General features: G+C 57.0%; 52 protein-coding genes and 2 tRNA genes (2 of these 54 only partly in view). 32 read left to right on the top strand and 22 right to left on the bottom strand.

Features of this window, described 5'->3' with window-relative positions:
• Positions 1-260, top strand: the end of a protein-coding gene (locus ACR0AM_RS00265) for an AI-2E family transporter (protein ID WP_480621818.1). The gene continues 829 nt to the left of window position 1, outside the view; only the last 260 of its 1,089 coding nucleotides appear in the window; the start codon falls outside the window, past its left edge; the stop codon is at positions 258-260.
• Positions 261-359: 99 nt separating this feature from the next.
• On the opposite strand, the gene ACR0AM_RS00270 is transcribed toward ACR0AM_RS00265, so the two are convergent.
• Positions 360-1,028 carry a Crp/Fnr family transcriptional regulator gene (locus tag ACR0AM_RS00270; RefSeq protein ID WP_480472899.1) on the bottom strand — a complete coding sequence of 223 codons (669 nt, stop codon included), beginning with the start codon at positions 1,026-1,028 and terminating at the stop codon, positions 360-362.
• Between the two features lie 206 nt (positions 1,029-1,234).
• Between ACR0AM_RS00270 and ACR0AM_RS00275 the strand changes: the two genes are divergently transcribed.
• The 3 genes from ACR0AM_RS00275 to cls all read left to right on the top strand — a co-directional run bounded on the left by ACR0AM_RS00275 (position 1,235) and on the right by cls (position 5,357).
• Positions 1,235-2,854: an arylsulfatase gene (locus ACR0AM_RS00275; protein ID WP_480621819.1), complete on the top strand. Its 1,620-nt coding sequence runs from the start codon at positions 1,235-1,237 to the stop codon at positions 2,852-2,854.
• 94 nt (positions 2,855-2,948) lie between these two features.
• Complete coding sequence (locus tag ACR0AM_RS00280) at positions 2,949-3,920, top strand: HAD family hydrolase (protein WP_480517116.1); 972 nt, start codon at positions 2,949-2,951, stop codon at positions 3,918-3,920.
• Between the two features lie 24 nt (positions 3,921-3,944).
• The gene (gene cls / locus ACR0AM_RS00285; RefSeq protein WP_480472905.1) at positions 3,945-5,357 is read left to right on the top strand and encodes a cardiolipin synthase; all 1,413 of its coding nucleotides are present in this window, start codon (positions 3,945-3,947) and stop codon (positions 5,355-5,357) included.
• On the opposite strand, the gene ACR0AM_RS00290 is transcribed toward cls, so the two are convergent.
• A complete protein-coding gene (locus ACR0AM_RS00290) occupies positions 5,354-5,788 on the bottom strand; it encodes an ion channel (RefSeq protein WP_480472907.1) in 435 nt (144 codons plus the stop codon). The two genes, cls and ACR0AM_RS00290, sit on opposite strands and share 4 nt — an antisense overlap.
• A gap of 172 nt (positions 5,789-5,960) precedes the next feature.
• Here ACR0AM_RS00290 and ACR0AM_RS00295 point away from each other — a divergent pair, with 172 nt between their 5' ends.
• The 3 genes from ACR0AM_RS00295 to ACR0AM_RS00305 are packed head-to-tail and all read left to right on the top strand — an operon-like array spanning position 5,961 to position 10,049.
• Positions 5,961-6,608 carry an ABC transporter ATP-binding protein gene (locus ACR0AM_RS00295; protein ID WP_480603551.1) on the top strand — a complete coding sequence of 216 codons (648 nt, stop codon included), beginning with the start codon at positions 5,961-5,963 and terminating at the stop codon, positions 6,606-6,608.
• Positions 6,605-9,019 carry an FtsX-like permease family protein gene (locus ACR0AM_RS00300; RefSeq protein WP_480621820.1) on the top strand — a complete coding sequence of 805 codons (2,415 nt, stop codon included), beginning with the start codon at positions 6,605-6,607 and terminating at the stop codon, positions 9,017-9,019. Before ACR0AM_RS00295 ends, ACR0AM_RS00300 begins: the two co-directional genes overlap by 4 nt.
• Entirely contained in the window at positions 9,009-10,049 is a 1,041-nt protein-coding gene (locus ACR0AM_RS00305) for a lipocalin-like domain-containing protein (protein ID WP_480621821.1), read from the top strand. Before ACR0AM_RS00300 ends, ACR0AM_RS00305 begins: the two co-directional genes overlap by 11 nt.
• 58 nt (positions 10,050-10,107) lie before the next feature.
• On the opposite strand, the gene ACR0AM_RS00310 is transcribed toward ACR0AM_RS00305, so the two are convergent.
• From ACR0AM_RS00310 to ACR0AM_RS00325, 4 genes are all read right to left on the bottom strand, one after another.
• Positions 10,108-10,539, bottom strand: a complete 432-nt coding sequence (locus ACR0AM_RS00310; RefSeq protein ID WP_480621822.1) for a universal stress protein — start codon at positions 10,537-10,539, stop codon at positions 10,108-10,110.
• Positions 10,536-13,145 (bottom strand): TRAP transporter permease, encoded by a 2,610-nt coding sequence (locus ACR0AM_RS00315; RefSeq protein WP_480621823.1) that lies wholly within the window; start codon positions 13,143-13,145, stop codon positions 10,536-10,538. Before ACR0AM_RS00315 ends, ACR0AM_RS00310 begins: the two co-directional genes overlap by 4 nt.
• 108 nt (positions 13,146-13,253) lie before the next feature.
• Complete coding sequence (locus tag ACR0AM_RS00320) at positions 13,254-14,222, bottom strand: TAXI family TRAP transporter solute-binding subunit (protein WP_480472919.1); 969 nt, start codon at positions 14,220-14,222, stop codon at positions 13,254-13,256.
• Positions 14,223-14,688: 466 nt separating this feature from the next.
• Positions 14,689-14,774: transfer RNA gene (locus tag ACR0AM_RS00325), tRNA-Leu, on the bottom strand.
• Positions 14,775-14,919: 145 nt separating this feature from the next.
• Here ACR0AM_RS00325 and ACR0AM_RS00330 point away from each other — a divergent pair.
• Both ACR0AM_RS00330 and ACR0AM_RS00335 read left to right on the top strand, forming a co-directional pair.
• Positions 14,920-15,498: a YqaA family protein gene (locus ACR0AM_RS00330; RefSeq protein ID WP_480472921.1), complete on the top strand. Its 579-nt coding sequence runs from the start codon at positions 14,920-14,922 to the stop codon at positions 15,496-15,498.
• Complete coding sequence (locus ACR0AM_RS00335) at positions 15,495-15,965, top strand: disulfide bond formation protein B (protein ID WP_480621824.1); 471 nt, start codon at positions 15,495-15,497, stop codon at positions 15,963-15,965. The genes ACR0AM_RS00330 and ACR0AM_RS00335 overlap by 4 nt, the downstream gene beginning before the upstream one ends.
• Here ACR0AM_RS00335 and ACR0AM_RS00340 read toward each other — a convergent pair.
• Positions 15,962-16,549, bottom strand: coding sequence for an HNH endonuclease (locus ACR0AM_RS00340; RefSeq protein ID WP_209503840.1), 588 nt, complete (start codon positions 16,547-16,549; stop codon positions 15,962-15,964). The genes ACR0AM_RS00335 and ACR0AM_RS00340 overlap by 4 nt on opposite strands.
• A 213-nt stretch (positions 16,550-16,762) precedes the next feature.
• On the opposite strand from ACR0AM_RS00340, the gene ACR0AM_RS00345 reads away from it, so the two are divergent.
• On the top strand, positions 16,763-17,368 hold the full coding sequence (locus tag ACR0AM_RS00345; protein ID WP_480476745.1) for an rRNA large subunit pseudouridine synthase E: 606 nt from the start codon (positions 16,763-16,765) through the stop codon (positions 17,366-17,368).
• A 32-nt stretch (positions 17,369-17,400) separates the two neighbouring features.
• Positions 17,401-17,826, top strand: a complete 426-nt coding sequence (locus tag ACR0AM_RS00350) for a VOC family protein (RefSeq protein ID WP_480621825.1) — start codon at positions 17,401-17,403, stop codon at positions 17,824-17,826.
• A 43-nt stretch (positions 17,827-17,869) separates the two neighbouring features.
• On the opposite strand, the gene ACR0AM_RS00355 is transcribed toward ACR0AM_RS00350, so the two are convergent.
• Both ACR0AM_RS00355 and ACR0AM_RS00360 read right to left on the bottom strand, forming a co-directional pair.
• Positions 17,870-18,535 carry an alpha/beta hydrolase gene (locus ACR0AM_RS00355; protein WP_480472927.1) on the bottom strand — a complete coding sequence of 222 codons (666 nt, stop codon included), beginning with the start codon at positions 18,533-18,535 and terminating at the stop codon, positions 17,870-17,872.
• Positions 18,532-19,164 (bottom strand): DNA-3-methyladenine glycosylase family protein, encoded by a 633-nt coding sequence (locus ACR0AM_RS00360; protein ID WP_480517744.1) that lies wholly within the window; start codon positions 19,162-19,164, stop codon positions 18,532-18,534. Before ACR0AM_RS00360 ends, ACR0AM_RS00355 begins: the two co-directional genes overlap by 4 nt.
• 97 nt (positions 19,165-19,261) lie before the next feature.
• Here ACR0AM_RS00360 and ACR0AM_RS00365 point away from each other — a divergent pair, with 97 nt between their 5' ends.
• Positions 19,262-20,488, top strand: coding sequence for an MFS transporter (locus tag ACR0AM_RS00365; protein WP_480472931.1), 1,227 nt, complete (start codon positions 19,262-19,264; stop codon positions 20,486-20,488).
• Here ACR0AM_RS00365 and ACR0AM_RS00370 read toward each other — a convergent pair whose 3' ends face one another.
• The 3 genes from ACR0AM_RS00370 to cysS form a co-directional block, all read right to left on the bottom strand.
• A complete protein-coding gene (locus ACR0AM_RS00370; protein ID WP_480621826.1) occupies positions 20,489-21,271 on the bottom strand; it encodes a squalene/phytoene synthase family protein in 783 nt (260 codons plus the stop codon). It abuts the gene before it with no gap.
• Positions 21,268-22,902 (bottom strand): citramalate synthase, encoded by a 1,635-nt coding sequence (gene cimA, locus ACR0AM_RS00375; protein ID WP_480621827.1) that lies wholly within the window; start codon positions 22,900-22,902, stop codon positions 21,268-21,270. The genes ACR0AM_RS00370 and cimA overlap by 4 nt, the downstream gene beginning before the upstream one ends.
• A 110-nt stretch (positions 22,903-23,012) precedes the next feature.
• Positions 23,013-24,455 carry a cysteine--tRNA ligase gene (cysS, locus tag ACR0AM_RS00380; RefSeq protein WP_480621828.1) on the bottom strand — a complete coding sequence of 481 codons (1,443 nt, stop codon included), beginning with the start codon at positions 24,453-24,455 and terminating at the stop codon, positions 23,013-23,015.
• A gap of 219 nt (positions 24,456-24,674) precedes the next feature.
• Between cysS and ACR0AM_RS00385 the strand changes: the two genes are divergently transcribed.
• Both ACR0AM_RS00385 and ACR0AM_RS00390 read left to right on the top strand, forming a co-directional pair.
• A complete protein-coding gene (locus ACR0AM_RS00385) occupies positions 24,675-25,019 on the top strand; it encodes an MmcQ/YjbR family DNA-binding protein (protein WP_480621829.1) in 345 nt (114 codons plus the stop codon).
• Positions 25,020-25,075: 56 nt separating this feature from the next.
• On the top strand, positions 25,076-26,260 hold the full coding sequence (locus ACR0AM_RS00390) for a pyridoxal phosphate-dependent aminotransferase (RefSeq protein WP_480621830.1): 1,185 nt from the start codon (positions 25,076-25,078) through the stop codon (positions 26,258-26,260).
• Between the two features lie 6 nt (positions 26,261-26,266).
• On the opposite strand, the gene ACR0AM_RS00395 is transcribed toward ACR0AM_RS00390, so the two are convergent.
• On the bottom strand, positions 26,267-26,785 hold the full coding sequence (locus tag ACR0AM_RS00395) for an outer membrane protein (protein ID WP_480517136.1): 519 nt from the start codon (positions 26,783-26,785) through the stop codon (positions 26,267-26,269).
• 414 nt (positions 26,786-27,199) lie between these two features.
• Between ACR0AM_RS00395 and ACR0AM_RS00400 the strand changes: the two genes are divergently transcribed.
• A complete protein-coding gene (locus tag ACR0AM_RS00400; protein ID WP_480621831.1) occupies positions 27,200-28,744 on the top strand; it encodes a trimethylamine methyltransferase family protein in 1,545 nt (514 codons plus the stop codon).
• A gap of 52 nt (positions 28,745-28,796) precedes the next feature.
• Here the strand turns inward: ACR0AM_RS00400 and ACR0AM_RS00405 are convergent, their stop codons facing one another.
• Entirely contained in the window at positions 28,797-29,042 is a 246-nt protein-coding gene (locus ACR0AM_RS00405; RefSeq protein ID WP_480472945.1) for an EF-hand domain-containing protein, read from the bottom strand.
• Positions 29,043-29,579: 537 nt separating this feature from the next.
• Positions 29,580-33,200: a vitamin B12-dependent ribonucleotide reductase gene (locus ACR0AM_RS00410; protein ID WP_480621832.1), complete on the bottom strand. Its 3,621-nt coding sequence runs from the start codon at positions 33,198-33,200 to the stop codon at positions 29,580-29,582.
• Between the two features lie 541 nt (positions 33,201-33,741).
• Between ACR0AM_RS00410 and ACR0AM_RS00415 the strand changes: the two genes are divergently transcribed.
• Positions 33,742-34,176, top strand: a complete 435-nt coding sequence (locus ACR0AM_RS00415) for a hypothetical protein (protein WP_480621833.1) — start codon at positions 33,742-33,744, stop codon at positions 34,174-34,176.
• 14 nt (positions 34,177-34,190) lie between these two features.
• Here ACR0AM_RS00415 and ACR0AM_RS00420 read toward each other — a convergent pair.
• The 4 genes from ACR0AM_RS00420 to pdxH form a co-directional block, all read right to left on the bottom strand.
• Positions 34,191-34,267: transfer RNA gene (locus ACR0AM_RS00420), tRNA-Pro, on the bottom strand.
• Between the two features lie 43 nt (positions 34,268-34,310).
• Positions 34,311-34,778 carry a DUF192 domain-containing protein gene (locus ACR0AM_RS00425; protein ID WP_480621834.1) on the bottom strand — a complete coding sequence of 156 codons (468 nt, stop codon included), beginning with the start codon at positions 34,776-34,778 and terminating at the stop codon, positions 34,311-34,313.
• A 7-nt stretch (positions 34,779-34,785) separates the two neighbouring features.
• The gene (locus tag ACR0AM_RS00430; RefSeq protein WP_245220458.1) at positions 34,786-35,292 is read right to left on the bottom strand and encodes a cold-shock protein; all 507 of its coding nucleotides are present in this window, start codon (positions 35,290-35,292) and stop codon (positions 34,786-34,788) included.
• Between the two features lie 142 nt (positions 35,293-35,434).
• Positions 35,435-36,040, bottom strand: a complete 606-nt coding sequence (gene pdxH / locus ACR0AM_RS00435; protein ID WP_480517750.1) for a pyridoxamine 5'-phosphate oxidase — start codon at positions 36,038-36,040, stop codon at positions 35,435-35,437.
• A gap of 135 nt (positions 36,041-36,175) precedes the next feature.
• Here pdxH and fabI point away from each other — a divergent pair, with 135 nt between their 5' ends.
• The 5 genes from fabI to trpE all read left to right on the top strand — a co-directional run bounded on the left by fabI (position 36,176) and on the right by trpE (position 42,138).
• Positions 36,176-36,982 carry an enoyl-ACP reductase FabI gene (gene fabI, locus ACR0AM_RS00440; RefSeq protein WP_480553605.1) on the top strand — a complete coding sequence of 269 codons (807 nt, stop codon included), beginning with the start codon at positions 36,176-36,178 and terminating at the stop codon, positions 36,980-36,982.
• Between the two features lie 4 nt (positions 36,983-36,986).
• A complete protein-coding gene (gene gpt, locus ACR0AM_RS00445) occupies positions 36,987-37,496 on the top strand; it encodes a xanthine phosphoribosyltransferase (protein ID WP_480621835.1) in 510 nt (169 codons plus the stop codon).
• Positions 37,497-37,517: 21 nt separating this feature from the next.
• Entirely contained in the window at positions 37,518-38,693 is a 1,176-nt protein-coding gene (locus tag ACR0AM_RS00450; protein ID WP_480621836.1) for an aminotransferase, read from the top strand.
• A gap of 80 nt (positions 38,694-38,773) precedes the next feature.
• Positions 38,774-40,615 (top strand): peptidyl-prolyl cis-trans isomerase, encoded by a 1,842-nt coding sequence (locus ACR0AM_RS00455; protein ID WP_480621837.1) that lies wholly within the window; start codon positions 38,774-38,776, stop codon positions 40,613-40,615.
• A gap of 11 nt (positions 40,616-40,626) precedes the next feature.
• The gene (gene trpE / locus ACR0AM_RS00460) at positions 40,627-42,138 is read left to right on the top strand and encodes an anthranilate synthase component I (RefSeq protein WP_480505047.1); all 1,512 of its coding nucleotides are present in this window, start codon (positions 40,627-40,629) and stop codon (positions 42,136-42,138) included.
• 46 nt (positions 42,139-42,184) lie between these two features.
• Here trpE and ACR0AM_RS00465 read toward each other — a convergent pair whose 3' ends face one another.
• Complete coding sequence (locus ACR0AM_RS00465; RefSeq protein ID WP_480621838.1) at positions 42,185-43,612, bottom strand: divergent polysaccharide deacetylase family protein; 1,428 nt, start codon at positions 43,610-43,612, stop codon at positions 42,185-42,187.
• A 199-nt stretch (positions 43,613-43,811) separates the two neighbouring features.
• Here ACR0AM_RS00465 and ACR0AM_RS00470 point away from each other — a divergent pair, with 199 nt between their 5' ends.
• From ACR0AM_RS00470 to lexA, 6 genes are all read left to right on the top strand, one after another.
• Positions 43,812-44,393 carry an anthranilate synthase component II gene (locus ACR0AM_RS00470; protein ID WP_480472961.1) on the top strand — a complete coding sequence of 194 codons (582 nt, stop codon included), beginning with the start codon at positions 43,812-43,814 and terminating at the stop codon, positions 44,391-44,393.
• Complete coding sequence (trpD, locus tag ACR0AM_RS00475) at positions 44,390-45,409, top strand: anthranilate phosphoribosyltransferase (protein ID WP_480553611.1); 1,020 nt, start codon at positions 44,390-44,392, stop codon at positions 45,407-45,409. Before ACR0AM_RS00470 ends, trpD begins: the two co-directional genes overlap by 4 nt.
• On the top strand, positions 45,406-46,218 hold the full coding sequence (gene trpC / locus ACR0AM_RS00480) for an indole-3-glycerol phosphate synthase TrpC (protein WP_480621839.1): 813 nt from the start codon (positions 45,406-45,408) through the stop codon (positions 46,216-46,218). Before trpD ends, trpC begins: the two co-directional genes overlap by 4 nt.
• The gene (moaC, locus tag ACR0AM_RS00485; protein ID WP_209596413.1) at positions 46,218-46,691 is read left to right on the top strand and encodes a cyclic pyranopterin monophosphate synthase MoaC; all 474 of its coding nucleotides are present in this window, start codon (positions 46,218-46,220) and stop codon (positions 46,689-46,691) included. The genes trpC and moaC overlap by 1 nt, the downstream gene beginning before the upstream one ends.
• Positions 46,688-47,860: a molybdopterin molybdotransferase MoeA gene (locus ACR0AM_RS00490; protein WP_480621840.1), complete on the top strand. Its 1,173-nt coding sequence runs from the start codon at positions 46,688-46,690 to the stop codon at positions 47,858-47,860. The genes moaC and ACR0AM_RS00490 overlap by 4 nt, the downstream gene beginning before the upstream one ends.
• A gap of 78 nt (positions 47,861-47,938) precedes the next feature.
• Positions 47,939-48,637: a transcriptional repressor LexA gene (lexA, locus tag ACR0AM_RS00495; protein WP_480621841.1), complete on the top strand. Its 699-nt coding sequence runs from the start codon at positions 47,939-47,941 to the stop codon at positions 48,635-48,637.
• Here lexA and ACR0AM_RS00500 read toward each other — a convergent pair.
• A complete protein-coding gene (locus ACR0AM_RS00500) occupies positions 48,631-50,679 on the bottom strand; it encodes a ComEC/Rec2 family competence protein (protein ID WP_480621842.1) in 2,049 nt (682 codons plus the stop codon). The two genes, lexA and ACR0AM_RS00500, sit on opposite strands and share 7 nt — an antisense overlap.
• Before the next feature lie 78 nt (positions 50,680-50,757).
• On the opposite strand from ACR0AM_RS00500, the gene gltX reads away from it, so the two are divergent.
• Together gltX and gltA are read left to right on the top strand one after the other, a co-directional pair.
• Positions 50,758-52,158 carry a glutamate--tRNA ligase gene (gene gltX / locus ACR0AM_RS00505; RefSeq protein ID WP_480622072.1) on the top strand — a complete coding sequence of 467 codons (1,401 nt, stop codon included), beginning with the start codon at positions 50,758-50,760 and terminating at the stop codon, positions 52,156-52,158.
• Between the two features lie 121 nt (positions 52,159-52,279).
• Entirely contained in the window at positions 52,280-53,575 is a 1,296-nt protein-coding gene (gene gltA / locus ACR0AM_RS00510) for a citrate synthase (RefSeq protein ID WP_480472976.1), read from the top strand.
• Positions 53,576-53,668: 93 nt separating this feature from the next.
• Here gltA and ACR0AM_RS00515 read toward each other — a convergent pair whose 3' ends face one another.
• Positions 53,669-54,736 (bottom strand): PA0069 family radical SAM protein, encoded by a 1,068-nt coding sequence (locus tag ACR0AM_RS00515; protein WP_480621843.1) that lies wholly within the window; start codon positions 54,734-54,736, stop codon positions 53,669-53,671.
• A gap of 270 nt (positions 54,737-55,006) precedes the next feature.
• Here ACR0AM_RS00515 and ACR0AM_RS00520 point away from each other — a divergent pair, with 270 nt between their 5' ends.
• From ACR0AM_RS00520 to ACR0AM_RS00530, 3 genes are all read left to right on the top strand, one after another.
• Positions 55,007-55,705, top strand: a complete 699-nt coding sequence (locus tag ACR0AM_RS00520) for a corrinoid protein (RefSeq protein ID WP_209503809.1) — start codon at positions 55,007-55,009, stop codon at positions 55,703-55,705.
• Positions 55,706-55,851: 146 nt separating this feature from the next.
• Positions 55,852-56,889 (top strand): Hint domain-containing protein, encoded by a 1,038-nt coding sequence (locus ACR0AM_RS00525; protein WP_480621844.1) that lies wholly within the window; start codon positions 55,852-55,854, stop codon positions 56,887-56,889.
• A gap of 77 nt (positions 56,890-56,966) precedes the next feature.
• Positions 56,967-57,259: the 5' portion of a DUF1638 domain-containing protein gene (locus tag ACR0AM_RS00530; protein ID WP_480480760.1), read on the top strand. It continues 367 nt past the right edge of the window; the window shows 293 of its 660 coding nt (coding positions 1-293); its start codon is at positions 56,967-56,969; its stop codon lies off the right edge, out of view.

Consider the following 57,259-nt stretch of genomic DNA (forward strand, 5'->3'; position numbering starts at 1 on the left):
CCCTTCAATTCCTGATCGGTAACTTCCTTGATCCGGCCATGCTGGGCCGCTCGCTGAACATGTCGACATTCCTTGTCATTCTGGCGCTGACATTCTGGACAACTGTCTGGGGCCTGATCGGTGCTTTCCTGAGCGTGCCACTGACGGTCTGTATTCTGATCGTGTTCAGCCACATCCCTGCTTTACGCCCGGTCGCGATCCTGATGTCTCTGGACGGCCAATTGGGCGAGGAGGACGGTCAAGCGCGTGCTAATAACTGAACTGCGGCGTGGCGTAGGCTTAAGTTCGTCGGGTGCCGTACACAGCGGCCAGCCTGTCCGCGTATGTTGGACCGCATACCGGTGTCACGACCCGAAACCTCAGGTCTGACAACTGGCTATCAATGCGCCCCGATCCAGCAGTCGAACCCGGCCATACCCCAGTTCGATTAACCCCAAATCCACAAGCCGGTGAAGGTTCCTGTGCAAAGTCGGTTGCGACACAGCAATCATCGCCGCCAGATCGTCCTGGGAAACATCAATCCAGCCATCGGTTTTCGAGGTCCCTTCGTCCAAGTGAAGCAACCTCAAGACCAGCCGCTTCTCCGTTCCCGTCACAGCCAGATTTGCCATGATGCGCAAAGCGGTCCGCATATTCTCATGCGTCAACGCATAGAAATCCCGGATGTAGTCAGGATTGTTCTGAATCAACCGCGAGATGCTTAAATTTGGGAAAAACAAGGCTTGAGTGGCTTGCGTCGTGATAACACTGACCAGACGCAGCGCACCTGCAAACAAAGCCAGATCGCCGATCCAGAACCCAGCGCCGTCGCGGTGAAGCACAAACTCCTGACCATCATCCGCTGGGGCCGTTATCTGCACACCACCGCTGAGAATCGCATAGATACCATTTGCCGGATCACCATAGTGATACAGCGTCTCTCCCGCCTCTACCGATTTCGGTATGCCAAGGGCTGCCAAATCGGCCTGAAACTCTGACGAGCGTTCACTGAACCATCCGGTGTTTCGTAATAGCTTCAGATTATTCATTTTGTCTCACATTTGTACTTTGCGATATAATCATATGATGAGTTTCCGACGCAAGAAGTAACCTATGCTAATGGTGTTCGATTCCTGCTACCAAAGATTTTCAATATGGGAATCAACACTTTGCTGCCGCGTTGTTCATGCATTTGAACGCCGTGTGATTCATTTCCTTTGGGGTCGCCAAGATCCTCTCAGATCAGGAGCAAACCATGTTACCTCCACGTTCGCTATCCGGCACCTGGCGCAGTAACTTGCGCCGACTTGCCGTGGTAACCGCCACGTTGACACTGGCCATACCCGCCTGGGCGCAGGACCAGAAACCGAATATCCTTGTGATCTGGGGCGACGATGTTGGTCAGTCCAACATCTCGGCCTACACGCGGGGGTTGATGGGGTATCAGACACCCAATATCGACCGTATCGCCGAAGAAGGTATGATGTTCACGGATTACTACGGTGAACAGTCGTGCACGGCTGGGCGATCATCTTTCATCATGGGGCAATCCGTTTTCCGCACGGGCCTGTCCAAAGTTGGCCTGCCGGGCGCTGAGGAAGGCATGCAGATCGAAGACCCGACCATTGCGGGCCTTCTGAAAGCGGAAGGCTACGCCACGGGTCAGTTCGGAAAAAACCACCTAGGCGACCGGGATGAACATCTGCCGACAAACCACGGTTTTGACGAATTTTTTGGCAACCTCTACCATCTCAACGCCGAGGAAGAGCCGGAAAACATCGACTATCCCAATGATGCTGTTCTGCCCGATGGCAGAACCTTCCGACAAGCTTTTGGCCCGCGCGGTGTAATCAAGTCGACAGCGGGTGGCGAGATCGAGGATACCGGCCCGCTGACCAAGAAGCGCATGGAAACGGTCGACGATGAAACCGCGGCGGCTGCGATTGAATTCATCCGCAAACAAGAGGAAAGCGGCACGCCGTGGTTCGTCTGGTGGTCAGGCACCCGGATGCATTTCCGCACGCATGTTTCCGAAGAGAAATGGGCAAAAGCAAATGAAATCGTCGGCAAGCAGGTAGATGAGTATACGGCTGGCATGATCGAACATGATATGCATATTGGCGACTTCCTGACTGCGCTTGATGAGCTGGGCATCGCCGACAAAACCATCGTGTTTTACTCGACCGACAATGGTCCGCACATGAATACCTGGCCAGATGCCGCGATGACCCCGTTCTGGGGTGAAAAGAATACCCAATGGGAGGGCGCATGGCGCGTACCTGCCATGGTTCGGTGGCCCGGCAAGATTACCGAAGGCGCTGTGTCGAACGAGATCGTGCACCATATGGATTGGTTACCGACATTCCTGGCTGCAGCTGGCAACGAAACCGTGAAAGAAGAGCTTCTGGAAGGTGTCACCGTGGCCGAAGTTGGCGGCGGGCGTGACTATCGCGTGCATCTGGATGGCTACAACATCTTGCCGTTGCTGACCGGCGAAACAGACAAGAGTCCGCGCAGGGAAATCTTCTATTTCACGGACGATGGTGACCTTGCGGCACTGCGCTTCGGTGATTGGAAAATCACCTTCCTGGAACAGAAGGCATGGGCAACCTTGCGCGCCTGGATGGAGCCACTGACCCCTCTGCGCGTGCCATTGATCACCAACCTGCGACGCGACCCGTACGAGCGTGGCTACCGCACATCGAACACCTACTATGACTGGATGCTCGACCGTGCCTACATGCTGGTACCTGCGCAGGCCTATGTCGCGCAGTTCCTTGAAACCTTCAAGGAATACCCACCCCGACAGGAAGCGGCGAGCTTCAGCCTCGACAAAGTGATGGAGAAGTTGACGTCACCTCCGGGCGCACCGTGAACCTGACTGTTTGATCCAAGACACAGCAAAGCCGGAGTCCCGATACCGGGGCCCCGGCCCTTCTCATTAGCGGTTGAAAATTGAGGAATAAACCGTGCGTCTATTTTTGATATTGTGCAGTGTGCTAGGAGCGACGGTCGCCATCGCTGACCCCTTGCCGTCATGGAACAATTTAGAATCCAAAGCGAAAATCGTTTCGTTTGTTGACGAGGTAACCGACCCTGCCTCAGCTCATTACGTGACGCCTGATGATCGGATCGCCGTATTCGACAATGACGGAACGCTTTGGGCCGAACAGCCGGTGTATTTTCAGTTCCTTTTCGCCATGGATCGTCTGGCCGATCTGGCCAAGCGGGACCCGTCGATCCTGACAACTCCTGCTCTGGAAGCTGCTGCAAAGGGTGATCTAGCGACCGTTCTTGAAGGCGGGCATGAGGCGCTGATCGAAGTTGTCAACGCATCGCATTCTGGCACCAGCGTCGAAGAATTTCAGGCAGCTGTTGCGCAGTGGCTGGAAACCGAACGCCACCCCAACACCGGCCTTCGTTATGACCAGATGACCTATCAGCCGATGGTCGAGTTGCTGCGTTATCTACGTGACGAAGGTTTCAAGACCTACATCGTATCCGGCGGTGGCATTCATTTCATGCGCGTCTTTGCCGAGGATGCCTATGGTATCCCGCCGGAACAGATATTGGGGAGTTATGCAGACAGCACCTATAAGGTGATCGACGGCAACCCGACGATCATCAAGGCACCGGGGCTAGCCTTCATCGATGACAAGGAAGGCAAGCCGATCAATATCGAACGCACGATTGGCAGACGCCCTATTCTGGCCGCAGGCAACTCGGACGGAGATTTCGCTATGCTGGATTGGACAACGTCGGGTGATGGTCCGCGTTTGGGAATTCTGATCCACCACACGGACGCCGAACGCGAATGGGCTTATGACCGCGAAAGCTCGATCGGAAAGCTGGCAGATGGGCTGGATCGGGGTCCTGACAAGGGATGGATCATTGTCGATATGGCGCAAGACTGGTCACGCATCTACACTGGGGCAAACTAAACGGCCCGAAAGATGTAAGACCCCATGTGGACAGCACTGGTATCTATCTTTGTATTCACGTTGTACGTGGCTGCATTTGTGTTTTCGATCCGAGCGGCACAAACCGCGCGGACACCGCAAGGTGCCGTTGGTTGGGTGGTTTTTTTGGTTTCAGCCCCTTTCCTAGCGGTGCCGTTGTATCTTTTTCTGGGACACCATCGCTTTCACGGATATCGCATCGCGCGCCAGAAAAGTGAGCGGGTTGTTGAAGGGATCAAAACCTTTGCCGATTACTCAAGGCCCGATCCCTCCTCAATGTCCATCAATCCGCGCCCGTTCGAGTTTCTGGCGCATCTTCCTGTGTCCAGCGGAAACGGTGCCCGGCTACTGGTTGACGGGCAAGCCACATTCGACGCCATTTTCGACGCCATCGACAAGGCCAAGAACTATATCCTCATTCAGTTCTACATCATCAGAGACGACGCACTGGGCCGCAAACTGCAATCCAAGCTGATCGAGGCGACGAAACGTGGGGTTCACGTCCGTTTCATGACCGATGCAGTCGGCAGTTACGGATTGCCGCGCGCGTATCTGGATACCATGCGTGAAGCCGGAATTGATGTAGCCGACCCGCGTCAGCAACGCGGCCCAAATTTCCGGTTTCAGCTGAATTACCGAAACCATCGTAAAACTGTCATTATCGATGGCGAGACAGGCTTTATCGGTGGCCACAATGTTGGCGAGGAATATCTGGGCAAACATCCGCATTTCGGTCATTGGCGCGACACTCACATAATGATGTCCGGTCATGTCGTCCGGCAATTGCAGCTTATCTTCACTGAAGATTGGCATTGGGCGCATAACGAAGACCTGATTGATGAACTTGACTGGGCGGGCAGTGAATCCGAACAGAACATGAATGCCCTGCTGGTCGCGACCGGACCCGGAGACGAAACCGAAACTGGCGCCATGATGTTTTTTGCAGCTATCGCCGAGGCAAAAGAACGGTTGTGGATTGCGTCGCCTTACTTCGTACCCGACATCGATGTCATGACAGCGCTGCAACATGCCGCGATGCGCGGTGTGGATGTGCGCATCCTTGTTCCTGACATGATCGACCATCGCCTGCCATGGCTGGCCGCGTTTGCCTATTTCGATGAAATCCGCGACTGTGGCGTGCGCGTATTCCGCTATACCGGCGGGTTCATGCATCAAAAGGCGTTCGTTGTCGACGATACGCTGGCCGCTGTTGGAACAACAAACCTCGACAACCGATCCTTCCGCCTCAACTTCGAAGCAATGGCGCTGTTCTTTGATGCCCGGGCTGCCCAGGCCGTCGACCAGATGCTACAAGAAGATTTCGAAACCAGTTTCGAATTGACCCGTAGGTTGCGTCAACAACCGGCCCACATCCGCTTTGGTGCGCCGCTGGCACGGTTGTTTGCACCGATCCTTTAGGAAAAGAACTTCTCCTGAAAAACGCGGGTCATCAATGCGACCAGATACGCGGTCGACAATCCAAACGCCAACAGCCCGGTGACCGAAGCAAACGAGCCGAAAATGCGCAGCCCTTCACCCAAAACGATGTCGCCGTATCCGAGCGTCGTAAACGTCACCAACGAGAAATAGATGGCCGAGTTCCAGTCCGGCAGAACATTTAGCAACACCCAGACGATAGCCCAGATCCAGACCTGAATGGTGTGCGTTGCGATAATGAAGCCCAAGGCAACGGCAATCGGCCCCGCGGTTGCCACAAACACCCCGCGTGTGACCCATTTTTTGTCCATCTTGATAATGGACATCGTGCACCAGGTCAGAAAGAGAATCTCGATCAGGATGCAAATACCCAGAAAGGTACTGCCCCAAACGATCTGATGCAGCAACGTCATGTATTTACACCCTGATTTTCGGCCACGAACTGTCAGGGCACAATGACCTTTCAAAACGCAAGGCACAACCCCGCCACCGGATAAGGTAGCCTGCGGCGAAAGGAACCGGAGTAAGGTCTGCACTGGACAGTTGGGAAGTCCGGCGCACATCCTGTGCAAAAAAGGGCGCTTCATGCTGTTGATCATCGACCGAGTTCAAAAGACTTATCCCGGCGGGCGGCCTGTTCTGCGCGACGTGTCTCTGACACTGGATCAGGGACAAACGCTTGCTCTGACCGGTGAAAGCGGCAGCGGTAAGAGCACCTTGCTGAATCTGGCCGCCGCCCTGGACAGTTTCGACAGAGGCGAGATTACGCTGGATGGCACGCCCCTGTCCCCTTTGGATGATGCGGGCCGGGCCGGGTTGCGGCGCAGAAAGGTTTCGCTTGTGTTCCAGCAGTTCAACCTGATCCCATCGCTGACCGTGGGGCAAAACCTGTCCTTTCATGCCCGCCTTGCAGGTACCGAAAATGCCCAATGGTCCGGGCAATTGGCAGACCGGCTTGGGCTTTCGGATCTGCTGGACCGCTACCCCGAAAGCTTGTCGGGCGGCCAGCAGCAGCGGGTGGCCATAGGACGGGCCATGGCCGCGCGCCCGAAACTGTTGCTGGCGGACGAGCCGACTGGCAATCTTGACGAAACCGCCAGCGCCAAAGTGCTGGACCTGATGCTGTCACTTGTGGCTGATACTGGCGCAGCTTTGCTGCTGGTGACGCATTCCCCGCAAATCGCGGCCCGTCTGGACACGCACCTACGCCTGAGCAGCGGGCGCATCCAATGACATTGGCCGTCGTCCAGGCCCTGCTGTCCCATTGGCGGGTGCATTGGTTGCAACTGGCAACGCTGCTGATCGGTATCGCCCTGGCAACTGGTTTGTGGTCCGCTGTACAGGCCATCAATGCCGAGGCCCGCGCCAGCTATTCCCGTGCCAACGCCCAACTGGCACTTGGGCAGTTTGACGAATTGCACGATCCAGCCGGTTTCATCGCCATGTCCCGTTATGTCGACCTGCGTCGCGCGGGGTGGCAGGTGGCCGCCGTACTGGAAGGCCCTTATCGGGTCGCTGGACGTACGTTGCGTTTGATGGGCGTGGATATGGTGGCCCATCCCGCCCTGCCCGCAATTACCGAGGCCCAGCAAAGCGGTGCGCCGCCCGAACCGGCGGACATATTGACTGCTCCGGGTCGCCTGCTGGTTTCGACAGAATTGGAGCCCTTGTTGCGCGATCAGGACACTCTGCCCCCGGTTCTCAGTACTTCTGCGCTGCCGCCGGATGTGATCCTGACGGATATCGGCGTTGCCGAACGTCTTCTGAATCAGCCCGGTGCAATCTCGCGGCTCATTATTCTGCCCGATCAGCCGCGCGGGCTTCAGTCCCTAACCACGATCACGCCAGAGCTGGAACGTATCAGCCCTTCACAAAAGATCGACACTGCTCGGCTGACCGACAGTTTTCATTTGAACCTGTCAGCCTTTGGATTGCTGTCCTTTGCGGTCGGCCTTTTTATCGTGAACGGCACGGTCGGGCTGGCCTTTGCACAACGCAGAGGCATCATCCGTTCGCTGCGGGCACTGGGTGTCTCGATGCGATTACTGGTCTGGCTGATCCTTGCTGAACTGACTTTTCTGGCCCTGATCGGTGGGCTCGTCGGGTTGCTTTTGGGCTTCTTTCTGGCCGGAGCACTTCTACCCGATGTCGCGGCCACGTTGCGTGGCCTTTACGACGCACCAGTAACAGGGCAACTGACGCTGCAATTGCAGTGGGTTTTGGCAGGGATCGCCATGGCAGTCTTCGGCACATTGCTGGCCAGCGGCCACGCATTATGGCGCCTGTCGCGCATGCCCCTGCTGGCAAGTCCGGGCGTTCAAGCGTGGCGGGGCGACCCCCGCGCGCGCCATCTTGCAGCGGCATTGGGATTGGTCATGATCCTGGGTGGCGTTTTGGCTTATGTCAGTTTCGGGGGGCTGATCGCCGGGTTTGCCCTGTTGGCTGGCTTGCTGACCGGTGCAGCGCTGCTGCTGCCTGCGCTTTTGTCTGTAATGCTTTCACTCTGCGCCCGCGCGGCGCGGGGCCCTGTTACGCAATGGGTCTGGGCAGATATGCGGGCACAACTACCCGGGTTGTCACTTGCCCTGATGGCCCTGTTACTGGCTTTGGCAGCGAATGTCGGCGTAGGCACGATGGTGTCCAGCTTCCGGCTGACATTTGTCGGGTGGCTTGACCAGCGCCTGACGTCAGAACTCTACCTGACTGCCAGCGACGACGATCAGGGGCAGGAGATTACCGACTGGCTGCGCCCTCAGGTCGAAGCTATTCTGCCAATCCGAAATGTGGAATTGTCGCACGAGACGGGGCCTTTGTTTCTTTACGGTGTAGTAGATGATCCGGTCTATCGGCAGAACTGGCCAGTGATCACCTCAAGCCCGAATGCATGGGATGACGTCATGGCCGGACGTGCGGTTCTGATCAACGAGCAACTGGCGCGACGTGCCGATCTCTGGCCCGGCGATGCTTTGGCCTTATCGCCGGACCACATCCTGACCATCGCTGGGGTCTATTCGGATTATGGGAATCCGACCGGGCAAGCTATCGTCTCGATGGACCAACTGAACCGGATCGCGCCGGGTGTAGAAGCCCGCCGCTTTGGCATTCGTCTAAACCCCGAAAACGCAACCGAAATGGCGCAAACCTTAAGGGAACGGTTCAACCTTCCACGTCAGGCTGTCGTACAGCAAGCTGCAATGAAGGCGCAGTCGCTTGCGATATTTGAGAAGACTTTTGTCGTGACCTCGGCGTTGAATGTACTGACCCTCGGCGTGGCGGGATTTGCCATTCTCACCAGTCTGCTGACCCTGTGGACCCAGCGCCTGCCACAGATCGCACCGGTCTGGGCGCTGGGGCTAAACAGGGCGCAACTTGCACGGTTGGAACTGTTGCGCAGCCTATTGCTGTCGGCGTTGACCGCCTGTCTGGCGCTGCCACTTGGGCTTGTTCTGGCATGGGTTCTGCTGACGGTGATCAACGTTCAGGCCTTTGGTTGGCGCCTGCCGATGTTCGTCTTCCCCTGGGATTGGCTGTGGCTGTTCCTGCTGACCCTTCTTGCCGCCCTGCTTGCCGCCGCACTGCCCGCGCTACGGATGCTGCGCCTGCCACCCGCCGATCTTCTGAGAGTGTTCGCCAATGAACGTTAGAAGCTTCCTGTTCCTTCTTATGTGGCTCTACCCGATACCGCTTTGGGCGCAGGGCTATGCAGGTCTAGGCGGAACCGCTGAAGGTTTTGAAGTGCCGGCAGCCGGGTATGAATTTGATTTCCCAAAGGATCACGGCCCCCACCCGGCCTACCGCATCGAATGGTGGTATCTGACCGCCAATCTTCAAGGGGACGACGGCCTGGACTATGGCATTCAATGGACCCTGTTCCGGTCAGCCCTGAAACCCTATGACAGCGACGGGTGGCAAAGTCCGCAACTTTGGATGGGTCATGCTGCTGTTACGACCCCCAAGGATCATTTTTTTACCGAGCGATTGTCACGCGGGGGGATTGGCCAGGCCGGTGTAACCGCACAACCGTTTGAGGCCTGGATTGATGAATGGCGCATGGCCGGATCGGATTTGGACAGCCTTTCACTGACGGCCAATGGTGATGAATTCGGCTATGATCTTTCACTGACTGCGCAAGGGCCATTGGTATTTCACGGCGACGCGGGCTATTCGGTTAAATCCGCCGATAGACAGGCAAGTTACTATTACTCGCAGCCCTTTTACACAGTCGAAGGCGTGCTGCATTTGCCGGATGGCGAGGTGCAGGTAACCGGTCAGGGGTGGCTGGATCGGGAATGGTCCTCACAACCCTTGGCGGCGGATCAGAGGGGCTGGGATTGGTTCTCGCTCAGTTTTGAGGGAGGCGATAAGCTGATGGCTTTTCGCCTGCGCGGGGATCGAGGCGATTTCACCTCGGCCACCTGGATCAATTCTGACGGCAGTACTGAGGCCATCCCCAACGGTACAATCGGCCTTTTGCCGCTGAGTACCGACGAGGTTGCCGGACGCAATATCCCGACACACTGGCAAGTCGACCTAGCGGATCGGGGCATAGATATTCAGGTCTCAGCCCTGACACCTGATGCGTGGATGGGTACCAATTTCGAATACTGGGAAGGCCCTGTCACCGTAAACGGCAGCCATAAAGGCGTTGGCTATCTTGAGATGACAGGTTACTGAACCAACCCGACTTTTCTTTACGACCGGCGACGCGATCTTTTGCGCGCTGGAAAATCAGTCAGCGAACCACATAAACTGAGACGTTGGAATGCCGCACCACACGCGCTGCATTCGGACCAAGCAGATAGTCTTTGAAATCCGGCCTATGCGCGCCGATCACAATCAGGTCGGAACCGGCACTTTCGGCGGTTTTCAGGATCTCCTGATAGGCTGTGCCTGTCGCGACTACATGGCGGATGCTTTCATTGCGCTCTGCCCCCAATGCCGAAATGCATAGCGCCGTCAGTTTGGCTCGCGCCTCGGCCAACGCCTTGTCGTGAAAACCTGTTTCAAAAAACCCGGACACCCAGCTTTCCCCGAAATCGGGCAGCACAGTCACGACATCCAACTGTGCCCCTTCCAGATCCGCCAAAGCAGCGGCTTTTTGCAGGACCGGAGCATCAATCTCGCCATTGCTGATATCAATGGCACACAGAACAGAACGTGTCATGCGGGCACCCCTTGTCTGGCGGCACGGCCGCGTTGCAGGAACGCGATAAGACCCAAGAGGATCATCGCTGGGATATACACCAGCTGCTTGGGCAGCTGGTCGGACGGCAAGCTGACCGACGTCAGGCGTACGGGTTCATCGCCATAGTAGTCAAAGATGGCCAGATCGTCGGCCACCGGCGCGCCAAACAGCGGCTCGTCAAGCTTGACCAGCCCGTCCTCGGGAACCAGCAGCAGGCCCATCGCCTCGACCCGTGCGGCCCCTCCTTCTTCGTCGCCCACAGTAACAACAACGGTTGTGTCCACCATTTCAAGCGTATCGTAATCGGGGCCTGCGACCACTAGGCGGACATCCGTTCCCGGCGGTGTCTGACCAATGGTCTCTTCAAATGCAGCGGGTTCAACCGATTCGAACGGAGGCGAGATGCGATCCATGAAATAGTCCGGTCGGAACAGGGCAAACGCCACCAGAACCAGGGCAACACTTTCATATATACGGCTGCGGGCCAGGAAATACCCCATCGTGCCCGCCGTGAAGACCAGAATCGCTATGGTCGCGAAAATTGCCACCGTAATTCCTTCGAACCATGTTACGTCAATCAACAGAAGATCGGTGTTGAAGATGAACACAAAAGGCAGTGCCACGGTGCGCAGGCTGTAGAAGAATGCTGTGAAGCCGGTTTTGATTGCATCACCGCCTGATACAGCGGCAGCGGCGAAACTGGCCAGACCCACCGGTGGCGTCACATCCGCCATGATCCCGAAGTAGAAGACGAACAGGTGCACGGCAATCAACGGCACGATAAGTCCGCTCTGCGCCCCCAGTTCAACGACCACTCCGGCCATCAACGAGCTGACAACGATATAATTCGCCGTGGTCGGCAGGCCCATGCCCAGAATCAGGCTCAGCAGGCCAACCATGATCAGCATCAGGATAAGATTGCCGCCCGACAGGAACTCGACCAGATCAGCCATAACCTGACCAACACCCGTCAAGGTCACGGTACCCACGATCACGCCCGCAGTTGCAGTTGCCAGTGCGATACCGATCATGTTCCGCGCGCCGTCAATCAGACCTTGCCACAGGTCAGCGACACCGTCGACGAAGGTACTGATTAAATTGCTCTGCCCCCGGAAAAGCGCCTTGAGCGGTTTCTGCGTCAGCAGGATTACGAACAGCAATGCGGTTGCCCAGAAGGCCGACAGCCCCGGTGATTTCTGTTCGATCATCAGGAAGTAAACCAGAACGACGATCGGCAGCAGGTGGTGCAAACCTGCCTTGTAGATATCTGCGACAACCGGCAGCGTGACTTCCTTTGCATTCGGATCGTCAGGCTCAAGGTCCGGCACTTGTGCCGCCAGAAAAAGCAATCCGACATAAACCGCGCAGACGATCAGGCTCAGCACAAGGCCCGCCGCGGACGGAATCAAGCTTGTTACAGCATCAACCGGGAATTGCGAGCCATAGCAAAGCCCTGCAAACACCAGGAAGAAGGCCAGCATACCCACAACGGTTCGCGCCAGATGCACGTCTCGGTCACCCAAGGTCGGCATGTTCCGCTTCACCGCTTCCAAATGCACGATATAGACCAGTGCGATGTAAGAAATCGCCGCTGGCAGGAAGGCGTGGGTGATCACCTCGACATATGAGATGCCCACATATTCCACCATCAGGAACGCCGCAGCACCCATTACAGGCGGCATGATCTGACCGTTCACGGAACTTGCAACTTCGACCGACCCCGCCTGTTCGCTGGAAAAGCCAACGCGCTTCATCAACGGAATGGTGAACGTACCGGTGGTAACAACGTTGGCAATCGACGAACCCGAGATCAGGCCGGTTGCCGCAGACCCCACAACGGCCGCCTTGGCAGGGCCGCCCCGCAGGTGACCCAGGGCGCCAAAGGCCATTTTTATGAAGTAGTTCCCTGCCCCGGCCTTATCGAGTAGCGCGCCAAACAGCACGAACAGGAACACGAACTTCGTGGAAACACCCAGAGCGATGCCAAACACGCCTTCGGATGTGATCCACATATGGCTCATGGCCTTTTTCAGGCTCGCACCTTTCCACTGGATCACTTCGGGGACCCAGGAAGACGATCCAAAGAACACATAGGCCAGGAAAACCGTGGCTATGATCGCCATTGCCGGACCAAGTGCGCGGCGCGCGGCCTCAAACAGCAACAGCAGCCCCAACAAAGCCACCCATTTGTCGATGTCATCGGCCAGCAGGCCATTATTGACCAGTTTCTCATAGAAGATGTAGCCGTACAGCGCGATACCCGCGCCCAAAACGCCCATGACCCAGTCCTGAACAGGGACATAATTGCGCGGGCTGGATTTCAGCGCCGGATAGGCCGCAAACGCCAGAAAGATCGCAAAGGCCAGATGGATCTGGCGTGAATTATTCACCACGCTTCCGGGCAGCAGGTAATTCGACAAGGGAGAGGCCAGAACGATCTGATATACCGACCACAAAACGGCAACAATCGCCAGAAACAGCCCCACGTTTCCAGCGGGATTTCGCGCCCCTGCATCGGATGAGGCGACAAGGTCCTGAAGCTCTTCCTCCGAGAGTGGGCGATTGCCCTGTGTATCGGAACTCATGTGAAATCTCCCCGTCCTGCGGCCTTGGATTCTTTGGCCCTCTTGTCCCCGGTTTATCCCGGATGTGAACCGGGGCGCCGCAAAAGGACGCCCCGTGTAAAGTCTGGCTTACTGAATCCAGCCTTTTTCTTTGTAGTACTTTTCGGCGCCCGGATGCAGCGGAGCGGACAGGCCGTCCGAAATCATCTCCTCGGGCTTGAGATTTGCAAATGCCGGGTGCAGCTTTTTGAAGTCTTCGAAGTTTTCAAAGACCGAGCTTACAACCGCATAGACAGCATCGTCCGACACATCCGCCGAAGTCACGAAGGTCGCGCCCACGCCAAAGGTGGTGGTGTCATTGTCCGAACCCCGGTACATGCCACCCGGGATAGTCGCAGTGCGGTAGTATGAGTTGTTGTCGATCAGACCCTGAATCGCATCACCGGTGACGTTCACCAGAACAGAATCGCAGGCTGTCGTAGCTTCCTGAATCGAACCCGACGGGTGACCCACGGTGTAGATCATCGCATCCAGTTGGTTGTCACAAAGCGCAGCCGACTGCTCAGCCGCTTTCAGCTCGGACGCCAATTCGAAATCATCGACGGTCCAGCCCAACGCTTCCAGAACCACATCCATGGTGCCACGTTGGCCAGAACCCGGGTTACCGATGTTCACGCGCTTGCCCTTGAGGTCTTCAAAGCTGGAAATACCGGCATCCGCGCGGGCCACAACGGTGAAGGGCTCGGGGTGGACCGAGAACACCGCACGTAGCTTTTCGAAGGGACCTGCCTCTTCAAATTTCGAGGTGCCGTTATACGCGTGATACTGCCAGTCGGACTGGGCAACACCGAATTCCAGCTCGCCTTCGCGAATGGTGTTGATGTTGTAGACCGAGCCACCGGTCGATTCGACCGAGCAGCGCACACCGTGTTCTTTCCGACCCTTGTTCACCAGACGGCAGATCGCGCCACCTGTCGGATAGTAAACACCGGTCACGCCGCCAGTACCAATTGTAATGAACTCTTCGGCATAGGCCGCCGGAGCCAACATGGCTGCGGTTACAAACGCGCCGAGGCTCAATTTGCTGCTGTTTTTCATTTCAGAACTCCCACATTTTTTGTCTGGCAGTTGGAATTCAAATCAATCACCCTGCTCATGAGTCCGTGCCGATAAAAAAAATCGGCCCGCTTCACAGCAGATGCAACCTGTTGAATTTTCCAGTTTCTCCCAACCCCCTTGAGGGTTCATCCAGATGCATTCAATGTCAAGGCCAGCGCCAGCCTGACTTGCTCCATTCCGCATATATGAGCGTAAGTTTTGAATTTTCCCCTCTGGCACACAGGAAAACCCGCCAGATCAGTCTTCCGGAACTTTACTGTCCTTTTCTGTTCAGGTCGGTTCGACAGCAGGACGTATTCGGTGCCCCTGTATTAGCATGAGACTGATAACAGAGGACTGAAAAGAACGAGACCAGATCGAAAAGTGAGAGTTAAGTGTGCGAGCACGCAATAAGCCCAAAAAGAAAAAACAGGAAGCAGGTTCCCCTAACCCCCTGTTTTTACTTTGGTACCCAAGGCCGGACTCGAACCGGCACGGTATCACTACCGGGGGATTTTGAATCCCCTGCGTCTACCATTCCGCCACTTGGGCCACGGACACTGGATTAGCGCCCATCAAAGGGAAGGTCCAGAGGCAAAAATCATCCAATAATCCATTTGTTTCGACCGCGATGGTTGACGGGCCGTCAGGTGCGTGGTTTGGCTTTCCGGGGCCGAGAACGGGATTTGAGTGCTTAATGTTGCGATCACTTTATGACTGGACAATTCGTCTGGCGGAACACCCTCATGCGCTGTGGGCGCTGGCTGTTGTGGCCTTTGTCGAAAGTTCGTTCTTTCCGATTCCCCCCGACGTTCTGATGATTCCGATGATCCTTGCGCGCCCGTCGCGCGCCTGGCTGATTGCAACTGTTGCTCTGGTGGCTTCGGTTCTGGGCGGGATGCTGGGCTATGCGATTGGTGCGTTTTTCTATGAAAGTCTGGGGCAGCCCATTCTTGAATCCATGGGCAAGGCCCATGCGATGGAAGAATTCAACACACGCTTCAACGATTTCGGGTTCTGGGCGGTCCTGGCCGCCGGAGTGACGCCTTTCCCGTACAAGGTCATCACCATCATGTCCGGCTGGACAGGAATGCCGCTTGGGACATTCATCGCAACGTCGATACTGGCACGTGCGCTCAGATTCTTCCTTGTTGCGGCGCTGCTTTGGGGCTTTGGCGAGCCGATCCGTGAATTTATTGAAAAACGCTTGGGGCTGATGTTCACCTTGTTCATCGTCCTCCTGTTTGGCGGCTTCCTGGTGGTGAAATACCTATGACGAGACGTTCACAACTTATCGCACTGGCAAGTCTTGGGTCCCTGGCCCTTCTGCTGGCAGCTTTTGGCTTTCAATATCTGGGCGGCCTTGTCCCCTGTAAAATGTGTATCTGGCAGCGCTACCCGCATGGGGTCGCAATCGCGATTGGCGTTTTGGCGCTGGCCTTGCCAAGACTGAGCATCCTGCCGCTATGTGGCGCGATGGCAGCGGCTGTCACTTCGGGTATTGGGTTTTACCACGCCGGCGTTGAACAAGGATGGTGGGAAGGTCCGACCAGTTGCACATCCGGCAGCATCAGTGGGATGTCGAATGACGACCTGTTCGACCAGATTATGTCAGCGCCTTTGGTTCGCTGCGACGATATCCCGTGGGAAATGTTCAACATCTCGATGGCCGGATGGAATGCCATTGCCTCGGCTGTTCTGGTACTGATCTGGCTCGCGGCGTGGCGGGCAAGCAAGGCCTAGAATTCGTCCAGTTCCGCATCCCAATACAGAAAATCGATCCAGCTTTCGTGTAAGTGATTGGGCGGAAACTTCCGACCAACATTGCGCAGTGCTTCGGCGTCAGGCTGACGGGGCGGCTTTCGCAGGCTCATTCCTGCCTGACGCAGCGATTTCGACCCTTTGCGCAGGTTGCACGGGCTGCACGCCGCCACAACGTTCTGCCAGCTGGTCACCCCACCAGCGGCGCGTGGCACCACATGATCAAAGGTCAAATCACCGCGGCTGCCACAGTACTGGCACCGGAACTCGTCCCTCAGAAATAAATTAAAGCGCGTGAAGGCCACGCGCTTTCTGGGTTTTACATAGTCTTTCAGAACAACGACCGAAGGTATTCGGATCTGCGTACTCGGGCTGCGAACCACTTCGTCGTATTCGGCCACGATGTCGACGCGATCCAGCCAGGCGGCCTTGATCGCTTCCTGCCAGGGCCACAGGGACAACGGGTAATAAGACAGGGGGCGATAATCGGCGTTCAAAACCAATGCCGGATGATGCTTCAGCGCACCAGGCTCCCTGACAAATTCGGTCCTGAAGTCTCCGTCCATATCAGAATCGCTCCTCGCTCTGCTCTGCCCGTTTTTGACATCAGAGCGGGGAACACCCGCCCCGGCCTTAGTATAACTATATATCGTGTTAATACTCTGACAAGCCCTGATTTTCCACAATATGTCGCAAACTGGGTAATGCGAATCCGTAACAAGCGCATGACAGTTATCCACAGCTTGCGCGGGACGCACTCTTCGGGGTATGCGCGGGTCATGTCCTGGTTCATTCGCTTCAACAAACCTTATGATGTGCTGCCGCAGTTCACCGACCGCGACAATGGGGATACTCCGCGCAGTACACTGTCCGATTTCATCGATCTGCCCGGGGTTTATCCCGCCGGTCGGTTGGATCGTGACAGCGAAGGTTTGATGCTGCTGACTGACCACGGCAAGTTGCAGGCGCAGATATCGGATCCCAAGCACAAGATGGCAAAAACCTATTGGGTTCAGGTCGAAGGCATCCCGGACGAAACCGCCCTGAAAGCGCTGCGAAACGGCGTCGAGTTGAAAGACGGCCTGACCCGTCCGGCGAAGGTGCGCCAGATCGACGAGCCAGACGACCTGTGGCCCCGCACCCCACCAATCCGCGAACGCGAGACAGTTCCAGACAGTTGGATAGAACTGTCCATACGCGAGGGCAAAAACCGTCAGGTGCGTCGAATGACGGCCGCCGTGGGCCTGCCGACCCTGCGCCTGATCCGTTATCGAATCGGAGACTGGACTCTGGACGATCTGGAACCGGGCCAGTGGGACAGCCTGCCCATGCCATCCCTGAACACCACACCGCAACGAAAACGCGACCGTCGACCGCGCCGGTGACATACCCTGCCCTGATCTGCTAAACTTGAGTCATGAAACTAACTCCCGGAATACCGGCCCCTTCGGCGATTCTGGAAGCGTCGCTTTATGTCGATGATCTGGACGCAGCAGAACAGTTTTACGGCGAAGTACTGGGCCTGGAACGCATTCAGCGTGTCGCCGACCGCCACGTGTTTTACCGAATTGGCGGATCGGTCCTGCTGATCTTTAACCCGGAACAGACGGAACAGCCGCCCCTCAACCCGGACATGCCCGTTCCGCCACATGGCGCCCGTGGTGCCGGGCATGTGTGTCTTGTACTGACCCGTGATGAAATCGCGGTAATGCGCAAGCACCTTCTGGACTGGAATGTCCCCGTAGACGCAGAATTTGACTGGCCCGGAGGCGCACGATCTTTGTACGTGCGCGACCCGGCCGGAAACTCAGTCGAGTTTGCGGAAGCGCATCTTTGGTCTTAATCCGATGCGAAACGACAGTGTTCTGCTGATTTAATCTTACCGGCTAAAGGCTCAGCTTGTCGCGCATGAAGGCCAGGGCCACACTCAGCCCGTCCGGGGCGATGCCGTGCCCGGTGCCCTTCATGACATGAGCGTAGACCTCTTTGAAACCGGCGGATTGCAGGGCCTCTGCCGCTTCGGGCAAGGATTGCGGCGGGACGACGTCGTCGGCATCGCCATGCACCAGCAAAACCGGCATCCGGCTGACGGTTTCGTCTGCCAGAAGGTCCGCCTCTAGCAAACGGCCTGAGAAAGCGACAATTCCGGCCACGGGGTCTTCACGGCGGGGCGCGACATACAAGCTCATCATCGTGCCCTGACTGAAACCAAACAGGACTACCTGTTCGGGCAGAACATCTTCATCCACCATCAGCGCATCCAGAAAGGCATTAAAATCCTCGACCGCCATTTCCATGCCCCTGCGCGCTTCTTCCTCAGACGACCCGTCAATCCAGGGAATCGGAAACCACTGAAAGCCATTGGGCATTCCGGGGATCTGCTCGGGCGCGTCCGGGGCCACGAACAATGTGTCGGGCAGATGTTCACCCAACGGGTCGGCCAAACCCAGCAGATCGGCACCGTTTGCGCCATAGCCATGTACGAACACCACAACCGAGCGCGTGTCGCCCGAAACAGGCTCTTTCCGGAGCGCATTCAAAACCCGTGTCATCTGATCCCTTCTCTTTGCTTTGCAACCCGGTAATAGGCCCACAGCACTCGCGCCGCAACCGAGCGCCAGGGCGACCAAGCCTCGGCCATCTTGCGCAGTTCTTTATCCGTTGGGCGATTGGGCAGGTCATAGAGGATGCGCGCGGCCTCTTGCAGCGCCAGGTCGCCGGGGGCGATCACGTCAGCGCGACCAAGTGAGAACATTGCGTATATTTCCGCAGTCCATACGCCGATGCCTGGCACTTGCGTCAGCGTGGTCACAACCTCCGCATCAGGAACATCACGTAACGCTTTGTAATCTATACGCGCTTCTGCCAACGCCTTTGCATATCGGATCTTCTGACGGCTTAGCCCTACGGCCCGCAGATCGTCATCCGTTGCCCACATGATCTTACGCGGACCTGTCAGTTTGGCGTCTTGCAGGCGTTGCCATATTGCATTGGCCGAAGCCACGCTGACCTGTTGGCTGACGATAGCACTCAGTAGCTGCGCGAACCCGTCAGGACGGCGACGTAGCGGCAATGGGCCAATCTGTTCCATTGCATAGGCCATGCGTGGGCAGCTCCGGGCCAGCCATTCAGCCCCTTCCGCCACACAACCCGGCGTTTCGATGATGCGGCCAACGGGCATGTAGTCCCCCTGCTCGGTTGTTACTGGCACGTTAGGCGCATGTGCCGCAGATGCAACCGGGTTGTGCCGCAAACACTTAGCCGATACCCATTCCGCCATGACCATGATCTCGACCCTTCCTAATGACCGTCAGGCCAAACGCAACGTTGCTGTCTTAGTGGCGGCGCAGGCCATTCTGGGCGCGCAGATGCCAATGATGTTCATCGTCGGAGGGCTGGCCGGTCAGTCGCTGGCGACCAATCCCTGCCTGGCGACATTGCCCATTTCACTGATTGTTCTGGGATCGATGCTGGCGGCCACGCCAATTTCGGCCATCATGCAAAAATGGGGGCGTCGCGTCGGGTTCTTTGTTGGCGCGACATCCGGTGCGTTGGGCGGGTTGATCGGGGCCTATGGCCTGTTTCTTGGCTCTTTCCCCGTCTTCCTTATCGGCAGCCTGTTAACAGGCATCTACATGAGCGCGCACGGGTTCTATCGCTTTGCAGCAGCAGACACCGCATCAGACGATTACCGCCCCAAAGCGATTTCCTATGTCATGGCTGGTGGACTGGCGGCTGCCATCATTGGCCCGCAAATCGTAAAACTCACATCCGAAGCCTATGTCATCCCTTTTCTGGGCACCTATCTGGCTGTCATTGGGATCAATGTTCTGGGGTCCGCCCTGTTCTTCTTCCTTGATATTCCAACACCTGCAAAACCCACCGGCTCCGAGCCCAAGGGGCGGTCGCGACTGGAATTACTGAAAACACCTCGCATCGCCGTGGCCATCATATGTGCCATGGTATCTTACGCGCTGATGAACCTTGTGATGACGTCAACGCCGTTGGCCGTGGTTGGTTGTGGTTACTCGGCCAATGACGCGGCGGACATCGTTACCAGCCACGTGCTTGCCATGTATGTGCCCAGTTTCTTCACCGGTCACCTGATCGCCCGGTTTGGTATCGAAAGGATTGTTGCGCTGGGTCTGGCGATTCTTGCAACTGCTGGCCTGGTCGCCTTGCAGGGCGTTGAATTGGGGAACTTTTTCGTTGCCCTCATTCTTCTGGGTGTTGGGTGGAACTTTGGCTTTATCGGCGCGACCACGATGCTGGCCGCATCGCATGAGCCGCCGGAACGCGGCCGGATGCAGGGCCTTAACGACTTGCTGGTGTTTGGCGGAGTGACTATGGCCTCGCTGGCTTCGGGTGGATTGATGAACTGCTCGGGTGGGTCCCCGGTCGAAGGGTGGACAGCAGTCAACCTTGCAATGATCCCATTGCTGACACTGGCAGGCGGGGCCCTGTTGTGGCTGGTTCTGCGACCGGCCGACCCGGAACGGGCCTGATCACCAGCGCCCGCTGCCCACAGCCCACATCAAGGACAATCGCTGCTGTATTTCTCCCGGTACCAGAGCACCGGAGGCAACACGTTCGGGTCGGGCTATGGCTTGCTTCAATATCCGTTCGGCCAACCACCCGGAATATAATGCCGACCGTGCCTCAACCGAAATATCAGCCCGATGCGATCTGGCTTTATACAGACGATTCAATGCGGCCCCGGCCAAGGCACGCACCCCTTCGTAGGTGCCGTCCAGCAACGGTATCCGCCCGCGTCGTTCCAGTTCAGGGATAGCCCTGAGCCAGTTCGCCACCCCGACCGCATATCCAAAATCACGCAACGCTGGTTCATCCGCTGCCCCCAGCGCCTGAGCGGATGCAACAAACAATGAACCCGTACTGTGATCGATATAGGCGTCAAAGTGTTCCTGATCTTCGAACGGGTCACGGTATATATCCCAACGCCTTACGGCCACATATTCATCCAAAACGCCTGCCAGATGGGGCGAAAGAACCCGTGACAAGGGTGTTACCACCTCGTGCCGCCGTACGGTTGCCCCTTCAGCAATTTCCTGTAGCGCGTCACGCCACCATTGCAGCCGCATCTCGGCGATCATCGGCTCTTGCGTCACCCAGGGTGCGCGGGCAACTTCGACGTTCAGCGCGTAAATTGGGAACAGGACTGCACGGTCTGCAACCGGTGCAGCCATCGCTGCGCGGAAACGATCTGGATCAGCCCGTTGCACAAGTGCCGCGCAGGCTTTGACGTCTTGGTCAAAGATCGCGCTCACTCGGCTGCTGCCTTTTTCGGATCACAATCGCGCACCAATTTCCACTGAATCGCATCCAGAAGCGCCTCGAAAGACGCATCGACTATGTTCGCGCTGACGCCCACGGTAGACCAGCGCCGCCCCTGCCCGTCTTCGCTGTCAATGATGACACGCGTGACCGCTTCGGTGCCGCCTTGCGTAATCCGCACCTTGAAGTCGACCAGACGCATATCTGACAGTACCTGCGAATACTGGCCCAGATCCTTGGCCAAGGCTTTGGCCAGCGCGTTCACCGGCCCCCTGTCGCTGCCTGACTCGTCCATGGATTCGCTGACAGACAGCTTCTTTTCGCCATCCACTCTTACGACAACAACGGCCTCGGACAGGCTGACCATCTTGTTGTATTTGTTCTTACGCCGTTCAACGGTGACTTTGTAACGCTTGACCTCGAAGAACTCGGGCAATTGACCCAGCTCTTCCCGCGCCAGCAGTTCAAAACTGGCCTGAGCGGTGTCATAGGAATATCCGTCAGCCTCGCGGGCTTTTATCTGGTCAAGGATGCGGCCAAGTGCCGGGTCACCTGCCTCAACACGCAAACCGGCCTCGGTCAAACGCTTACGCAGGTTTGACTGGCCAGCTTGGTTCGACATCGGAATGATACGCGAGTTCCCGACGCTTGCGGGTTCCACATGCTCATATGTCGATGGATCCTTGAGGATCGCGCTGGCGTGCAGCCCGGCCTTATGCGCAAAAGCCGACGCCCCGACATAAGCCGCCTGCTTGCTGGGCACTCTGTTCAGAACATCATCCAGCATCCGGCTGATGCGGGTCAAACCAGCCAAAGCCTCACGGCTGACACCAATATCAAACTGCGACGCATAGGGTTCCTTCAGCAATAGCGTCGGGATCAAAGCGGTCAGGTTCGCATTACCGCAACGCTCGCCCAAACCATTCAATGTGCCCTGAATTTGCCGTGCACCGGCCTCAACAGCAGCCAGAGAACAGGCAACGGCATTTTCGGTATCGTTATGGGTGTGAATGCCCAGCCGATCACCGGGCAGCCCGGCTGCGATCACCTCGGATACAATCCGCCCGACCTCGGACGGCAAAGCGCCACCATTTGTGTCGCACAGGACAACCCACCGCGCGCCAGCCTCAAGCGCTGCGCGACATACATCCACGGCATATTCCGGATTGTCCTTGTAGCCATCAAAGAAATGTTCCGCATCAAACAGCGCTTCACGCCCCTGCGCGACGATATGCGCGACCGAGGCGCGCACGTTTTCCGTGTTTTCTTCCAGTGAAATGCCAAGCGCGTGGGTGACGTGATAATCATGCGACTTGCCGACCAGACAAACAGCCTGCGTTCCCGCATTTATCACCGCAGCCAGCACATCGTCATTCTCGGCTGATCGTCCTGCGCGTTTGGTCATGCCGAATGCCGTCAACCGGGCCGCGGTTTTCGGAGCCACCTCGAAAAACGCGCTATCGGTCGGGTTGGCGCCGGGCCAACCGCCTTCGATGTAATCCACGCCCAATGCGTCCAGCGCCTGCGCGATCTGCACTTTTTCTGCGGTCGAGAACTGCACGCCCTGCGTTTGCTGCCCATCACGCAGGGTTGTGTCGTAAAGGTAGAGGCGTTCCTTGGTCATGGTTCTGGCTCTTCGGCTTGACCGGGCAGTGCCCGACCGCGGGTGGGTGCGAAGCGCCCGCCCATGGGGGGCGGTCGGGCGCTGCCCGGGCAAGCCCGGGCGGGAGAATGTTAAATGTTCTTCAGTTTTGACGGATCAAAGTCTGGACCGGGGAGCAAATCAACACCGGCTTTGCTCATGCGAACCTCAACGCCTGCTTGGACTAACCTATTCTTAAGTTGATCTACTTCACTGAAGTCTTTTGTGATTTTCGCGCGTGTTCGAAGTGTATCCAATTCTGCTCCCAAAGTTGCCAAATCTGGGTGATCAGAAACACCAGATCCTGACGAGTTTTGTAAAAAGTCTCTCTTCCAAGCTTCTCTATTCGCATCCGAAAGGAAACCAAGCCAACGCGCATTGTCCAGAAGCTCTTGAGAGCTCTTAGACTCAAGTGTCGCAAGCCTCATCAAAGCCAGATGCGTATTTAGATCGCTCGCTAAAGCTTCTACTATCCTAGAGTCAGGTACGAAATCACTTAGTGGCGTCGGCTCTAAATCAACCGTTAAGCGGTGCCAATCGTCGAGCACATGATATGCATGATCGGCCTTCGATTTGGTCCAATCCATCGGCTTGCGATAGTGCGTTTGCAGAAAGACAAACCGGATCACCTCGCCCGGCACGCCCTGCTCCAACAGGTCATGAACGGTAAAGAAATTGCCCAGCGATTTGGACATCTTCTTGCCTTCAACCTGCAACATCTCGTTGTGCAGCCAGACCCGCGCGAATTCGCCATGCGGGTGCGCGCACTTGCTCTGAGCGATCTCGTTTTCATGATGCGGGAACATCAGGTCATTGCCACCACCATGGATATCAAAGCTCTCGCCCAGAAGTTCATAGCTCATGGCCGAGCATTCGATGTGCCAGCCCGGACGTCCCCGACCCCATGGGCTGTCCCAGCCCGGCAGGTCGTCGGTCGAAGGCTTCCACAACACGAAATCCATCGGGTTCTTCTTGTATGGCGCGACCTCAACCCGCGCACCCGCGATCATGTCATCGACCGACCGGCCAGACAGCTTGCCATAACTCTCTTTCCAGCTGTCGACCGCGAACAGAACATGACCTTTGGCGGGATAGGCATGGTCCTTGGCAATCAGGTCTTTGATCATCGCGATCATCTGGGTGATATACTGGGTCGCGCGCGGCATCTGGTTGGGTTCCAACGCCCCCAACGCCCCCATGTCGTGCAAGTACCAGTCGATGGTCTCGTCCGACCGCTCCTGCACCAATTGCTCAAGTGTACCTTCTGCACCAGCCTGTTTGCGCGTCAGTGCCGTCGCGTTGATCTTGTCATCCACATCGGTGAAGTTGCGCACATAAGTCACATGCTTTGCGCCATAGACGTGGCGCAACAGGCGATAGAGCACATCGAACACAACCACCGGACGGGCATTACCCAAATGGGCGCGGTCATAGACCGTTGGGCCGCAGACATACATCCGCACGTTTTCAGGATCGATCGGTACGAAGTCTTCCTTCGTCCGCGTCCGTGTGTTGTGCAGCTTGATCGTCGTCATCGGTCGGGCTCCTAAGAAACAGCAAAGGCTTGCGCGTTGGCGCGGGCTTAGCAACTTGTCTCAGGGATGAAAACGAAAGAAACCGGCCCGCTTGATAAATCAGCAGGTAATGCAGCAGATAATGATGCAGGTCACCGGGTTCATGGGACATCGGTTAGCATGGGATCATTCGCAAGCCAAGTGTTGAGTTTGCCACCGCCGTTCGGCACAGTGCCGAACATGGACCGAGATTTCGTCAATTCCATCTGCAAAACGCTACCCGGCGCTGAACTGTCCGATCCCTGGGGCGGTGGCCATGACGCCTGGAAAATTGGTGGCAAAATGTTCGCTTGTATCGGGATCGCAAATGATGGTGTTTCCGTCAAAACGCCTGATATCGAAACGGCGCAGATGTTGATAGACACCGGGATCGGCATAAAAGCCCCCTATTTCCACCGCAGCTGGGTGCGTCTTCCGTTTGACACCGGCGCAGACGAAATGCGCCGCCGTTTGACTATGTCCTATGACCTTGTCCGCGCATCATTGACCAAAAAACTTCAGGCCTCGATAGCGCCGCGAACCTGATTGACAAACGCCCGCTGCTCTGCCCCATTCAGCGCAGAGTAACCGGGGCCCTTGTCATGGAATTGTCCAAGCGCATCACGCAGATCACCGGCGGCAGCGACGGGTGGGAGGTGTTCAATCGGGCCCGACGGATGCTGAATGATGGGCATGCCGTGACAGAATTGACAATCGGCGAGCATGACGTTCGTACCGACCCGTCGATCCTGCACGCTATGGGCCTGTCGGCCCGCAGCGGTCACACCGGTTATGCCACTGTGCCCGGAACAGATTTGCTGCGTGATACGGTTGCTGCCCGGGTTCAGTCCCGCACAGGTATTCCAACGACGCGCAACAATGTACTGGTCACGCCCGGTGGGCAGTCCGCCCTGTTCGCGGCGCACATGGCGGTGTGCGATCACGGCGACACCGGGCTGTTTCTGGACCCTTATTATGCCACCTATCCCGGGACGATTCGCGGTGTCGGGGCCATTGCCCGCGCTGTTCGGACCGCTGCAGAGGATGCATTTCAACCGCGCGCCGAATTGATTGATGCAGCCGCGGAAGGCGCGGTTTCGCTGTTGATCAACACACCAAACAACCCGACCGGAGTGGTGTATTCCCGTCAGTCACTTGAAGCCATTGCCGATGTTTGCCAACGCCGTGACCTGTGGCTGATATCAGACGAAGTCTATGACACCCAGATCTGGGAGGGCGAGCACCTGTCTGCCCGCGTGCTGCCCGGAATGGCCGACCGTACCTTGGTTGTTGGATCAATGTCCAAATCTCATGCCATGACCGGGTCCCGATGCGGGTGGATCGTTGGTCCTGAATACGTGATCCGTCACCTGATAGATCTGGCTACTCATACAACCTATGGCGTACCGGGGTTCATTCAGGACGCGGCCAGCTTTGCACTGACCGCAGGACACGAACTTGAAAACAAGATCGCCGCGCCATTCCGTCGCCGCCGTTCATTGGCGATGGACGTATTAGCGGCACAGAACACAGTGGGGCTCGTCCCGGCGCAGGGTTCTATGTATCTGATGCTGGATGTACGGGCGACCGGGTTGACGGGTGAAGGGTTTGCGAACGCCCTTTTGGACACTCATGCGATTGCGGTCATGCCGGGCGAAAGCTTTGGCAAAGCCGCAGCGGGGCACATTCGGGTTGCCATGACCGTGGATGATGAGAAATTTGTCAGTGCCTTGAGAACCCTGTGCATGTTTTCAGCGCAGCTCGCCAAGCGACACGCGGCTGAATAGCCGCATTCAAAACCGAAACGTTGTACGCAGGTTGAAAACATTGGTGTCCAGACTGCCGCTGGACCGGGTGACATCGTCGAAATTCTGCCGCAGTGCTTCACCGCTGATGACGAAATTCTCGCCAATCGGATAGGCCAATCCGATTCCGTAAACCGCGGCTGTGTCACTGTCGACCGATGTATCAGCCCGCGCTGCGCCTACGACCACGTACCCCAAAGCGTTACCGAAATCATATCCACCACGCAATTTCAAGCTGGTCATGCTGTCGAGACTGCCCTGAGACTGTCCGAGGTTCAGGGACAGCCGATTATACTCCAACTCACCGCCCAGAACGAAATTCCCAAAGTCCCGGTCATAGCCCAGATGCGCACCAAAGGCCGTATCATCGCCATTCGCACCACCCGGACCATCGGCATCTGCAAATCCAAAACTGAAACCGGCATACCCGCCAGTCCAATCCTCCGCCGCAACAGGGTTAGCGCCGGCGATAAATATCGCAACAACAAGGACGGAAATAGGGTTCATAGTCGGGTTCAATGCAACACCGCTCTGGTTTCGATCAGAGGTATGACTTCAATTCAATCTGTGACCTGCTGCTCACAATTCAACTCCGCGCAGCAGACCTTGGAAGTAAGTGAATGCAGTATAACAGATTTCTTCCAAAACGGGCGAAAATCTCGGCGTTTGGTTCTCTGACCCCATAAGCCGTGAGAATTGTCCATATGAATAATCATCAAAGGTCGCAAATAGAACAGATTGTGTCGCCGCGTTTTGGAATTGTCGCGCAAGACGTTGAGGGGCAAAATGGCAGACGATGACTGGAAAATCAGCCTGATCAGCCGCACCATTGGGGCGGATCGTGGCCGTGCCGCACGAGGACGGCCGTAAAGGTGTGCTTGCAGACACCTTAAGACATCACTCAACGACCGGATTCTTGAAATGAACGACCAACCCCGCAATTCTTCGCGCAGTGGCGGCCGCGCCGCGCGCCGTGCTGCCCGTGCAACCGCACTGCCTGAGCACCTGCGACCTGTCCGCCCCGGAATGGAAGGCGGCGTCCTGAATGTACTGACACAGGCGCAGATCGAACGCATCCACGAAGCAGCACTTACCGCGCTTGAAACCATTGGCTTGGCGGATGCCCCGCAAAGTGGCATTGACTATCTGGTCGGTGCGGGCTGCACCTTGGGTGACGATGGCCGTATCCGTTTCCCTCGTGCCCTTGTCGAGGACACGATTGCTAAGGCGAACCGCTCAGTCACTTTGTACAGCCGGGATGGAAACACCGATCTGGAATTGTCGGGCACCAAAGTGCACTACGGTACGGCCGGGGCCGCCGTGTCCATGGTCGACGTCCACGGTCGGGAATATCGCCATTCCACCGTGCAAGATCTGCACGATGCCGCGCGAATCTGCCAACAGCTTGATAACATTCACTTTGTGCAGCGGCCAATGGTCTGTCGTGACATCGCGGACAACCTCGAAATGGACCTCAACACAATTTACGCCTGTTGTTCTGGGTCCTTCAAACATGTCGGGACATCCTTCACCGAACCAAGCCACGTCGCACCGGCGATGGAGATGATCTATATGATTGCGGGCGGTGAAAACAAATTTCGCGAGCGCCCCTTCGTTTCGAACTCGAACTGCTTTGTTGTTCCTCCAATGAAATTCGCAACCGAAAGCTGCGAAGTGATGGAAGCATGCATCAAGGCCGGTATGCCTGTCTTGTTGCTATCTGCCGGTATGGCCGGTGCCACAGCGCCGTCGACCATCGCCGGTGCGATCACGCAAGCAACTGCGGAATGCCTGGCGGGATTGGTTTATGTTAATGCCGTAAGTCCCGGTGCCCCGGCGATTTTCGGCACCTGGCCCTTTGGTCTGGACCTGCGGACCGGTGCCATGTCGATTGGTTCAGGGGAACAGGCCCTTCTGACTGCCGGATGCGCCCAGATGCACCGGTTCTATGACTTGCCGGGCGGAGCTGCGGCTGGCGCATCGGATTCGAAACTGCCCGATATGCAGGCCGGCTGGGAACAGATGTGTTCGAACGTCATGGCAGGTCTGTCCGGTCTGAACATGGTGTATGAGGCGGCCGGGATGCATGCCTCGTTGCTGGGGTTCTGCCTGGAAAGCCTTATCCTCAGCGATGATCTGATCGGACAGGCGCAACGCTGTGTACGCGGGATCGAGGTGACGGATGACACGCTGGCACTGGATCAAATGGCGGCGGTATGCATGGGCGGCCCAGGCCACTATCTGGGAACTGACGCAACGCTGAGCCGGATGCAGTCAGATTACGTCTATCCAACATTCGGAGATCGCTCCTCGCCGAAAGAGTGGGTGGAGCTTGGCAAGCCCGATCTGGTGGAAAAAGCCGTAGCCCGGAAAGAGGAAATCCTTTCCTCCCCTTCCCCTGCAAGGTTCGACCCGGTTCTGGACGCCGAGATTCGGAAAAAATTCAAAATCCATCTTCCCGCCTAAGGTGATGGAAAAGGCGGCCCGAAATGGATCGGGCCGCCTGTTCATTCGATGCCTACCCGTCGCTGGGCGGCAGCAATCCTGCCTCCTGCGCGATCGCGACCTCGTCTGCATCCAACGCTCCGTCACCATTGGCATCCATGGCCGAGAAAGTGTCAGCGTTGATTTCCGGTACGACTGCCTGAATTTCCTCGATGGTCAAAAGACCATCACCGTTGGTATCGGCTGAGGATTGGGCCGAAGCAACGCCGGGCAAGCCCAGAACGGCCACGGAAAGCCCGATCAAATAATGCGATTTCATTTCAGTGCCTCCTGAAAGGTGTGTTTGTGTTTACGTCCGGACAGCGCCCAGAAGCACATGGACACCCCGGCGCGTCACGCGCTTTGGTAGAACTTCGTGATTTCACGCCAATCTTCGCGTGTTTGCCCGAGTCGGGTTTGCGGCCCTCCGCCTGAAGAAGGCGGCAAAACCTGTATCGGCGGCTCTTGCCCGACAGGACCACCTCAATCCGGCAATGTGGCGCTTATCCGGGACGACTCGGCGGGTAAAAAGAAAGGGGGCCGAAGCCCCCTGTCAGTTTCGCCTTCCAGGCTCATTTCGTTGACCGCCCGGTGTTTTTTTGCCTGCGGCCTGGACTGCGCATGGGGCGAGCGCACCCGCCCCGTGAAAGAGTGGGAAGGAGCAAATATTCCGCCCCACCCTGTTCCCGGCCAACACGGGCATGTCGGCCGAGTGGAGAATGGTCAGTCGGTAACAGACCTGTTCTCCGTATTCGTCGGGGTCGGTTACTTAGGGCAGCGTCCGACCCCTACGCCCCGGGGTGCCAGGGCGTTAAATTCAGCTACACCCGCTTGTCGCGCCGCAGGTGTTGCACTTCATGCAAGTTCCGTTTCGTACCAGCGTGTAGTTTCCGCACTCGCCGCAGGGGTCGCCCTCATAGCCCTGCATCTTGGCTTTGGTGCGGGCGTCCATCCCTGTTGCCACTGCCGTTTCGGTGGCAGGCGCTTCAAAGACAGTTGCTGTTTCTGCTAAACCGGCCACGTCACCATAACTGCCGTTGAACACCATCAGATCCTGCGGCAGACGCTTGCGCAGATACCCGGTTGAACTGATTTGTTTTAACACTTCCAACGACTTGGACGCCGCAGTTTCACTGATTTCCGAGACGTTGGAAACGCCTTCCTCTTCACCGCGTCCCAGATCATCAAAGGTAGCACCCTCGGGTTTCACATGGGCCAGATCGGTACGGTCCAGATAAGACACGGCCAGTTCGCGGAAGATGTAATCCAGGATCGACGTCGCGTTCTTGATCGAGTCGTTGCCCTGCACCATCCCTGCCGGTTCGAACTTGGTAAAGGTGAAGGCGTCGACAAATTCCTCCAGCGGCACGCCATATTGCAGACCGACCGACACGGCGATGGCAAAGTTGTTCATCATCGCCCGGAAGCCAGCACCTTCCTTGTGCATGTCGATGAAAATCTCGCCCAGTTGACCGTCTTCGAACTCACCCGTGCGCAGATAAACCTTGTGGCCGCCAACGATGGCCTTCTGTGTATACCCCTTTCGGCGATGCGGCAGTTTCTCGCGATGACTGCGGATAATTTCCTTGACCACAACCTTCTCGATCACCTTTTCGGCCAGAACGACGGCTTTTTCCTGAGCAGAGCCGCTTTCCAGCACCTCGGCCGCCTCGTCATCATCCTCGACCAGCGCAGCCGCAAGGGGCTGAGACAGTTTCGAGCCGTCACGGTACAGCGCGTTGGCTTTCACACCCAGCGACCAGCTAAGTTCATAGGCCTTCTGGCAGTCTTCGATTGTTGCATCATTCGGCATGTTGATCGTTTTGCTGATCGCACCCGAGATAAAGCTTTGTGCCGCTGCCATCATGGTGATGTGGCTGCCAACCCCAAGGAAACGCTTGCCTTTCTTGCCGCACGGGTTGGCGCAGTCGAAGATCGCGTAGTGTTCTTCCTTCAGATGCGGTGCACCTTCCAGAGTCATGGTTCCGCAGACGTGGTCGTTGGCCGCGTCGATATCCGCGCGGGTGAACCCCAGATGGCGCAACAAATCAAAGGTCGGGTCATTCAGCTTGGTCGCCGGAATGCCCAGAACACCGGTGCAGAAATCTTCGCCCAATGTCCATTGGTTGAAGACGAACCGGATGTCAAAGGCGCTTTCCAGCGCGGCGTCCACCTTGGCCAGTTCATTGGCACCAAAGCCGTGGCCAGTCAGTGAGGTGTGGTTGATCCCCGGCGCATTGCCGATTGTGCCGTGACCGACCGCGTAGGATACGATCTCTTCGATCTGCGACGAGGAATAGCCCAGCTTTTCCAGCGCAGATGGTACCGAGCGGTTGATGATCTTGAAGTAACCGCCGCCTGCCAGTTTCTTGAACTTGACCAGCGCAAAATCGGGCTCGATCCCCGTTGTATCGCAATCCATCACCAGACCGATGGTGCCTGTGGGGGCAATCACCGTGGCCTGTGCATTGCGGTAACCGTTCTGCTCGCCAAGGCTCAGCGCCTCATCCCAAGCGGACATGGCCAGATCGACCAAACGCTTGTCGGGGCAGTTGCCATGGTCCAGAGGCACCGGCTTGACGGCCAGTTTCTCGTACCCCTCAGTCACACCCTGCGCCGCGCGGCGGTGGTTGCGGATGACGCGCAGCATATGCTCGGCATTGCGCTTGTAGCCCTTGAACGGGCCAAGCTCACCGGCAATTTCAGCTGAAGTGGCATATGCCACACCGGTCATGATCGCGGTCAGCGCACCGCAGATCGCCCGCCCCTCGTCCGAGTCATAGCTGTAGCCCATGTTCATCAACAGGCCGCCAATGTTGGCATAACCAAGGCCCAGCGTGCGGAAGTCGTACGACAGCTGCGCGATTTCCTTTGACGGGAATTGCGCCATGGTCACCGAGATTTCCAGCGTCAGCGTCCATAGGCGCGAGGCGTGCATGTAATCGGCGGCCTGGAACTCACCGTCCTTGAGGAAGGTCAGCAGGTTCATCGAGGCCAGGTTACAGGCCGTGTCATCCAGGAACATGTATTCTGAACACGGATTCGAACCGCGAATTTCACCATCTTCAGGGCACGTGTGCCATTCGTTGACCGTATCGTGGAACTGGATGCCAGGATCAGCACAAGCCCATGCGGCGTGACCAACCTTTTCCCAAAGATCGCGCGCCTTGACGGTCTTTGCGACTTTGCCATCGGTGCGGTTGATCAGCTGCCAGTCCGCGTCTTTCTCGACAGCAGTCAGAAACCCGTTGGTCACGCGGATCGAGTTATTCGAATTCTGTCCCGAGACCGAGCTATAGGCTTCCGAATCCCAATCCGTGTCATAGGTCGGGAATTCAATGCTGTCGTGACCCTGCTTGGCATAATCCAGCACACGTTTGATGTAAGTCTCGGGGATTGCGACCTTTTTCGCCTCGCGGATCGCCTTTCTCAGCGCTTCGTTCTTGTTGGGGTCATAGGCATCATCGGCCGCACCGTCCCATGAGCGAATGGCCTCGAAAATACCGTTCAGCATCTTTTCGTGCATCTTCGATCCGGCAACGATCGAGGCCACTTTCTGCTCTTCGATTACCTTCCATTCGATGAATTGTTCGATATCGGGGTGATCCGCATCGACAATGACCATCTTCGCTGCCCGACGGGTTGTCCCGCCTGATTTGATTGCGCCGGCGGCGCGGTCGCCAATCTTGAGAAAGCCCATCAGGCCCGAGGATTTGCCACCACCCGACAATGCCTCGCCTTCCGCACGCAGATGGCTGAAATTGGTTCCGGTGCCCGAGCCGTATTTGAACAACCGTGCCTCGCGCACCCATAGATCCATGATGCCGCCTTCGTTCACCAGATCATCATCGACGGACTGGATGAAGCAGGCATGTGGCTGCGGATGTTCGTAGGCGGATTTGGATTTGGTCAGCTTGCCGGTCTTATAGTCGACGTAGTGGTGCCCTTGCGCCGGACCGTCGATTCCATAGGCCCAGTGCAGGCCAGTATTGAACCATTGCGGGCTGTTTGGCGCGGCGCGCTGAGTCGCCAGCATGTACCGCATCTCGTCGAAATAGGCGCGCGCATCCTCCTCGGTCGAAAAGTAGCCACCTTTCCACCCCCAGTATGCCCACGCACCGGCCAGCCGATCAAAGACCTGCTTGGAGGAAATTTCGCCCTCGAACTCAGCATCTTCAGCGGGAACCGACCGCCAGAGGAACTCGGGAACATCTTTTTCCTTAACTTTGGTCAATTTGGACGGGACGCCAGCCTTGCGAAAGTACTTCTGGGCGATCACGTCGCTTGCCACCTGCGACCAGGTTGACGGAACTTCGATCCCTTCCAGACGGAATACAATGGTTCCATCGGGATTGCGGATTTCAGATGTCGCGGACACAAAATCCAGTTCCGAATAGGCATCCTGATCTGGTTTGGTGAATTTTCTTTCAATCTTCATGTCCGCAGCCCTAGTTAAATTCCGCCTAATTTTCGGTTCACGGCACTACATTTTGAGTTGCGGAGCACCACCCGCAACGCCGACAGAAGCGCGCAAAGGTACTGGACGCTGCTTTGGACAGCGAAAAAGCCGTTACAACGGCTGCACGTTAATAGACTGTGCTTATCCGACCCTCGCCTGTTGCCGTCCCGGCTTGAACACCAGATATTGTGGCAATCTCTTCGGCTCATACAATTTGACGTATATTGCCATAGAAGGTCAACGCCCTTTTTCAGCCAAATTTGAAATCTTTTTTGTTGACCAGACCCAGACATGAGGGAAGCGAAACTCAGGGCACGATTCCTCCACAGGCTCGCCTGCGGTAAATTTTCGGTCATGACTCGAAGTCTCAATTCGAATTACCGTTTTTACCAGCATAGTTATCTGTATTTGATCAACCAACACCTCGCTGGTTAGGCTGCAAAGGAATCAGCTTCGCCGGGTCTGTCAAACCCACACTGAACGACCAAAGGTTCACTTCGAAATGAGAAAGGCCAAACGAATGAAGTTGCTTCGCTTTATCCCCGCGTTGGCCTGTATCGTGGCCTGCACGCCACAAGAAACGCCCACCCCGTCACGTAGCGCGCTGTTCGAAACCCATCCCGAAAGGTTATTTGAGGCATTCGAAACCAGTTGTTCTGGTCCCGGCAAGGTCTTTGAGAAAATCGGCGAACAGGCTTTTGAATGCAGCGAGTATCTGCCCCCAAAAGCGGCTGCCTATTTGATTCTGAACTATGACGGATTTCCGCAGGACCTGCCCCAGAGCGTCATGCGCCTGACATCGTCAAAAACAGGGTCCGGCTATCGCGTTGACGCACGATCGTACTTTAAAGTGCCGCAGAAAACCGGCGCAATCGTTGAGGTTCCACTGGAAAGTGACGTGCTGGATCAGGCGATCAGCTCGTTGTATCTGGCGATGGGCGGCACGCCCACATGAGAATATGAAGGAAGTGGTCGGGGCGGCAGGATTCGAACCTACGACCCCCTGTACCCAAAACAGGTGCGCTACCAGACTGCGCCACGCCCCGGACCGTGCGCCTTCCTAACGATGACAATCTGATTTGAAAAGCCCTAACAGGGCCAAATCGCAGGACCTTGCGAAAAAATTTCATGCTGCATCTGAGTGCCGACGCCGATAGTATAGCGCGCGGACAATCCGGCATTGATTTCCAGCACCGCAAAAACTGCATCCCCACCTTCAATCGGTGTCAGATCGCCGGGAATCGCGCTCTCATGCACATGTGTCACTGTGCCCGTACGGTCCAGAAATATCATGTCGAGCGGAATCAGTGTGTTCTTCATCCAGAACGCGACGGGTTGCGGTGGGTCGAACACGAACAGCATACCGGATCGATTCGGCAACGACTCGCGAAACATCAGACCCCTTGACCGTTCCTGTGGCGTAACTGCCATTTCCACGTCAAATCGGATTGTCGCGCTGTCGTTTCGGAGTGTGACACGACCGGCGCTGCACGCAGCAAATGCCCCCCCCGTCCACAGCGTGATCAGAAGCGTCCAGAATACCAGAAAACGAGTCATGGAACGGTCAGCCGTCCAGCGCGGCTTCCCAGGCGAGAACCTGCGCCGCCATTCGGCCACGTTTGCCGTCAATTACGCGCATCGCAAGCGCCTCTCCGGGCTGAAGGTCAGCAAGCCCCGAGCGCCGCAACACTTCGATATGCAAGAACACGTCTTCGCCGCGCCCGAAAACATTTGCGAACCCGAAGCCCTTGCCTTTGTCGAACCACTTCACCCGCGCGGCCTCCAGAGGAGCTTCTGCGATAGCGTCCGGATCCAACTCGGCGAAATCGGCCAACATCATCGACTCGGCGCGCGCCGGCGGGTCGATTGCAACAACCTCAACCGCCTGAACACCTCTGTCCGTGCGGTGTGTCATGATCTCGATACCCGCTCCGTCCGCGACGGAACTTTGGCCGAAATTGCGCAATACGTTCACATGCAACAGAATATCCGGGCCGCCTTCGTCAGACACAACAAAGCCGTATCCCTTGGCGGGATCGAACCATTTCACGTGTCCACGGACGCGATACATGTTGTTCAGGTCTTCAGGCACGGTTTTCCCATCGCGAATTTTAGCAGTTCGTTAAGGGTCTGTTGTTTATGGGATTGGCAGACAATTTCAAGCCGAAAAAGTTGTTTACTTTCTGCTTGTTGCATTTCACGACACGTGAACGTCATGGATTCAACCTTTCAACATGCCATGCCGATCCCGGCTCAATTCGTTGCCATCTGAACCGATCATGCAAGCGGAACGCTCCATCGGCCCAGAATTCTATCTCTGTCGGCGTCAATCGGTACCCGCCCCAGAATGGAGGACGAGGTGGATTCGGCCCAAGTTTAGCAGTCACTTTCGCGACTTCTGCCATCAAAGCTGTCCGACTTGAAAGCGGTTGTGACTGCTTTGAAGCCCAGGCACCCAGTCGGCTTTTCAGTGACCTCGATGCATAATACGCATCAGCCTGGGGCCCGTTTTCACGACATACTGTACCACGAACACGAAGTTGACGCCGCAAAGATTTCCAATGCATTACAAATGCGGCTTTTTCAGACGTATCCAGCTCGTTCGCTTTGGCGCTTTCGTAGTTTGTATAGAAAACAAATGAATCCGCTTCGATTTCCTTCAGCAGAACCATGCGTGCATTTGGCAAACCGTCCGGGTCAACGGTTGCAAGCGCAATCGCATTCGGGTCGTTCAATTCGGTTTCCTGGGCCTCAGCCAGCCACCGGGCCGCTATTGCAAACGGATCGGAGCCAGCAAAGATGCCATCACGCTCGGTCATTTCCATCCCCTGGAAAGTATTAATGACGAGCCTAAGGCGAGAACCCGCTGCGAGCAAGAGCGCACGGCCTTGATGCAGCGCTACCAATGGCATAAACCATGCCAATCTAACGCGAAGACAGGCGGAGAACCAAACATGTCAAATCAGTTGATGGCCGGCAAACGTGGCCTCATCATGGGACTGGCCAATGACAAATCTATCGCATGGGGAATCGCCCGCGCCTTGTCCGAAGCCGGAGCTGAACTTGCCTTTTCCTATCAGGGTGACGCCCTAAAGAAACGTGTGGACCCACTGGCTGCGCAACTGGGCAGCGAAATCGTTCTGCCCTGCGACGTGAGCGATGAGGCTTCAATTGATGGGCTTTTCTCGGCACTGGAAGAGAAATGGGGCAAGCTGGACTTTGTCGTTCACGCCATCGGTTTTTCTGACAAGAACGAACTGCGTGGGCGCTACGTGGATACCAGCCGGGCCAATTTTACGCTGACGATGGATGTATCCGTCTATTCGTTCACCGCAGTTATGCAGCGCGCGGAAAAGATGATGTCTGAAGGCGGCAGCGCCATAACGCTGACCTATTACGGAGCCGAGCAGGTGATGCCCCACTATAACGTGATGGGTGTTGCCAAGGCCGCTTTGGAAGCGTCGGTCAAGTATTTGGCGGAGGACCTGGGCAAGGACGGCATTCGCGTGAACGCGATTTCGGCCGGTCCGATCAAAACGCTGGCCGCCAGCGGTATTGGCGATTTCCGCTACATCATGAAATGGAACGAATACAACTCTCCGCTGCGCCGCAACGTGACCATCGACGATGTCGGCAAGTCGGCCCTGTACCTGTTGTCAGACCTCAGCAGCGGCGTCACCGGTGAGAATCTGCACGTGGATTCGGGCTACCATATTGTCGGAATGAAGGCCGTTGACGCCCCAGACGTGGAAAAAGGTTAAGAACATGAGCGCTAAGGACCGCCTGCCGCACGAAAAAGGATTTCACATCAGCTGGGACCAGATCCACCGCGACTCGCGCGCATTGGCGTGGCGTCTGGATGGGCAAGGCCCCGATGACGGCAGCTGGCGTGCTGTTGTGGCGATCACCCGTGGCGGCATGGCCCCTGCGATGATCGTCAGCCGGGAACTGGATATACGTACAGTCGATACGGTCAGCGTGAAATCCTACCATCATCAAGCTCAGGGTGAGGCGGAAGTTCTGAAAGCACCCGATACCAACCTTATGGGTGACGGAACCGGAATTCTGATCATCGACGATCTGGTAGACAGCGGAAAAACATTGGAGCTGGTTCGGGAGATGTATCCAAAAGCGCATTTTGCGACGGTTTATGCCAAACCCAAGGGACGCCCATTGGTGGATACGTTCATCACCGAAGTCAGTCAGGACACGTGGATCTTTTTCCCGTGGGATATGGCCCTTCAATATGTCGAGCCCTATCGGGGCACCGATTGAAATCAGATCAGTAGGCAGCACATGACGCTCAGCCGTACCGCCGCAACATTCGCGCCGCCAGTGATGGAAGCGCGCCGATGGGTCGAGGGCGTTTCGTTCCCACCCGAACGCCCGTTGATCAACGTAAGCCAGGCGGCGCCGGTTGACCCGCCGCCACTGGCATTGCGCGAGGCTATGGCCGAATTTACCGTACGCGAAGACCATGCGCATCTATACGGCCCCGTGCTGGGAAATGACGATCTTCGCACGGAACTGGCTGCGCAGATCAGCGCGCATTATGGGGCAAAGGTCGAGGCACCTCAGGTTGCTATCACCTCAGGCTGCAATCAGGCGTTTTCAGCAGTGATATCGGCCATCACCGGTGAAGGGGATGAGGTTATTCTACCAACCCCATGGTATTTCAATCATAAAATGTGGCTGGATATGTCGGGTGTTCAGGCGGTGGACCTGAAGACCGGCGACGATTTGCTGCCCGGTCCGGAGCGCGCGCGGGCGCTGATAACGGACAAAACACGCGCAATTGCTCTGGTCACGCCCAACAATCCCGGCGGCGTTGAATACCCGGAAGACCTTGTCCGCGCCTTCTCTGAGCTGGCGCGCGAAACCGGGATTTACCTGATCGTCGACGAAACCTATCGTGACTTCGACAGTCGCAGCGGGCCGCCACATGACCTGTTCCAGCAACCAGACTGGGATCAGACGCTGATCCACCTGTATTCCTTCTCCAAGGCATACAGGCTGACGGGTCACAGGGTCGGTGCCATTGCAACGGGCCCTGCACTTCTGGCTGAGGTCGAGAAGTTTCTCGACACCGTTGCCATTTGCCCCGGTCAGATCGGACAGTTCGCCGCGCTTTGGGGTATGCAAAACTTGTCGCAATGGCTGGCAGGCGAACGCGACGAAATACTCGACCGTCGCGCTGCCATCCTTGCGGGTATGCCCGCGCTGGAAGCCGAAGGTTGGCGCCTTTTGGGGCTTGGGGCGTATTTCGCCTATCTGGAGCACCCGTTTGACATTCCGTCTGACGAGCTTGCCCGGCGTTTGGTGCGTGAAGCCGGTGTTCTGTTATTGCCCGGTACCATGTTCATGCCCGCTCACCACCCAGACGGGAAACGGCAAATACGCATTGCCTTCGCCAACCTCGACCGCACAGGTTTGGGCCAATTGTTCGAACGGTTGCAGGGCCTGTCCTTCTAAGCTTGCCCCCCGGCGGTGTGCGTCGTATTCAAGGCGGCAACCGACAGGGCAGAACGCTGCCGTAATATCAAGAGGGCACCATGGCCGCAGGCGCTAAAAGTCTTTCGAAAACCTTTGTCTGGATTCTGATGGGCATGCTGATGCTGGGGCTTGCGGGGTTCGGCGCGGTCAACCTGAGCGGCACAGTCCGTACTGTGGCGCAAGTGGGTGATGAAAGCATCTCGATCGATGATTTTGTCCGCGAGTTACAGCGCGAGATCCGCGCGGTTGAGGCGCAATCGGGTCAGCCCCTGCAAATGTCGCAGGCACGCGATCTGGGACTGGATCGCAATGCGCTTGCCCGCCTGACGGCCTTGGCGGCGTTGGACAACGAGGTGAGCCAGCTTGGGATTTCCATAGGGGATGAAAACCTGCAAAATGAGATCGTGTCTGTCCCGGCCTTTCAGGGCGTAGACGGCAATTTCGACCGCGAGGCATACCGCTTTCAGCTTGAACAGGTCGGCATGACGGATTCCGAGTTCGAGTCAGACCTGCGCAAAGAATCTGCCCGTACGATCGTTCAAGGTGCGATCATGGGGGGTGTGGAAATGCCAGCCACCGTGACAGACACAATGGCCAACTATATTGGTGCCCGTCGCAGCTTTACCGTTGCGACGGCAGGGGCCGCGACTTTGGAAACCCCCGTGGCCGAACCGACTGACGCGCAGATTCAGACCTACTATGACGAAAACGCTGAACAGTTCACCCTGCCCCGCACGAAACAGCTGACGTATGCGATTCTGTCTCCGGCCATGTTGGTGGACACGGTTGAGGTTGACGAAGAGGCTCTGCGAAAACTTTTTGAAGAGCGGTCGGCAGAGTATAATCAGCCAGAACGCCGTCTGGTCGAGCGCCTGAATTTCCCGGATGAACAAGCGGCCAACGACGCCAAGGCGCAGCTTGAGGTCGGGGGCACGACTTTTGAACAACTGGTTCGGGACCGTGATCTGGAGCTTTCGGATATCGACCTGGGCGACCTCACGCGTGAGGATCTGGGCGAAGCCGCCGACGCCGTGTTCGCGGCAGAACTTGACGCCGTTGTCGGCCCTCTGCCATCGGTATTTGGCCCCGCCCTGTTCCGTATCAACGGATCCCTGGCTGCAAACAGCGTTCCCTTTGAGGAGGCCGAACCGGCCCTGCGCGAAGAACTGGCGACAGAACGCGCCCGCCGCCTGATCGAGGCGCAGTCCGAAGATGTCAACGACATGCTGGCTGGTGGAGCGACTCTGGAAGAATTGGCAAATGAAACTGAAATGGAGCTGGGTCAGATTGACTGGACCCGCGACAGCGCCGAGGACATAGCGGCCTATGACGGGTTCCGCGCGGCCGCCGAAGCCGTGCAAGAGGGAGATTTCCCTGAAATCGCATTTCTCGAAGACGGATCGATCTTTGCCTTGCGCCTGAACGACGTTCTGCCACGCCGCCCTGAACCGCTGGAAAGCGCACGCGACCGTGTCGCCGCTGCCTGGGTACAGGCAGAGACCAATAAAGCCCTTTTGGACAAAGCAAACGCCGCACTGAGCCAACTGGCCACTGATGGTGACTTCGCTGCGACTGGCCTGCCCTTCCGCGTTGAAAACGCACTGACGCGTACCGCGTTTCTTGATGACGTCCCCGCCAGTTTCATGAATGAAGTGTTTCAGATGGAACTCGGTGAGTTGCGTGTCATTGGTGGAAATGGTGCAGCCTTGCTGGTGCGTCTGGACGAGGTTCTGCCCCCCGAGGATTCCGACGAACTGCGCCGGTTGCGCGACGCGCTGGCAACGCAGATGGATCAGGCGCTGTCGCAGAATATTTTTGACGCATACGTACGGGACGCTCAGACCCGCGCCCGCCCGGTCGTGGATCAGCAGGCGCTGAACGCCGTGCAGGCGAGCTTTTAAGCGAGACCAAGATGGCCCTGACACCCGATTTCGATACCTTCGCACGCGCCTATGAAGCGGGCGAAAACCAAGTGGTTTACACACGTCTCGCCGCCGACTTGGACACACCCGTGTCGCTGATGCTCAAACTGACGGGAGCGCAGAAAGATGCGTTCATGCTGGAGTCGGTTACGGGCGGTGAGGTGCGTGGCCGCTATTCGATCATTGGCATGAAACCGGACCTGATCTGGCGCTGTCACGATGAAGTGTCCGAATTGAACCGCTCGGCGCGGTTCGACGCCGACGCCTTTGCTGCGCAGGACGGCAATCCGATGGACAACTTGCGTGCCTTGCTGGCCGAAAGCCGTATCGAGTTGCCAGACGACCTGCCTCAGGCCGCTGCCGGGCTGTTTGGATATCTGGGCTATGACATGGTTCGGCTGGTCGAATACCTGCCGGACGTGAACCCCGATCCGCTGGGGCTGCCAGATGCGATCATGTTGCGCCCGTCTGTTGTCGCAGTATTGGATGGTGTCAAAGGCGAGGTGACCGTGGTCTCACCCGCCTGGGCCAGCGACGGTCAATCTGCCAAGGCTGCCTATGCGCAGGCGGCCGAGCGTGTAATGGATGCGGTCCGCGATCTGGAGCGCGCGATGCCCGCCGAAACCCGTGATCTGGGCGACGCGCGCGAAATTGCGGAACCGGTGTCGAACTTCACCAAATCCGGCTATATGGAAGCGGTTGAAAAGGCCAAGGAATACATCCGTGCAGGCGATATCTTCCAGGTTGTTCCTGCGCAGCGTTGGACGCAGGATTTTCCGCTGCCGCCTTTTGCGCTTTATCGTTCGCTGCGACGCACCAACCCCTCGCCGTTTATGTTCTATTTCAACTTCGGCGGTTTTCAGGTCGTTGGGGCCAGCCCCGAGATTCTGGTGCGTGTTTTCGGCAGCGAAGTCACCATTCGCCCGATCGCAGGCACCCGTCCCCGTGGCGCGACCCCCGAGGAAGACAAGGCGAACGAGCTTGACTTGTTGGCCGACAAGAAAGAGCTGGCCGAACACCTCATGCTTCTGGACCTCGGGCGCAATGATACCGGCCGCGTGTCCAAAATCGGCACTGTACGTCCCACCGAAGAGTTCATCATCGAACGCTACAGCCATGTGATGCACATTGTCTCGAACGTGGTGGGTGAATTGGCGGAAGACAAAGATGCGTTGGACGCCTTCTTTGCCGGGATGCCTGCGGGCACCGTCTCGGGCGCGCCAAAAGTGCGCGCGATGGAGATCATTGACGAGCTTGAGCCGGAAAAACGCGGCGTCTATGGCGGAGGTGTCGGCTATTTCAGTGCGGGCGGTGACATGGACATGTGCATTGCCCTGCGCACCGCCATCGTGAAGGATCAGAAACTCTATATTCAGGCTGGTGGCGGTGTTGTCTATGACAGCGACCCCCAGGCCGAGTTCATGGAGACTGTCCATAAGTCAAACGCCATACGGCGCGCAGCGGAAGATGCCGCTCGGTTCACCGGAAACGGCAACAGTTAAAAAACAAGGGCGGCTGATCAATTGATCACCGCCCTGTCTCAAGCTGTCACTGTACCTGTTTCATCAAGACGGCCGAGATCGGCGCCATCGCTACCCGGCTGCCGCGATCCTCAAGACCCCACAGCAACAGGGCCGAGATTGTCTCGGGCCGCACCCGCCCCAGCATGACAACGGTTCCTTCCTGACCTGCCCGGAACGCGGCTTGATCCAGGAAGCGGCGCATGATTCTGGGATCCTGTCGCGCCCCATCGATATCGCGGAACACAACGCTGGACGGAATGCCATTGCGAACCGCCAACTTCTGGACAGTATTCAGCCCATTGTCCTGAGTGATCAACCCTCGTCCGGTTCCGGCGGCAATCGCCGCGACCTGATCGGCCAGCTTGCGATTTCCCTGAATGCCGCTGTTCACGCCTTCCAGAATACCCACTGTTTCAGGCAATGTATCCAGCCACACAGACAGCGAAACTTCGGCATCCTGCGCGCTTGCTGCCTCGGGCAAGTCCGCAAGGGCCAGAACTTCGAACCCGGCCGCGCGGTGCCGTGCCATCTTTTCCGCCGCATCCGGATCAGACGGGTTCACGGCAAAGCTGATCGGGTAAGGGAAATCCTGCAACGCTTCAGCGCCGAATGCGCCTTCGTCATCAATCAGAATGATCGACATCAGCGGCTTAGATTCCGGGTTCTCGAACTTGGCGGCAAAACGTTCAATCGGTTTTTCCGCAGATGGCTGTTCGGAAATCGCCTGTTCTGCAACAGGCTCATCATCGCGTTCCGTCAACGGCAGGATACGTTTTCCGACAATCGAACTGGCACTTTCTTCCTGTTCTCCCCCGATCTGAGGCAGCGCAGCAATACGCGGAAGCTCACGGGGCAAGGTATCTTCATCCCCTTCCACCGCAATCGGACTGCTTTCAAATGAATTATCAGTCGTAGTGTCTTTTGTTTGTGGTTCAGCCTCGACCTGTGGCAACGGATTTGGTTCGGGCTCAAGAACTGCGACCTCGGTTGTGTCAGACTCGGTCGGCGGCGTGGGGGTTTCATCAATTACAACCGGCACGGACTGTTCCTGCTGAACTGCGGGTACCTGGCTGGGCTCGGGCGGCGCAGCGGGGGCTTCGGTCATGACGGACACTTCGGTCGCCACCGTTGCAGCGGGCTCGTTCGGAGCCTCGGCCACTTTGCCAACCTCGGGCAGCGGCTCGGATGACGCTTCCAACCCGGACAAATCGGCCAGATCTTCGCTGGCATTATCGGCGGCTTCTGGCGCACGCGGGGCCAGTTCCACCAGATCGGCATCAGAAACATCCTCGGCAAGTTCAGTAGGCGCCTCTGGTGTTTCTGAAATCGTCGGCGCTGGTGCTTCGGTCGCGACAACCGGTGTGTTGACCATCGGCGTGTTGAGCGACACGACCGCACCCAAGATCAAAACAACGATCGCCCCTGCGACCATTCCTCCGAAAAATCCGCCCATATTTCCTGCCTTTCGCCTCTTTTCCCTGCCTCGCCCTGCTCTGCGCCATCTGGTGTGGCGCTCGGTCAATTGGAGGCGTCAGAAACCGTATGTCCTCTTGACGCTGCCGCCCAAGCCTGAGCATGTATGTGCGGACATTATACCGTGGCCCGGGGTTGCATCGCCAGCCCGAAATGCCCAAGCGAAGATAAGTGCCCATATGCTGCTGCTGATCGACAACTACGACTCGTTTACCTACAATTTGGTACATTATTTGGGCGAACTTGGTGCCGAAATGGTCATTCGCCGCAATGATGCGCTGGATGTACAGGAAGCAATGGCCATGAACCCGGCTGGCATCTTGCTAAGCCCCGGCCCCTGCGACCCGGATCAGGCGGGCATCTGTCTAGCTCTGACCGAAGCCGCGGCCGAGACTAAAACGCCCCTTTTGGGGGTTTGTCTTGGGCATCAGACCATCGGACAGGCGTTCGGTGGCAAGGTTGTTAGATGCCACGAAATTGTGCATGGCAAGATGGGCATCATGCACCACACGGGAAAAGGCGTCTTTGCTGGCCTTCCATCGCCCTTTGAAGCCACACGCTACCATTCGCTGGTGGTCGAGCGCGAGACGCTGCCCGACTGTCTTGAGATCACAGCCGAGCTGGAAGACGGCACGATCATGGGACTGCAACACAAGGAACTGCCTATTCACGGTGTTCAGTTCCACCCTGAATCGATTGCTTCCGAGCATGGTCACGCACTTCTCAAGAACTTCCTGCAAGAACTGAAAGTCCCCGCATGAGCGACGCGCTGAAACCGTTGATCGGAGCAGCCGCCGATCGTCCGCTGACCCGTAAAGAGGCCGAGACTGCCTTTGGCATCCTGTTCAACGGCGAAGCCACGCCAAGCCAGATCGGCGGGCTGTTGATGGCGATGCGCACGAGGGGGGAAACGGTAGATGAATATGCCGCGGCCGCGGCTGTCATGCGCGCCAAGTGCAATGCCGTGCGGGCGCCCGAAGGGGCGATCGACATCGTTGGCACGGGCGGGGACGGAAAAGGTACTCTGAATATCTCGACCGCGACGGCCTTTGTCGTCGCAGGCGCTGGCGTGACAGTCGCCAAACACGGCAACCGCAACCTAAGTTCCAAATCAGGCGCAGCGGATGCATTGGGTCAAATGGGCATCAACGTCATGGTTGGCCCGCAAGTCGTTGAAAGTGCTCTGAAAGATGTCGGGATCGGATTCATGATGGCGCCGATGCATCACCCGGCCATTGCGCATGTTATGCCTTCGCGGCAGGAGCTGGGAACGCGCACGATTTTCAATATCCTTGGCCCACTGACCAACCCTGCCGGTGTCAAACGGCAACTGACTGGCGCCTTTAGCCGCGAGTTGATCCGCCCCATGGCTGAAACACTAGGCTTGCTGGGGTCAGATCGCGCGTGGCTGGTGCACGGATCAGACGGGACAGACGAATTGACGATCACCGGTATCAGCTGGGTCGCCGCTTTAGAAGATGACGTGATCAAAGAGGTCGAGCTGCACCCCGAGGATGCTGGCCTGCCCGTGCACCCTTTCGAAGACATCCTCGGCGGAACCCCTGAAGAAAATGCCATCGCATTTCGTGCGCTGCTGGACGGCGCTCGGTCAGCGTATCGTGACGCCGTGTTGCTGAACTCTGCCGCCGCATTGGTTGTCGCCGATGCTGCAAGTGATCTGCGCGAAGGCGTGGCCATGGCCGCCGAGAGCATCGACAGCGGTGAAGCCAAAAACAAAATCACGGCCTTGGCCGCCAAGACTCAGGAGGCCGCATGACCGAAACCGTTCTGGACAAGATCAAAGCCTACAAACTGGAAGAGATCGCAGCAGACAAGGCTCATAAGTCCTTGGAAACTCTGGAAAGTGAAGCACGCGCCGCTTCGGAAACCCGCGGGTTTGCCGCAGCTCTTCAAGCTGCGTCCCGGCAAGGTTACGGCCTGATTGCCGAGGTCAAGAAAGCCAGCCCCTCCAAGGGTTTGATCCGGCCAGATTTTGATCCGCCTGCCTTGGCCAAGGCCTATGAAGAAGGCGGTGCTACGTGTTTGTCCGTGCTCACCGACACGCCGAGCTTTCAGGGTGCCAAGGAATATCTAACACAAGCGCGTAACGCGACATCTCTGCCCGCTTTGCGTAAGGATTTCATGTATGACCCTTATCAGGTGGTCGAGGCACGTGCTTTGGAAGCCGACTGTATTCTGATCATCATGGCATCCGTCAGCGATGATCAGGCAGCCGAGTTGGAACAAACCGCTTTCGATTGGGAGATGGACGTTCTGATTGAGGTTCACGACCAAGCCGAGCTTGAACGCGCAGCCCAACTGAAAAGTCCTTTGATCGGCATAAACAACCGCAATCTCAAGACCTTCGAAACCACTCTTGATACGACTCGGCGCTTGTCCAAACTGGTACCGGCAGACCGTACTATCGTGTGCGAAAGCGGGTTGGGCACGCCAGAAGATTTGCGGGATATTGCGCGCTATGGCGCCCGGTGCTTTTTGATCGGCGAAAGCCTGATGCGCCAGGACGATGTCGAAGCGGCCACCCGCCACATCCTGTCCAATCCGCTTATCCCCGGAGTGATGTGATGCCGCTGACCCATTTCGATGCTCAAGGTCAGGCGCACATGGTCGACGTCTCGGGCAAAGAGGTCACAGATCGTATAGCCGTGGCTGTGGGTCACGTTAAGATGGCACCGGAAACCTATGAAATCATTTCAGAACAACGCGCTGCTAAGGGCGATGTTTTGGGCGTTGCCCGCCTGGCCGGCATCATGGGTGCAAAAAAGACGCCGGATCTAATCCCGCTCTGCCATCCTTTGCCAGTAACTAAGGTTGCCGTTGAACTGACCCTCGACCCGGATCTGCCGGGAGTTCAGATCGAAGCAACGGTCAAAACGTCAGGTCAAACCGGAGTTGAGATGGAGGCCCTGACCGCCGTTTCCACCGCGGCCTTGACTGTGTACGACATGACCAAAGCCGTCGACAAAGCGATGGAAATTGGCGGTATTCATGTAAGTCTTAAAGACGGCGGAAAATCAGGGCGTTACGAGGCGAAATGATTACCGTCGAAGAAGCGCGCGCCCTGCTGTTCGATCTTGTCGGCCCTCTACCTTCGGAACAGGTTGCTCTGGCCCAGTCTGCGGGACGTGTTCTGTCGCACGAGGTTGTGGCAACGCGCGACCAGCCGCCATTTGCGGCATCATCGATGGATGGCTATGCCGTCAAAGCCGACGAAGTCGAGCTTCATGCCATGTTCAAAGTGGTGGGCGAATCCGCTGCGGGTCGTCGTTTCGACGGCTCGGTGGGCCCCGGTCAGGCCGTGCGTATCTTTACCGGCGCTCCGGTTCCCGAGGGCGCGGATTTCGTTGTGATTCAGGAAGATACCGACCGGCGTGGCGATCTGATCACAATCACAGACGACCCCGGCCCCAAAACGAACATCCGCCCTGCCGGTGTGGATTTTATGGCAGGGACCCCCATCACGGCACCGCGTTTGATCCGCGCCGAAGACATTGCCCTGATGGCTGCAATGAATATCGCGCGGGTCCCGGTTTCTCGAAAACCCGTCATTGCCCTGATCTCGACCGGCGACGAACTTGTCATGCCCGGCGAAGAACCGGGAACGGACCAGATTATCGCGTCAAACACGTTTGGACTGCGGGCATTGCTTGAGGGGCTCGGTGCTGTGGTTCGTGTCCTTCCGATTGCACGGGACACGGTCTCATCACTTGAAACGGCTTTTCACCTGGCACGAGGGGCCGATCTCGTTGTGACGATTGGCGGTGCGTCGGTTGGGGACTACGACCTTGTGTCTGACGTTTCGCAGGGGCTGGGGATGGATCGGTCTTTCTACAAGATCCGAATGCGCCCCGGAAAACCTCTGATGGCTGGTCGCATGGGTGACACCGCGATGGTCGGGCTTCCGGGGAACCCGGTCAGCGCGATGGTCTGTGGCTATCTGTTCCTTGCCCCGATGGTGCGCCGGATGCTGGGGCTGGAAATGGTTCTGCCACCCTTTCGCTCTGCCCGGTTGACCGAACCACTGTCACAAAACGGCCCGCGCGAGCATTACATGCGTGCGGTTCTAAGCGAAACGGGTATCCAGGCCTGTGCAGATCAGGACAGCTCTCTGCTCAGCGTTCTGGCGCAGGCAAACGCCCTTTTGGTCCGTCCCCCGAACGACCCCGCCCGCAAGGCCGGGGAAACGGTTCGATACCTGCCGATCTGAACTTCGCCCAAATTCATTGACACAAAACGTGAACATGCGTAGAACAAAAGAAAACGCATGAGCGACGAGGTGTGAGCAATGCTAACCAAGAAGCAATTGGATTTGTTGAAATTCATCCAAAAACGCGTGCAGGCGGACGGTGTTCCGCCCAGTTTCGATGAAATGAAGGCCGCGCTTGACCTGCGGTCGAAATCCGGCATCCACAGGCTGATCACTGCGCTGGAGGAACGCGGCTTTATCCGTCGCCTCGCGCATCGTGCCCGCGCGATTGAAATTGTGAAACTTCCTGAAAGCCTTGGCGGTGAACCAACTGCCGGATTTTCACCCCGCGTGATCGAAGGTGACCGGCCCAAAGGCCCCCGCCCGGCCAATATTGAACCGGTTGCGGTGGACGCGTTGGAATTGCCGGTGATGGGCCGGATCGCGGCGGGTGTCCCTATTGAAGCGATCAGTCATGTGTCACATCACGTGGCGGTCCCCGGCCCCATGGTTTCCGGGAAAGGCCAGCACTATGCGCTTGAGGTTCGCGGTGACTCGATGATCGACGCGGGCATCAATGACGGTGATGTGGTCGTCATCCGCGAAACCGCGACTGCTGATAACGGTGATATCGTGGTTGCACTGGTAGAAGATCAGGAAGCGACGCTGAAACGCTTTTTCCGCCGCGGCAACGCTATTGCACTCGAAGCGGCCAACCCGGCTTATGAGACGCGCGTTCTTCCCGAAGAAATGGTCAAGGTTCAGGGTCGCCTAGTCGGTCTGATCCGCACCTATTGACCCGGCTTTAAACGACGGTCCCCTGCGGGCTTCGGGGACCAGAGCCGTTGGCCTGTCAGTTCTGCGCTGGAAGTCAGCTTTCCGTCCGACAATGACAGGCTGCCGGTTTCGCTCAGGTGATCCGGATCGAAGATGGCGCACGCGCCCGCAAGGGGCAGCGCGACCGTCGAAACAATGATCTGGTTGTGTTTGCATTCGTCGAACGCGCGCGCGGCCTTTTTGCCCGAAATATGGATGATTTCCATATCCTGATAAGGGTATCGCTGAACGGTGCTGCTATCCGGCCATCGGCCTGCTGCCGCAATCTGATCAACACCGTCACCGTCATTCTCCAGCCAGACGCTGGCGACAAACCCACTGCCTTTGCTTTTACTCAGGGCCCGACCCTGAGAGGTCATCACGCCGACCAACCCCCCGTTTTCTGCAATCAGAACATCTGGCCTGTGGCCCGAATTCCAAAGCAAAAATGAAAGAATGACGGGCCCGACCCCGTACCAACGCGCCCGCCCTTGCCACAAGGCCAGCCACAAAGCCCCAACAGCAACAAGTGGCAATACATACCAGGACGGACTGACTACAAAACCCTGAGCACCGCCGAGATGTGACACCCAGTTTGACACCCACAGGATCCAATGCAGAGCCCAGCCCATTACGGTCAGCGGGACAGCCTCCAACCCAAATGGGGCCGCCAGTGCGGCGATAACTGCCGCTGGTACAACAACAAGGCCCATCACGGGCACGGACAGCAGATTCGCCAACAGTCCATAGTGAGACATCGTATTGAAATGCGCAGCGCCAATTGGGGCCGTGGCAAGCCCGGCTATCGCCGAGGACATAACCACGCCAGCAATCGGTTTTAACCAATTCGGGCCCGGTAACGGACCCACCTTTTGCAATGCACCGAAGACGGCGACCAATGCTGTCGTTGCGGCAAAGGACATCTGAAACCCTGGGCTAAGCAGCGACTCGGGCCAAAGAACCAGAACGATCAGCGCAGCAACAGAAACCGCACGCAATGAAATCGCACGCCTGTCGATCAACACGGCCCCCAGCATGACACTGACCATGACATAGGCGCGTTCGGTTGCGATATTCCCGCCGGACAACAGCAAATAGAGCGTTGCCGCGATCAGCGCGAACACAGCCGCAACTTTTCGAACAGGTAGCCTCAATGCCACGTAGGGGATCAGTGACAAACCAATGCGACAGGCCACAAAAACAAAACCCGTCAGTAACCCCATGTGAAGTCCGGAAATGGCAAGCAAATGCGCCAGGTTCGACGCGCGCAGGGACAAGAGCGTCTCTTGCCTCATACCACTGCGATCACCTGTGGTGACGGCAGCAGCAAACCCACCGATTTCTCCGGGCAGGATTTGTTTCACTCGCCGCGATATCGCCATTCGGATTGCGGTAATCCGAACACCGCCAATACCGTCTTTGGCTGGCGCAATCGTCAAAACAGGAACGCGGGTATACCCGACCGCACCCAACCCCTGAAACCAGGCATGGCGACGAAAATCGAACCCGCCAGGTTCAACCGGGCCCTGCGGCGGCGAAAGATGCGCTGTGGTCATGATCCGTTGGCCAGGCGCAAAAGGGTCTGTCGTGCCATGAACAGAAAGACGGATGCGTCGCGGCCTGCGCTCATTCGGTACGTCCCCTACGCGCACCTGATCGAGCGTCAACCGCAACGCATCCGAGGCAGACCGATCCATGGCGACGACCCTCCCCTCGACAGGGCCATAGTACCGCCAGGACAGAACCGGTTCTGCCACCATATGGGCGCGAGTACCTGCCAGTATTACACCGACCGCAATCAGCGCCCCCCCGGTCGCTAACGTTCCCACCCCCGGTGGCAGCCGGCGGCTTAAGGCAAAAAGAGCCAGGAACAAGCACGACAGACCTGCATATACCGGCCAGCCGGGCTCGCTCCGGGCACCGAAATAGAGACCGATCCCCGTTGCCAGCATGACTGGCGTCCACGGAAACAGGTAACCTGTCTGGTGCAGCAGCGCGGCCTCGACCCGTGCAAGAACACGCATGGTTGCCCCCGTCCTTCGGGCTCGTTAGACAGGCGTCAAACTATGCCAGATACGGTTACCAAAAGGTTAATCCTCAACATGTCCGAACAGGTCGTCACACGTTTTGCCCCCTCGCCCACAGGTTTTCTGCACATCGGTGGCGCGCGCACCGCATTGTTCAACTGGCTTTACGCCCGCGGACGTGGTGGAAAGTTCCTGCTGCGGATCGAAGACACCGACCGGGAACGCTCGACCCCCGAGGCGACCGCCGCGATCCTTCAGGGCATGGAATGGCTGGGACTGGACCATAATGGCGATGTAATCAGCCAGTTCGAAGGAGCTGCCCGGCATGCTGAAGTCGCGCACCAGCTTCTGGCCGAGGGAAAGGCATATAAATGCTTCTCGACGCAGGACGAAATTGCCGCCTTTCGTGAACAGGCACGGGCCGAGGGCAAGTCGACCCTGTTCCGCAGCCCCTGGCGTGACGCTGATCCTTCAGCACATCCCGACCTGCCATTTGTCGTTCGCATCAAGGCTCCGCAGGACGGCACAACAGTTATCCGCGATCAGGTTCAGGGCAACGTGACCATTCGCAACGACCAACTGGATGACATGGTTTTGCTGCGTTCCGACGGGACACCGGTCTACATGCTGGCGGTGGTGGTCGACGATCATGATATGGGTGTTACCCATGTCATTCGCGGCGACGATCACCTCAATAACGCGGCGCGCCAGATGATGATTTACGAGGCGATGGGCTGGGATGTTCCGGTCTGGGCCCATATTCCGCTGATCCACGGGCCAGACGGTAAGAAACTGTCCAAACGCCATGGCGCGCTTGGCGCGCAGGAATACCAGGCCATGGGCTATCCCGCCGCCGGGATGCGCAACTATCTGGCCCGTCTGGGCTGGAGCCATGGTGACGATGAATTCTTTACTGATGCACAGGCAAAGGAGTGGTTTGATCTGAACGGCATCGGCAAAAGCCCTGCCCGGTTTGATCTGAAAAAACTGGAAAACCTGTGTGGTCAACACATCGCCATTTCTGAGGATGCTGCGTTGCGGCATGAAATCGGAGCCTACCTGGCCGCAGCTGCTTTACCACCCCTGACAGATTCACAATCGAGTGATTTGGAACGTGCGATGTATTGCCTCAAGGATCGGGCGCGGACTTTTCCTGAACTCCTTGAAAAGGCTCACTTTGCCTTGACGGAACGCCCAATCGTTCCCGACGAGAAAGCCGCAAAGGCGCTGGCATCTGTATCCGACGGTATACTGGAAGAATTGACGCCGCAGTTGCAAAATGCTAGCTGGTCTCGAGACGAACTGGAGGAGACCCTGAATTCCTTTGCCGAGTCAAAGGAGCTCACGTTCGGCAAGCTGGCTGGCCCACTCAGGGCCGCCTTGGCTGGTCGGGCCGTCACGCCTTCGGTTTTTGACATGATGCTTGTGCTGGGACGGGATGAAACCCTGGCGCGGCTTTCAGAAGCAGCGAAATAACCCGAATTTCATAAACGGGTAACGCTGCTCCGCTAACACCCGGACTGCGCGAAAGCGCGCAGTCGTTGCCCGCACTGCCCGAGGTTTCTTTGGCATGCGTATGAATGAAGAAGGGATAACCATGACAGACAGCAACAAAACAGCCACTCTGACCGTTCACGGCAAAGAGTATGAGTTGCCGGTTCATACCCCGACCGCCGGTCCGGATGTCATTGATATTCGGAAGCTTTACGGTCAGGCAGGGGTATTCACCTATGATCCCGGTTTCACTTCAACCGCAAGCTGTGACAGCACAATAACCTTTATCGATGGTGAAAAAGGCGAGTTGCTGCACCGTGGCTACCCGATCGACCAACTGGCAGAGAAATCGCACTTTCTTGAGGTCTGCTATCTGCTGCTCTACGGAGAGCTGCCGGTCGCAAAAGATCTGGAGAAATTCGAAACCACGATCACCCGCCACACCATGCTGCATGAGCAGATGCAGTATTTCTACCGTGGTTTCCGCCGCGACGCGCATCCCATGGCCATTATGGTCGGTGTTGTCGGCGCAATGTCGGCCTTCTATCACGATTCGACCGATATCGCGGACCCGCATCAGCGCGAGGTCGCCTCGCATCGCCTGATCGCCAAAATGCCGACAATCGCCGCATGGGCTTATAAATACCACACGGGGCAGCCCTTCGTGTATCCGCGCAATGACTTGGATTATGCGTCGAACTTCCTGCGCATGTGTTTCAGCGTTCCTGCCGAAGAATATGAGGTCAACCCGATCCTCAGCCGCGCGATGGACCGTATCTTAACGCTTCACGCAGACCACGAGCAGAATGCGTCAACGTCCACCGTGCGTCTGGCGTCGTCATCGGGCGCAAATCCGTTTGCATGCATCGCCGCTGGTATTGCCTGCTTGTGGGGGCCGTCCCATGGTGGCGCCAACCAGGCATGTCTGGAAATGTTGGAAGAGATCGGCACCGTAGATCGCATTCCCGAATTCATCGCCCGTGCCAAAGACAAGAACGACCCGTTCCGCCTGATGGGCTTTGGCCACCGCGTGTACAAAAACTTTGACCCACGCGCAAAGGTGATGAAGCAGTCGGCCGACGAGGTTCTGGATCTTCTGGGCATTGAAGACAACCCGAAACTGCAGGTCGCTAAAGAGCTCGAACGTGAAGCGCTGGAAGACCCGTATTTCGCCGACAAAAAGCTGTTCCCGAACGTTGACTTCTATTCGGGTATCATCCTCGAGGCGATGGGTTTCCCGACCTCAATGTTCACACCAATCTTCGCACTTTCACGGACCGTTGGCTGGGTAAGCCAGTGGAAAGAGATGATTGAAGATCCACAGAACAAGATCGGCCGTCCGCGTCAGCTGTATCTGGGTGAGACGCTGCGCGACTACGTGGACATCGAAAACCGCTAATCCATTAGGGTTCGCAATCAATCCAGAAGGCCCCGGTTAAACCGGGGTCTTTTGCTTTCGATACTGAAGCAGCGGACGGTTCGGCGTTTGGTTTCAGAACAAGCTCATTTGATCCCCGGGTTGCGGCGGAACTGCAAACCGGTCGCATCGTAACGGAGCGGATTTTATAGAAAGCCCCAGTCTTTTGCAGGTTTTAGCGAACCTCAGGGCGATGAGCTCGGCATATTCCCCTTCACCCCGCATCCTGTGCCCCCAGCGCGGGTCGTAATCCCGCCCGCCATGCATTTCGCGCAGCTTGGACATGACCTTTTCTGCACGGGCGGGTTCATGCTCTGCCAGCCAGTCCTGCCAAAGCTGAGATACTTCGCGGGGCAATCGCAACATGATCCAGCTTGCCGCATCTGCGCCCGCCTCTTTTCCAGAGTCCAACAGGTTCTCCAACTCATGATCTGTCAGCCCAGGCACAATAGGCGAGGTCATTACGCGAACCGGAACGCCCGCATCGGTCAACGCTTTGATCGTCTGCAACCGACGCGCCGGAGACGGTGCGCGGGGCTCCATCCGCCGGGACAGACCTGCATCCAGCGTGGTGAGCGATATACCAACCCGCGCCAATCCCCGGCTAGCCATGTCAGCCAGAATATCCAGATCACGCTCAATCAATGCTCCTTTGGTCACGATTGCGACCGGGTGGTTGAATTCTTGCAAGACCTCAAGGCACGACCTTGTAATCAGGCGGTTTTTTTCGATGGGCTGGTAAGGGTCGGTGTTTGTCCCGATCGCGAGCGTGGCGACCTTGTAGGACTTCGCCGACAGTTCCTTGCGCAGAACAACGCTCATGTTGGGGCGCGCAACAAGGCGGGTTTCGAAATCCAGTCCTGCGGACAAGCCCAGATAGGCGTGGCTTGGTCTGGCGAAACAATAGACACAGCCATGCTCACACCCCCGATATGGGTTGATCGAACGATCAAAAGGCAAATCAGGTGAACGGTTAAAGGTGATGGCACTGCGCGCCACCTCATCCCGCGTCTCGGTTCGCAGGGGCGGCAAGTCTTCATCGATGTCCCACCCGTCATCAACAGCCTGCGTTGCAAACCGTTCAAACCGCCCAGCAGTATTGGACGCCACCCCCCTTGCCTTGACGACATACCCGATGCTCACGATATATTTGTTCCCTATTTGTTCTTCTTGTACGATAAGCCTGAAACAAAACCTGTGCAAGCCAACCCTTCGAAGAAACAGGAACGCACAGATGAAAAATAAACAGGATAATATTGCAGACTTTTCAATCGAGCCGGTGCCATTTTTGGCATATAGGTCGGTCCCGAAACGACCAACGTCGCAATCGTCACAGTCAGAATGCGACGTTTTGGCCAAAACGGAAAAAATGCCACCACGGGCCGATGGCCCGCCCAGCACAGGGAATACCCCATGTCCGACGAAGAAGATATCGTCCTGTCCGAACTGAATGATGACGAACTGGTCGATCAGATGTTCGACGATCTCTATGACGGATTGAAAGAAGAGATCGAAGAAGGCACCAATATCCTGCTGGAACGCGGATGGACGCCGTATGACATCCTGACCAAAGCTCTGGTTGGCGGCATGACCATTGTGGGCCATGACTTCCGCGACGGCATTCTGTTTGTACCTGAGGTTCTGCTGGCGGCCAACGCGATGAAAGGCGGCATGTCGATCCTCAAGCCGCTGCTGGCTGAAACCGGTGCTCCGCGTGTTGGCAAAATGGTTATCGGCACCGTGAAGGGCGACATCCACGATATCGGCAAGAACCTTGTGTCGATGATGATGGAAGGCGCAGGCTTCGAAGTTGTCGATCTGGGAATCAACAACCCTGTCGAGAATTATCTGGAAGCACTGGAAACGGAACAGCCCGACATTCTGGGCATGTCCGCCCTGCTGACAACCACGATGCCTTACATGAAAGTCGTTATCGACACCCTGGTCGAACAGGGCGTGCGCGATGACTACATTGTTCTGGTCGGTGGCGCGCCGCTGAACGAAGAGTTCGGCAAAGCCATCGGTGCAGACGCCTACTGCCGTGACGCTGCTGTCGCAGTGGAAACCGCCAAGGATTTCGTGGGCCGCAAACATAACCAACTGGCTGGTTAAGACCACTCAGGTTTTTCTTGAAAGGCCGTCCATTTTGGGCGGTCTTTTTCGTTTTATTACACCGCCTCCGTCCTTAGGCGTCTTGATTATCCGATTGTAAACGAAAGTGCGGTTAAAAACCGAAACGTCCAAGTTTCCGGGGTTCCGTGCCGCAGTCATTCACAGCCATTTCGTTGGGCAAACTCGCCGATATCGATCATGTTGAGGGCAATTACGTCGCTGAAAACGCCTCCGCGCTTGTTGGGCAAACCTTCGGTCACACGGACGCGCCGTTATCGCACAACAGCGTGACATGGAGCGCCGTAGGAAACCCCGGCTCTGCCTATGACATGAACAACATATCTGCCAATGATCGGTTTTCGATCGACGGCGGCGCGCCGCAAACCTTTGATGGCACATCAGTGTACCACGCCACCGTCACTTATTTCGACGGCACAAGTGCAAACATTACTGCCGTTGTCGCGCAGGATGTGGATGGCAACACATATTTGGTGCCTGAGTTCTCGGCCAATGCAGATCAAGCCGCTCTGGAAGCGGGGCCTATACATTCGATCACCTTCAACAGCCTTGCTGGCAATCGATATTCAGGCATGGTGTCCAGCCGTGAAGACTGGGATCTGGTCCCCTGCTTTACCTCTGGCACGCTGATCAGAACCCGCAAAGGGGAACGCCCAGTGGAAACGCTGCGCCCCGGCGACTGGGTGGAAACCCTTGATCACGGGTTTCAAACGGTGCGCTGGGTCGGGCAGCGGCGGGTTCAGGCGGTTGGCGTGTTCGCGCCGGTCCTGTTCAAGGCAGGCGCGCTTGGGAACACCCGCGATCTGCTGGTGTCGCAGCAACACAGGATGCTGATCCAGAGCTGGCGCCTGGAACTGCATACCGGCCAAAACGAAGCACTGGCCCCCGCCAAACACCTGATCAACGGACATGACATCATCCTCAAACCCGGCGGGGTCGTAACCTACATTCACATTCTGTTTGATCAGCATGAGCTGCTCTGGTCGGAAGGCTGCCTGAGCGAGAGCTTTCATCCCGGTGCCCAAAGCTGGAACGCCCTTGAACAGTCAGCCCGACAAGAGATCCTGTCCTTGTTCCCCGAGATATCAAAGCAAGGTACTGTCGCCTACGGCCCACCCGCTCGGCCTCTGTTATCGGCATTCGAAACACGAACGTCGGCAGCCTGACACGAGATGTCGGAAGAAGGCTTGCCTGCAAGCTATTTTCATTCTCTTGTGCCATGAGCCCATAAGGATGCCGATCCATGCCAAGCGATACGTTACCAGATGATGCAAGCCTGACGACCAAAGGCTATGACGGCGTGGAAAACGCAAGCATCCTGCTGATCGCCTGTGGGGCGCTTGCGCGCGAAATTCTGGATATCAAAACGCGCAACGGCTGGGATCACATGGCGCTGACCTGCCTGCCTGCAATCCTGCATGTTCACCCGGAACGGATCACCCAAGCAGTTGAAGACAGCGTGGCCAAACACCGCGACAGGTTCGAAAAAATCTATGTGGTTTACGCCGATTGCGGAACCGGAGGTCTGCTGCAATC

It is taken from the genome of Ruegeria sp. AD9, from assembly GCF_056542305.1.

Bases quoted from the DNA above. Each gene is read 5' to 3' on its own strand.
- ACR0AM_RS00270 (WP_480472899.1), bottom strand. From the start codon at position 1,028: ATGAATAATCTGAAGCTATTACGAAACACCGGATGGTTCAGTGAACGC.
- ACR0AM_RS00275 (WP_480621819.1), top strand. From the start codon at position 1,235: ATGTTACCTCCACGTTCGCTATCCGGCACCTGGCGCAGTAACTTGCGC.
- cls (WP_480472905.1), top strand. From the start codon at position 3,945: ATGTGGACAGCACTGGTATCTATCTTTGTATTCACGTTGTACGTGGCT.
- ACR0AM_RS00290 (WP_480472907.1), bottom strand. From the start codon at position 5,788: ATGACGTTGCTGCATCAGATCGTTTGGGGCAGTACCTTTCTGGGTATT.
- ACR0AM_RS00295 (WP_480603551.1), top strand. From the start codon at position 5,961: ATGCTGTTGATCATCGACCGAGTTCAAAAGACTTATCCCGGCGGGCGG.
- ACR0AM_RS00300 (WP_480621820.1), top strand. From the start codon at position 6,605: ATGACATTGGCCGTCGTCCAGGCCCTGCTGTCCCATTGGCGGGTGCAT.
- ACR0AM_RS00305 (WP_480621821.1), top strand. From the start codon at position 9,009: ATGAACGTTAGAAGCTTCCTGTTCCTTCTTATGTGGCTCTACCCGATA.
- ACR0AM_RS00310 (WP_480621822.1), bottom strand. From the start codon at position 10,539: ATGACACGTTCTGTTCTGTGTGCCATTGATATCAGCAATGGCGAGATT.
- ACR0AM_RS00315 (WP_480621823.1), bottom strand. From the start codon at position 13,145: ATGAGTTCCGATACACAGGGCAATCGCCCACTCTCGGAGGAAGAGCTT.
- ACR0AM_RS00320 (WP_480472919.1), bottom strand. From the start codon at position 14,222: ATGAAAAACAGCAGCAAATTGAGCCTCGGCGCGTTTGTAACCGCAGCC.
- ACR0AM_RS00330 (WP_480472921.1), top strand. From the start codon at position 14,920: ATGTTGCGATCACTTTATGACTGGACAATTCGTCTGGCGGAACACCCT.
- ACR0AM_RS00335 (WP_480621824.1), top strand. From the start codon at position 15,495: ATGACGAGACGTTCACAACTTATCGCACTGGCAAGTCTTGGGTCCCTG.
- ACR0AM_RS00340 (WP_209503840.1), bottom strand. From the start codon at position 16,549: ATGGACGGAGACTTCAGGACCGAATTTGTCAGGGAGCCTGGTGCGCTG.
- ACR0AM_RS00345 (WP_480476745.1), top strand. From the start codon at position 16,763: ATGTCCTGGTTCATTCGCTTCAACAAACCTTATGATGTGCTGCCGCAG.
- ACR0AM_RS00350 (WP_480621825.1), top strand. From the start codon at position 17,401: ATGAAACTAACTCCCGGAATACCGGCCCCTTCGGCGATTCTGGAAGCG.
- ACR0AM_RS00355 (WP_480472927.1), bottom strand. From the start codon at position 18,535: ATGACACGGGTTTTGAATGCGCTCCGGAAAGAGCCTGTTTCGGGCGAC.
- ACR0AM_RS00360 (WP_480517744.1), bottom strand. From the start codon at position 19,164: ATGCCCGTTGGCCGCATCATCGAAACGCCGGGTTGTGTGGCGGAAGGG.
- ACR0AM_RS00365 (WP_480472931.1), top strand. From the start codon at position 19,262: ATGACCATGATCTCGACCCTTCCTAATGACCGTCAGGCCAAACGCAAC.
- cimA (WP_480621827.1), bottom strand. From the start codon at position 22,902: ATGACCAAGGAACGCCTCTACCTTTACGACACAACCCTGCGTGATGGG.
- cysS (WP_480621828.1), bottom strand. From the start codon at position 24,455: ATGACGACGATCAAGCTGCACAACACACGGACGCGGACGAAGGAAGAC.
- ACR0AM_RS00385 (WP_480621829.1), top strand. From the start codon at position 24,675: ATGGACCGAGATTTCGTCAATTCCATCTGCAAAACGCTACCCGGCGCT.
- ACR0AM_RS00390 (WP_480621830.1), top strand. From the start codon at position 25,076: ATGGAATTGTCCAAGCGCATCACGCAGATCACCGGCGGCAGCGACGGG.
- ACR0AM_RS00395 (WP_480517136.1), bottom strand. From the start codon at position 26,785: ATGAACCCTATTTCCGTCCTTGTTGTTGCGATATTTATCGCCGGCGCT.
- ACR0AM_RS00400 (WP_480621831.1), top strand. From the start codon at position 27,200: ATGAACGACCAACCCCGCAATTCTTCGCGCAGTGGCGGCCGCGCCGCG.
- ACR0AM_RS00405 (WP_480472945.1), bottom strand. From the start codon at position 29,042: ATGAAATCGCATTATTTGATCGGGCTTTCCGTGGCCGTTCTGGGCTTG.
- ACR0AM_RS00410 (WP_480621832.1), bottom strand. From the start codon at position 33,200: ATGAAGATTGAAAGAAAATTCACCAAACCAGATCAGGATGCCTATTCG.
- ACR0AM_RS00415 (WP_480621833.1), top strand. From the start codon at position 33,742: ATGAAGTTGCTTCGCTTTATCCCCGCGTTGGCCTGTATCGTGGCCTGC.
- ACR0AM_RS00425 (WP_480621834.1), bottom strand. From the start codon at position 34,778: ATGACTCGTTTTCTGGTATTCTGGACGCTTCTGATCACGCTGTGGACG.
- ACR0AM_RS00430 (WP_245220458.1), bottom strand. From the start codon at position 35,292: ATGTATCGCGTCCGTGGACACGTGAAATGGTTCGATCCCGCCAAGGGA.
- pdxH (WP_480517750.1), bottom strand. From the start codon at position 36,040: ATGACCGAGCGTGATGGCATCTTTGCTGGCTCCGATCCGTTTGCAATA.
- fabI (WP_480553605.1), top strand. From the start codon at position 36,176: ATGTCAAATCAGTTGATGGCCGGCAAACGTGGCCTCATCATGGGACTG.
- gpt (WP_480621835.1), top strand. From the start codon at position 36,987: ATGAGCGCTAAGGACCGCCTGCCGCACGAAAAAGGATTTCACATCAGC.
- ACR0AM_RS00450 (WP_480621836.1), top strand. From the start codon at position 37,518: ATGACGCTCAGCCGTACCGCCGCAACATTCGCGCCGCCAGTGATGGAA.
- ACR0AM_RS00455 (WP_480621837.1), top strand. From the start codon at position 38,774: ATGGCCGCAGGCGCTAAAAGTCTTTCGAAAACCTTTGTCTGGATTCTG.
- trpE (WP_480505047.1), top strand. From the start codon at position 40,627: ATGGCCCTGACACCCGATTTCGATACCTTCGCACGCGCCTATGAAGCG.
- ACR0AM_RS00465 (WP_480621838.1), bottom strand. From the start codon at position 43,612: ATGGGCGGATTTTTCGGAGGAATGGTCGCAGGGGCGATCGTTGTTTTG.
- ACR0AM_RS00470 (WP_480472961.1), top strand. From the start codon at position 43,812: ATGCTGCTGCTGATCGACAACTACGACTCGTTTACCTACAATTTGGTA.
- trpD (WP_480553611.1), top strand. From the start codon at position 44,390: ATGAGCGACGCGCTGAAACCGTTGATCGGAGCAGCCGCCGATCGTCCG.
- trpC (WP_480621839.1), top strand. From the start codon at position 45,406: ATGACCGAAACCGTTCTGGACAAGATCAAAGCCTACAAACTGGAAGAG.
- moaC (WP_209596413.1), top strand. From the start codon at position 46,218: ATGCCGCTGACCCATTTCGATGCTCAAGGTCAGGCGCACATGGTCGAC.
- ACR0AM_RS00490 (WP_480621840.1), top strand. From the start codon at position 46,688: ATGATTACCGTCGAAGAAGCGCGCGCCCTGCTGTTCGATCTTGTCGGC.
- lexA (WP_480621841.1), top strand. From the start codon at position 47,939: ATGCTAACCAAGAAGCAATTGGATTTGTTGAAATTCATCCAAAAACGC.
- ACR0AM_RS00500 (WP_480621842.1), bottom strand. From the start codon at position 50,679: ATGCGTGTTCTTGCACGGGTCGAGGCCGCGCTGCTGCACCAGACAGGT.
- gltX (WP_480622072.1), top strand. From the start codon at position 50,758: ATGTCCGAACAGGTCGTCACACGTTTTGCCCCCTCGCCCACAGGTTTT.
- gltA (WP_480472976.1), top strand. From the start codon at position 52,280: ATGACAGACAGCAACAAAACAGCCACTCTGACCGTTCACGGCAAAGAG.
- ACR0AM_RS00520 (WP_209503809.1), top strand. From the start codon at position 55,007: ATGTCCGACGAAGAAGATATCGTCCTGTCCGAACTGAATGATGACGAA.